This window comes from Asanoa hainanensis, from assembly GCF_900188485.1.
Classification (GTDB): Bacteria; Actinomycetota; Actinomycetes; order Mycobacteriales; family Micromonosporaceae; genus Asanoa; species Asanoa hainanensis.
Genome location: NZ_FZPH01000018.1, coordinates 57,672 through 115,022, shown reverse-complemented (window position 1 = coordinate 115,022; position 57,351 = coordinate 57,672). Strand labels below are relative to the sequence as shown.

At 71.9% G+C, this 57,351-nt stretch carries 51 protein-coding genes and 1 riboswitch (2 of these 52 running past the window's edge); of the genes, 15 read left to right on the top strand and 36 right to left on the bottom strand.

Annotated features, from left to right (window positions below):
- A protein-coding gene (locus CHC05_RS33485) for an ornithine cyclodeaminase family protein (RefSeq protein ID WP_179266488.1) crosses the window boundary here: on the bottom strand, window positions 1–351 show its beginning. It extends 558 nt beyond the left edge of the window; 351 of the gene's 909 nt are visible here — the first part of the coding sequence; it begins with the start codon at window positions 349–351; its stop codon lies beyond the left edge, outside the window.
- A 98-nt stretch (window positions 352–449) separates the two neighbouring features.
- A riboswitch (guanidine-III (ykkC-III) riboswitch) is annotated at window positions 450–521 on the top strand.
- Window positions 522–528: 7 nt separating this feature from the next.
- Between CHC05_RS33485 and CHC05_RS33480 the strand changes: the two genes are divergently transcribed.
- Window positions 529–804, top strand: coding sequence for a CBU_0592 family membrane protein (locus CHC05_RS33480; protein WP_089254638.1), 276 nt, complete (start codon window positions 529–531; stop codon window positions 802–804).
- Here CHC05_RS33480 and CHC05_RS33475 read toward each other — a convergent pair.
- Complete coding sequence (locus tag CHC05_RS33475) at window positions 755–3,070, bottom strand: FtsK/SpoIIIE family DNA translocase (RefSeq protein ID WP_425426882.1); 2,316 nt, start codon at window positions 3,068–3,070, stop codon at window positions 755–757. The two genes, CHC05_RS33480 and CHC05_RS33475, sit on opposite strands and share 50 nt — an antisense overlap.
- A 309-nt stretch (window positions 3,071–3,379) precedes the next feature.
- Between CHC05_RS33475 and CHC05_RS33470 the strand changes: the two genes are divergently transcribed.
- Both CHC05_RS33470 and CHC05_RS33465 read left to right on the top strand, forming a co-directional pair.
- Window positions 3,380–3,808 (top strand): type III secretion system chaperone family protein, encoded by a 429-nt coding sequence (locus CHC05_RS33470; protein ID WP_245871350.1) that lies wholly within the window; start codon window positions 3,380–3,382, stop codon window positions 3,806–3,808.
- Window positions 3,805–5,361 (top strand): YbjN domain-containing protein, encoded by a 1,557-nt coding sequence (locus CHC05_RS33465; protein ID WP_089254636.1) that lies wholly within the window; start codon window positions 3,805–3,807, stop codon window positions 5,359–5,361. The genes CHC05_RS33470 and CHC05_RS33465 overlap by 4 nt, the downstream gene beginning before the upstream one ends.
- Here CHC05_RS33465 and CHC05_RS33460 read toward each other — a convergent pair.
- The 3 genes from CHC05_RS33460 to gad are packed head-to-tail and all read right to left on the bottom strand — an operon-like array spanning window position 5,358 to window position 8,047.
- Window positions 5,358–5,753 carry a DUF2784 domain-containing protein gene (locus CHC05_RS33460; protein WP_089254635.1) on the bottom strand — a complete coding sequence of 132 codons (396 nt, stop codon included), beginning with the start codon at window positions 5,751–5,753 and terminating at the stop codon, window positions 5,358–5,360. The genes CHC05_RS33465 and CHC05_RS33460 overlap by 4 nt on opposite strands.
- 54 nt (window positions 5,754–5,807) lie before the next feature.
- Window positions 5,808–6,644 carry a class II glutamine amidotransferase gene (locus CHC05_RS33455; RefSeq protein ID WP_089254634.1) on the bottom strand — a complete coding sequence of 279 codons (837 nt, stop codon included), beginning with the start codon at window positions 6,642–6,644 and terminating at the stop codon, window positions 5,808–5,810.
- Window positions 6,645–6,655: 11 nt separating this feature from the next.
- A complete protein-coding gene (gad, locus tag CHC05_RS33450) occupies window positions 6,656–8,047 on the bottom strand; it encodes a glutamate decarboxylase (RefSeq protein ID WP_089254633.1) in 1,392 nt (463 codons plus the stop codon).
- 77 nt (window positions 8,048–8,124) lie between these two features.
- Between gad and CHC05_RS33445 the strand changes: the two genes are divergently transcribed.
- Both CHC05_RS33445 and CHC05_RS33440 read left to right on the top strand, forming a co-directional pair.
- Window positions 8,125–8,694, top strand: a complete 570-nt coding sequence (locus tag CHC05_RS33445; RefSeq protein WP_245871349.1) for a GNAT family N-acetyltransferase — start codon at window positions 8,125–8,127, stop codon at window positions 8,692–8,694.
- 82 nt (window positions 8,695–8,776) lie between these two features.
- Window positions 8,777–9,562, top strand: coding sequence for a hypothetical protein (locus CHC05_RS33440; protein WP_089254632.1), 786 nt, complete (start codon window positions 8,777–8,779; stop codon window positions 9,560–9,562).
- Here CHC05_RS33440 and CHC05_RS33435 read toward each other — a convergent pair.
- The 5 genes from CHC05_RS33435 to thyX all read right to left on the bottom strand — a co-directional run bounded on the left by CHC05_RS33435 (window position 9,545) and on the right by thyX (window position 14,601).
- On the bottom strand, window positions 9,545–10,306 hold the full coding sequence (locus CHC05_RS33435; RefSeq protein WP_089254631.1) for a phosphotransferase enzyme family protein: 762 nt from the start codon (window positions 10,304–10,306) through the stop codon (window positions 9,545–9,547). The genes CHC05_RS33440 and CHC05_RS33435 overlap by 18 nt on opposite strands.
- Window positions 10,282–11,184, bottom strand: a complete 903-nt coding sequence (locus CHC05_RS33430) for an aminoglycoside phosphotransferase family protein (RefSeq protein ID WP_089254630.1) — start codon at window positions 11,182–11,184, stop codon at window positions 10,282–10,284. Before CHC05_RS33430 ends, CHC05_RS33435 begins: the two co-directional genes overlap by 25 nt.
- Window positions 11,185–11,192: 8 nt before the next feature.
- Window positions 11,193–12,881, bottom strand: a complete 1,689-nt coding sequence (locus tag CHC05_RS33425; RefSeq protein WP_089254629.1) for a ribonuclease J — start codon at window positions 12,879–12,881, stop codon at window positions 11,193–11,195.
- Window positions 12,878–13,786 carry a 4-hydroxy-tetrahydrodipicolinate synthase gene (gene dapA, locus CHC05_RS33420; RefSeq protein ID WP_089254628.1) on the bottom strand — a complete coding sequence of 303 codons (909 nt, stop codon included), beginning with the start codon at window positions 13,784–13,786 and terminating at the stop codon, window positions 12,878–12,880. The genes CHC05_RS33425 and dapA overlap by 4 nt, the downstream gene beginning before the upstream one ends.
- Before the next feature lie 71 nt (window positions 13,787–13,857).
- Complete coding sequence (gene thyX / locus CHC05_RS33415; RefSeq protein ID WP_089254684.1) at window positions 13,858–14,601, bottom strand: FAD-dependent thymidylate synthase; 744 nt, start codon at window positions 14,599–14,601, stop codon at window positions 13,858–13,860.
- A gap of 132 nt (window positions 14,602–14,733) precedes the next feature.
- Between thyX and CHC05_RS33410 the strand changes: the two genes are divergently transcribed.
- The 3 genes from CHC05_RS33410 to CHC05_RS41805 are packed head-to-tail and all read left to right on the top strand — an operon-like array spanning window position 14,734 to window position 16,270.
- Entirely contained in the window at window positions 14,734–15,264 is a 531-nt protein-coding gene (locus tag CHC05_RS33410; RefSeq protein WP_089254627.1) for a hypothetical protein, read from the top strand.
- 31 nt (window positions 15,265–15,295) lie between these two features.
- Window positions 15,296–16,093, top strand: coding sequence for a DUF4097 family beta strand repeat-containing protein (locus tag CHC05_RS33405; RefSeq protein ID WP_089254626.1), 798 nt, complete (start codon window positions 15,296–15,298; stop codon window positions 16,091–16,093).
- Window positions 16,094–16,123: 30 nt separating this feature from the next.
- The gene (locus CHC05_RS41805; RefSeq protein ID WP_179266487.1) at window positions 16,124–16,270 is read left to right on the top strand and encodes a hypothetical protein; all 147 of its coding nucleotides are present in this window, start codon (window positions 16,124–16,126) and stop codon (window positions 16,268–16,270) included.
- A gap of 697 nt (window positions 16,271–16,967) precedes the next feature.
- Here the strand turns inward: CHC05_RS41805 and CHC05_RS33400 are convergent.
- Both CHC05_RS33400 and CHC05_RS33395 read right to left on the bottom strand, forming a co-directional pair.
- Window positions 16,968–17,630, bottom strand: a complete 663-nt coding sequence (locus CHC05_RS33400; protein WP_089254683.1) for a DUF2752 domain-containing protein — start codon at window positions 17,628–17,630, stop codon at window positions 16,968–16,970.
- 364 nt (window positions 17,631–17,994) lie between these two features.
- Entirely contained in the window at window positions 17,995–19,215 is a 1,221-nt protein-coding gene (locus CHC05_RS33395; protein WP_089254625.1) for a winged helix-turn-helix domain-containing protein, read from the bottom strand.
- A 74-nt stretch (window positions 19,216–19,289) separates the two neighbouring features.
- On the opposite strand from CHC05_RS33395, the gene CHC05_RS33390 reads away from it, so the two are divergent.
- Entirely contained in the window at window positions 19,290–19,880 is a 591-nt protein-coding gene (locus CHC05_RS33390) for a GNAT family N-acetyltransferase (RefSeq protein WP_089254624.1), read from the top strand.
- Here CHC05_RS33390 and CHC05_RS33385 read toward each other — a convergent pair.
- Window positions 19,824–21,062 carry a glycosyltransferase 87 family protein gene (locus CHC05_RS33385; RefSeq protein ID WP_089254623.1) on the bottom strand — a complete coding sequence of 413 codons (1,239 nt, stop codon included), beginning with the start codon at window positions 21,060–21,062 and terminating at the stop codon, window positions 19,824–19,826. The two genes, CHC05_RS33390 and CHC05_RS33385, sit on opposite strands and share 57 nt — an antisense overlap.
- Here CHC05_RS33385 and CHC05_RS33380 point away from each other — a divergent pair.
- Window positions 21,061–21,633, top strand: coding sequence for a GNAT family N-acetyltransferase (locus CHC05_RS33380; RefSeq protein ID WP_089254622.1), 573 nt, complete (start codon window positions 21,061–21,063; stop codon window positions 21,631–21,633). The genes CHC05_RS33385 and CHC05_RS33380 overlap by 2 nt on opposite strands.
- Before the next feature lie 260 nt (window positions 21,634–21,893).
- Here CHC05_RS33380 and CHC05_RS33375 read toward each other — a convergent pair whose 3' ends face one another.
- Window positions 21,894–24,659 carry an ATP-binding protein gene (locus CHC05_RS33375; RefSeq protein WP_245871348.1) on the bottom strand — a complete coding sequence of 922 codons (2,766 nt, stop codon included), beginning with the start codon at window positions 24,657–24,659 and terminating at the stop codon, window positions 21,894–21,896.
- Between the two features lie 131 nt (window positions 24,660–24,790).
- Here CHC05_RS33375 and CHC05_RS33370 point away from each other — a divergent pair, with 131 nt between their 5' ends.
- Entirely contained in the window at window positions 24,791–25,132 is a 342-nt protein-coding gene (locus CHC05_RS33370) for a VOC family protein (protein ID WP_089254620.1), read from the top strand.
- Between the two features lie 43 nt (window positions 25,133–25,175).
- On the top strand, window positions 25,176–25,772 hold the full coding sequence (locus tag CHC05_RS33365) for a VOC family protein (RefSeq protein WP_089254619.1): 597 nt from the start codon (window positions 25,176–25,178) through the stop codon (window positions 25,770–25,772).
- Here CHC05_RS33365 and CHC05_RS33360 read toward each other — a convergent pair.
- The 6 genes from CHC05_RS33360 to CHC05_RS33335 all read right to left on the bottom strand — a co-directional run bounded on the left by CHC05_RS33360 (window position 25,769) and on the right by CHC05_RS33335 (window position 37,976).
- Window positions 25,769–26,128, bottom strand: coding sequence for a hypothetical protein (locus tag CHC05_RS33360; RefSeq protein ID WP_144022890.1), 360 nt, complete (start codon window positions 26,126–26,128; stop codon window positions 25,769–25,771). The two genes, CHC05_RS33365 and CHC05_RS33360, sit on opposite strands and share 4 nt — an antisense overlap.
- The gene (locus tag CHC05_RS33355) at window positions 26,125–33,561 is read right to left on the bottom strand and encodes an IPT/TIG domain-containing protein (protein WP_089254617.1); all 7,437 of its coding nucleotides are present in this window, start codon (window positions 33,559–33,561) and stop codon (window positions 26,125–26,127) included. Before CHC05_RS33355 ends, CHC05_RS33360 begins: the two co-directional genes overlap by 4 nt.
- 138 nt (window positions 33,562–33,699) lie before the next feature.
- Complete coding sequence (locus CHC05_RS33350) at window positions 33,700–34,560, bottom strand: carbohydrate ABC transporter permease (RefSeq protein ID WP_089254616.1); 861 nt, start codon at window positions 34,558–34,560, stop codon at window positions 33,700–33,702.
- Window positions 34,548–35,714 (bottom strand): carbohydrate ABC transporter permease, encoded by a 1,167-nt coding sequence (locus CHC05_RS33345; protein ID WP_089254615.1) that lies wholly within the window; start codon window positions 35,712–35,714, stop codon window positions 34,548–34,550. Before CHC05_RS33345 ends, CHC05_RS33350 begins: the two co-directional genes overlap by 13 nt.
- Window positions 35,715–35,718: 4 nt before the next feature.
- A complete protein-coding gene (locus tag CHC05_RS33340) occupies window positions 35,719–36,966 on the bottom strand; it encodes a sugar ABC transporter substrate-binding protein (protein ID WP_089254614.1) in 1,248 nt (415 codons plus the stop codon).
- A gap of 26 nt (window positions 36,967–36,992) precedes the next feature.
- Complete coding sequence (locus CHC05_RS33335) at window positions 36,993–37,976, bottom strand: LacI family DNA-binding transcriptional regulator (RefSeq protein WP_089254613.1); 984 nt, start codon at window positions 37,974–37,976, stop codon at window positions 36,993–36,995.
- Between the two features lie 135 nt (window positions 37,977–38,111).
- Here CHC05_RS33335 and CHC05_RS33330 point away from each other — a divergent pair, with 135 nt between their 5' ends.
- Entirely contained in the window at window positions 38,112–40,136 is a 2,025-nt protein-coding gene (locus CHC05_RS33330) for an amylo-alpha-1,6-glucosidase (protein ID WP_218824770.1), read from the top strand.
- Between the two features lie 3 nt (window positions 40,137–40,139).
- Here the strand turns inward: CHC05_RS33330 and dapB are convergent, their stop codons facing one another.
- The 16 genes from dapB to rimP form a co-directional block, all read right to left on the bottom strand.
- On the bottom strand, window positions 40,140–40,895 hold the full coding sequence (gene dapB, locus CHC05_RS33325) for a 4-hydroxy-tetrahydrodipicolinate reductase (protein WP_089254611.1): 756 nt from the start codon (window positions 40,893–40,895) through the stop codon (window positions 40,140–40,142).
- A 9-nt stretch (window positions 40,896–40,904) separates the two neighbouring features.
- Window positions 40,905–42,251, bottom strand: coding sequence for a M16 family metallopeptidase (locus CHC05_RS33320; protein WP_089254682.1), 1,347 nt, complete (start codon window positions 42,249–42,251; stop codon window positions 40,905–40,907).
- A gap of 1 nt (window position 42,252) precedes the next feature.
- A complete protein-coding gene (locus tag CHC05_RS33315; RefSeq protein WP_089254610.1) occupies window positions 42,253–44,619 on the bottom strand; it encodes a polyribonucleotide nucleotidyltransferase in 2,367 nt (788 codons plus the stop codon).
- 245 nt (window positions 44,620–44,864) lie between these two features.
- Window positions 44,865–45,134 (bottom strand): 30S ribosomal protein S15, encoded by a 270-nt coding sequence (gene rpsO / locus CHC05_RS33310; RefSeq protein WP_089254609.1) that lies wholly within the window; start codon window positions 45,132–45,134, stop codon window positions 44,865–44,867.
- Between the two features lie 130 nt (window positions 45,135–45,264).
- Window positions 45,265–46,191, bottom strand: coding sequence for a bifunctional riboflavin kinase/FAD synthetase (locus CHC05_RS33305; RefSeq protein ID WP_089254608.1), 927 nt, complete (start codon window positions 46,189–46,191; stop codon window positions 45,265–45,267).
- 27 nt (window positions 46,192–46,218) lie between these two features.
- Window positions 46,219–47,139: a tRNA pseudouridine(55) synthase TruB gene (gene truB / locus CHC05_RS33300; RefSeq protein WP_179266486.1), complete on the bottom strand. Its 921-nt coding sequence runs from the start codon at window positions 47,137–47,139 to the stop codon at window positions 46,219–46,221.
- A gap of 51 nt (window positions 47,140–47,190) precedes the next feature.
- On the bottom strand, window positions 47,191–48,492 hold the full coding sequence (locus CHC05_RS33295; protein WP_089254607.1) for an MATE family efflux transporter: 1,302 nt from the start codon (window positions 48,490–48,492) through the stop codon (window positions 47,191–47,193).
- A gap of 445 nt (window positions 48,493–48,937) precedes the next feature.
- Window positions 48,938–49,156 (bottom strand): DUF6186 family protein, encoded by a 219-nt coding sequence (locus CHC05_RS33290; protein ID WP_176984987.1) that lies wholly within the window; start codon window positions 49,154–49,156, stop codon window positions 48,938–48,940.
- Complete coding sequence (locus CHC05_RS33285) at window positions 49,153–49,557, bottom strand: hypothetical protein (RefSeq protein WP_089254606.1); 405 nt, start codon at window positions 49,555–49,557, stop codon at window positions 49,153–49,155. The genes CHC05_RS33290 and CHC05_RS33285 overlap by 4 nt, the downstream gene beginning before the upstream one ends.
- 32 nt (window positions 49,558–49,589) lie before the next feature.
- Window positions 49,590–50,624, bottom strand: a complete 1,035-nt coding sequence (locus tag CHC05_RS33280) for a DHH family phosphoesterase (RefSeq protein ID WP_089254605.1) — start codon at window positions 50,622–50,624, stop codon at window positions 49,590–49,592.
- Entirely contained in the window at window positions 50,621–51,097 is a 477-nt protein-coding gene (gene rbfA / locus CHC05_RS33275; protein ID WP_089254604.1) for a 30S ribosome-binding factor RbfA, read from the bottom strand. The genes CHC05_RS33280 and rbfA overlap by 4 nt, the downstream gene beginning before the upstream one ends.
- Window positions 51,098–51,200: 103 nt before the next feature.
- Window positions 51,201–51,494, bottom strand: a complete 294-nt coding sequence (locus tag CHC05_RS33270; protein ID WP_089254603.1) for a DUF503 domain-containing protein — start codon at window positions 51,492–51,494, stop codon at window positions 51,201–51,203.
- A 69-nt stretch (window positions 51,495–51,563) separates the two neighbouring features.
- The gene (gene infB / locus CHC05_RS33265) at window positions 51,564–54,575 is read right to left on the bottom strand and encodes a translation initiation factor IF-2 (protein WP_089254602.1); all 3,012 of its coding nucleotides are present in this window, start codon (window positions 54,573–54,575) and stop codon (window positions 51,564–51,566) included.
- An 82-nt stretch (window positions 54,576–54,657) separates the two neighbouring features.
- Window positions 54,658–55,005, bottom strand: coding sequence for a YlxR family protein (locus tag CHC05_RS33260; protein ID WP_089254601.1), 348 nt, complete (start codon window positions 55,003–55,005; stop codon window positions 54,658–54,660).
- 11 nt (window positions 55,006–55,016) lie between these two features.
- On the bottom strand, window positions 55,017–56,054 hold the full coding sequence (gene nusA / locus CHC05_RS33255) for a transcription termination factor NusA (protein WP_089254600.1): 1,038 nt from the start codon (window positions 56,052–56,054) through the stop codon (window positions 55,017–55,019).
- The gene (gene rimP, locus CHC05_RS33250; RefSeq protein WP_089254599.1) at window positions 56,051–56,647 is read right to left on the bottom strand and encodes a ribosome maturation factor RimP; all 597 of its coding nucleotides are present in this window, start codon (window positions 56,645–56,647) and stop codon (window positions 56,051–56,053) included. Before rimP ends, nusA begins: the two co-directional genes overlap by 4 nt.
- Before the next feature lie 191 nt (window positions 56,648–56,838).
- Here rimP and CHC05_RS33245 point away from each other — a divergent pair, with 191 nt between their 5' ends.
- Window positions 56,839–57,297 (top strand): hypothetical protein, encoded by a 459-nt coding sequence (locus CHC05_RS33245; protein ID WP_245871347.1) that lies wholly within the window; start codon window positions 56,839–56,841, stop codon window positions 57,295–57,297.
- Window positions 57,294–57,351: the 5' end (the start) of a ferritin-like domain-containing protein gene (locus CHC05_RS33240; protein ID WP_089254597.1), read on the top strand. 362 nt of this gene lie beyond the right edge of the window; the window shows 58 of its 420 coding nt (coding positions 1–58); the start codon lies at window positions 57,294–57,296; its stop codon lies beyond the right edge, outside the window. The genes CHC05_RS33245 and CHC05_RS33240 overlap by 4 nt, the downstream gene beginning before the upstream one ends.

Genomic DNA, 57,351 nt, shown 5'->3' with positions numbered 1-57,351 from the left:
GGGCCGGGCCAGCAGGTCGACGGCCGCGCCGCCGAGGGCGCCCGTGCGCCGGGACCCGATCTCCTCGCCGACCGCGATGGCCCGGATCCGCCCGTCGCGGGCGTCGTGCAGCACCACGAGCTGCTCGCCGTCGGCGTGCCCGAAGGTGTCGTAGGACCGGAACCCGTACCACTCGTCGGCGAGGTGGCCGGCGGTCATCACCAGGCGGCCGCCCTCGAGGACGGCGCTGGCCCGGGGCGGCGCGATGAGCCGGCCCTCGTGCGCGGCGACCAGCGCGTCGCGCATCGCGGCGACTGCGGCGGCCGCGTCCAGCCGGGCGGCGACGTCGGCATCGGTCAACAGCAATGGCACAGGATCAATCCTCGATGTTGAACCTTGGTTGAGGTCAAACAACCACGCGGTGACCAATCCCACCGACCGGGGTGGACAAACCCCGCTAGGGTCTGGGATTGGCGGCGCCACCCCGCGCCGACCCCGGACGAGTGGCGCTCCGTACCCGGTCGAGCAAAGACGGCAGCGCACCACATCATGCATATTTTGGACCTGGTCGAGATCCTCGGCTCGCTGCTCATCCTCGCCGGCTTCGCCGCATCCCAGCTCAACAAGCTGGACGCCCACTCCGTGCCGTACCTCGTGCTGAACATCGTCGGCGCCGGCATCCTCGCGGTGATCGCCGCTGGCCAACAGTCCTGGGGCTTCCTCCTCCTGGAGGGCACCTGGACCATCGTGTCGGCGGTCAGCCTGGTCGCCCGGCTCACTCGACGCGGAGACCGGCCAGCGCCTCCTCCAGCTCGTCAGGCTTGACCAGCACGTCACGCGCCTTCGAGCCCTCGGACGGCCCGACGATGCCGCGCGTCTCCATCAGGTCCATCAGCCGGCCGGCCTTGGCGAAGCCGACCCGGAGCTTGCGCTGCAGCATCGAGGTCGAGCCGAACTGCGAGGTGACCACCAGCTCGATCGCCTGGACCAGCAGGTCGAGGTCGTCGCCGATGTCCTCGTCGATCTTCTTCTTCGGGTCTTCGACCTTGGTCAGCACGTCGGGCCGGAACTCGGGCTCACGCTGCTTCTTGCAGAAGTTGACGACGTCGGTGATCTCGGACTCGTTGACCCAGGCGCCCTGGATCCGCACGGGCTTCGACGCGCCCATCGGCAGGAACAGCCCGTCACCCCGGCCGATCAGCTTCTCGGCGCCGGGCTGGTCGAGGATGACCCGTGAGTCGGCCAGCGACGACGTGGCGAACGCCAGCCGCGACGGCACGTTGGCCTTGATCAGGCCGGTGACCACGTCGACGGACGGGCGCTGGGTGGCCAGCACGAGGTGGATGCCGGCGGCCCGGGCGAGCTGGGTGATCCGGACGACCGAGTCCTCGACGTCGCGCGGCGCGACCATCATCAGGTCGGCGAGCTCGTCGACGACGACCAGCAGGTAGGGATAAGGCCGGATCTCCCGCTCGCTGCCCGGCGGCGGCTTGATCTGCCCGGCCCGCACCTTGCGGTTGTAGTCGTCGATGTGGCGTACCCCGGCGGCGGCCAGGTCGTCGTAGCGCATGTCCATCTCGCGCACGACCCAGTCGAGGGAGTCCGCCGCCTTCTTGGGATTGGTGATGATCGGCGTGACCAGGTGCGGGATGCCTTCGTACGACGTCATCTCGACGCGCTTCGGGTCGATCAGCACGAGCCGCACCTCGTCGGGGGTGGCCCGGCTGAGGATCGAGACCAGCAGCGAGTTGAGGCAGGACGACTTGCCCGCCCCGGTCGCGCCGGCGATCAGGATGTGCGGCATCTTGGCGAGGTTGGCCACCACGTAGCCGCCCTCGATGTCCTTGCCCAGCGCGACCAGCATCGGGTGGTTGTCGGAGGTCGCCGCGTGCGAGCGCAGCACGTCGCCGAGCGCGACGTCTTCCCGGTCGGAGTTGGGGATCTCCACGCCGACCGCGCTCTTGCCCGGGATCGGGCTCAGGATCCGCACGTCAGGCGACTTCACCGCGTACGCGATGTTGCGCGAGAGCTGGGTGATCCGCTCGACCTTGACGCCGTGGCCGAGCTCCACCTCGTAGCGGGTGACCGTCGGCCCACGGGTGTAGCCGGTCACCGCCGCGTCGACGTCGAACTGCTCGAAGACGCCGGTCAGCGCCGCGATCACCTCGTCGTTGGCCTTGCTGCGGGTCTTCGGCGCACTGCCGCCGCGCAGCAGGTTCGACGGCGGCAGCAGGTAGGCGCCCTCGACCGCGTCGATCGCGAGCTGCTCGGCCCGGGTGGGCAGCGGTGAGTGCGCGGGCGGCTCCGGGGCCTTCGTGCGCACTTTCGGCTTGCTCGACTTGGTGCGGGGCAGCGCGACGGTGTCGTGCACGACCTCGTCGTCGTCGCCGAACGGCTCGTCGTCGTCGCCGAGGCCCAGCACCTTGGTGCTCTGCCGGCGGCGGGCGGGCTTGCGCCGGGCGACCGGCAGCTCGTCTTCCTCGTCATCGTCGTCGAACGGCTCCGCGGGCAGCTGCTCCGCCGGCAGCGGGCGGCCGAGCAACACCGCGACCAGCAGGCCGAGCCGCTCCGGCACCTTGCTGATCGGGGTCGCGGTGACCACCAGCACGCCGAAGAACAGCAGGAGGACCAGGAGGGGCACGGCCACCCACTGGGTGAACGCGCGCTCGAGCGCGGAGCCGACGGCGGCACCGATCAGGCCGCCGGCGTGGTCGCGCTGCGCGGTGTCGATGGGCGACTGGCTGATGTGCAGGATGGCCGCCGCGGCGATCAGCACCGAGCCCCAGCCGACCAGGCCCCGGCCGCGGTGCTCGGGCTCGACCAGCGGCCGCATCAGCCGGACCGCCCAGAACAGCAGCAGCACCGGCAACGCGACGGCGATCGCGCCGATGAACAGCCGCATGCCGTCTTCGATCCGCTGGCCGACGGGGCCGGCGGAGGAGAACCACACCGCGACGCTGGTCAGGATCGCGAGGCCGAGCAGCAGCAGGCCGGCTCCGTCGCGGCGGTGCTCAGGGTCGAGCTCACGGGCCGTGGCGGCCTGCCGGCCGAGACCGCGAACCATCCAGCCGACGCCGTGCGCCAGCCCCATCCAGAGCGCGCCGCCGGCCCGGCCGACCAGCACACCCACGCCGCTGGGCTGGCGCCCACGCCGATAGGTGGGACGCGCCCGGGTGGCCGTGGTGTTGGTGGTGCGGCCGCGGGTGGTCGTGCTGGCCCGAGTCGACGTCGCGGTGCGACGCCGGTTGGTCTGCGTCGCGCGGCCCGGCATGGTCTCACGGTAAGGGGCCGCACGTCACGCGCCACGCGCGCCACGCCGCGACAATCCCTCGGCTTTCGCGTCCGGCGCCCGGAACGAGGCACTGGTTGCCGGTCGCCCAACCCGCCTACTATCGCCTGCGTGGAGTCGCCGGGCGGAACGTTGCTGCCGCTGTCCAACGAGCTGATCGCGGGCATCCTCGACGGGCACGGTTACGCGTTCACCCAGGATGCCGACGGCGACCTCGTGGGCCGCTGGGACGACAACCTGATCTATTTCTTCCGCCTCGGCCGCTCCGGCGAGATCCTCCAGATCCGCACGCTGGCCAGCCGGGTCTTCGGCATCGACGACGTGCTGCCGCTCTACGACTTCTGCAACGGCTGGAACCAGGACAAGCTGTGGCCGAAGGCGTTCGTGCACGTCAACGACGACGGCACCGTACGCGTCCTGGGCGAGGTGGTGGCCGACCTCGAGCACGGCGTCACCAGCTACCAGCTCGACCAGCTCCTGGCCTGCGGGATCAGCAGCGGGTGCCAGCTCGCCGACTCGCTCGAAGGGCTGACCTGGTGAGCGACGCCCTCTCCGACGCCCGCGACCTGCCACCCGGCCCCGCCAAGGTGGCCGAGCTCGACGCCGTGGTGGCCGCCGCCGACCGGGCCGGCGACGTCCGGCTGGGCTTCGAGGCGCGGCTCGACCTGGTCGACGCCTGCCTCGACGCCGCCGAGCCCGCCCGGGTGCTCGGGCTGTTCGCCTGGTGCCGGGCCGCCGCCGACCGCGAGCCGTTGCTGTTCTCGGACACCGAGCTGGCCCTTCTGCGCTACTACCACCTCTGGGCGGTCGGCACGTTCCGCGCGTCGCCCGGCGTCGGGCGGGCCGAGGCCGAGGCGCTGCTCGACGACCTGGAACGCCGGTTCCGCGAGGACCAGCGCCCGCTGTTCGCGATCCACCGGATGCGGGCGGAGATCGCGGACCACCTGGGCGACCTGCCCGCCGCCCGGGCGTGGCTGGCGCGCTGCACGGCCGAGCTGCCGGAGGCCGGCGACAGCGAGTGGTTCTCCGACGGCCAGCCGGGCGACGCGGGCTTCTGCCCGTCCTGCTACCCCGCCGACCAGGCGTTCCTGCACTCCGCCTGGGGTGACTGGCAGGCAGCGGTCGACGCGGCCGAGCCGGTGCTGCGGGCCGGCGCCTCCTGCCCGGAGCAGCCCGAACGGGCGCTGGCCGCGGTGATGATCCCCTACCTGCACCTGGGCCGGGTCGACGAGGCGGTGACGGCCCACCTGCGCTCCTACCGGGGGCACCGGCTCGACCGGTCGTCGTTCCCGCTGCTCGCCGACCACCTGCGGTTCTGCGCGCTGGCCGGGCTGGCCGGCCGCGGCGTCGACCTGCTCGCCACCCACCTGGGTGACCTGGACGACCCGTACGACGAGCTGTCCGCGATGCGCTTCGCGGCGGCCGGCACGCTGGTCTGCCGCCGGGCCACCGCGGAGGGACTGGGCGACCGGCGGGTGCACCGGCCCGCGCACGGCGAGCGGCCGGCCGCCGACCTGACGGTGCGCGAGCTCGGCACGGTGCTCGCGGCGGTGGCGGCGACGCTGGCGACCCGGTTCGACGCCCGCAACGGCACCGACCACCAGTCGCGGCTGGTCGGCGACTGGCTGGCCGAGCTGCCCGTGGTCGCCGGCGGCCCGATCCGGCTCGACGAGCTCGATGACACGCCGCTGGGCCCGCTGACCCTCGAGGCGATCATCGAGGTGCTCGACGCGCGGGGCGACCACTACTCGGTCGACGAGGACGGACTGGTCGGCGGGCGCTGGCCGGGCGCGTACATCCAGTTCGAGCGGTTGGGCGAGCGGCGGGAGATCCTCCAGGTGCGGGTGGTGGCCGAGCGCCGGCTGCCGGCCACCCGGCTGGTCGAGGCGTACGAGTTCTGCAACGCCTGGAACCACGACAAGCTGATGCCCAAGGTGTACGTGCACGACGGCGGCGAGGGCCTCCTGCTGCTGGCCGGCGAGGTGACCACCGACCTGGAGCACGGCGCGACGACGGGCCAACTGGCCAGCCTGGTCAACGCGGCGATCGCCACCGGCACGACGTTCGCGGCGGCCGTGGCGGACCTGCCCTAAACGCGTTCGCTGCGCATCTCGACGGCGGCCGCGCGGGACTTCCGGCGGCGCCGCAGCACGAAGAATCCGACGTACGAGACCAGCACGATCAGTGCCAAGATCGCTTGGGCGACGTGCACGTACCGCTCGGGATAGAGGATTCCCTCGATGTATGTGTCGACGAACCCCCTGGTCAGCGGCGGCTCGCCGGCGTGCCCGAGTGCCCAGTTCTGCGCGTACGTCAGCGGGCAGTTGAGCCCGAAGCCGATCAGCGCGATGCCCCAGCCGATCGCGGGCAGGTGGAACCAGATCGCCTTCGGCCACTTCCACGCGAGGAAGCCGCCGAGCAGCACGTAGGCCATGAAGGCGAAGTGCAGAGCCAGGAAGACGAAGGCGAGCTCTTTCCACCCCACGATCGCGAGCGTATGACGGATCCGCCGACCATTTCTCGCGTACGCGAAGCCCGCTCAGCGGGGATTGAAAGCCGACATCTGATCCTGACCGTCGTAGATGATGCTGTAGGTCGACTCGGGCACCTCTTTGAACGCATCCGGCATTACGCCCAGCGGCTCCGAAACCACCAGGCGGTCGTCGTCCGAGAGGAGCCGCAGCTCTTCGACGTCGGGATGCACCGCGCGCAGGGCATCGACGGTCTGCGAATAGAACAGCGTGCGCGACTGGTGCGCGGTCGAGTAGCGGAAGGCCCAGATCCGCTCGCCCTCGGTCGTGGCCACGGTCATCTGCACGGGGTCGGTGATGCCGTGCCGGGCGGCGGTCGACTCGACGAACCCGACCATCCGCTCGACCGCCGCGACCGGATCGTCCTGGAGACCGTACGTCAGGGCCAGGTAGAACATCGCCTCCGAGTCCGTGCTGCCCTCGATCAACGGAAAGAGCTCGGGATCCACCTCCAGCAGCAGGTCGCGCTTGAGCCGGGCGAAGTCGCGGATGGAGCCGTTGTGCATCCAGAGCCAGCGCTCGTGCCGGAACGGGTGGCAGTTGGTCTCCTGCACCGGCGAGCCGGACGAGGCGCGCACGTGCGCGAAGAACAGCGGTGACCGGAGGTGTTCGGCGAGGTCACGCAGGTTGCGGTTGCTCCAGGCCGGCCCGACGCCGTGGAACGTGCCGGGGGTCTGCTTGGCCACCGGGTCGGTCGGATACCAGCCGATGCCGAAGCCGTCCCCGTTGGTGGTCTCGGCGCCGAGCTCGGCGTGCTGGCTCTGGTCGATCAGCGAGTGCTTGGGCCGGTAGAGCAGCGCGTCGAGCAGCAGCGGCGTACCGGAGAAGGCGAGCCAGCGGCACACAGGTGTTCCTTTCAGTGGTGGAACGACTCGTCGGCGGTGCCGTGGACCGGCTTCGGCTGCTTCCGGAGTTCCGGCAGCGCTCTTGCGAGGTCGGCCAGCAGCAGGTCGGCCATGTCGTGCGAGAAGCCGTTGCGGACGACGATGCGCAGGACCGCGAGGTCGGTGCGGTTCTTCGGGAACGTGTACGCCGGCACGAGCCAGCCGCGTTCGCGCAGCGCCCGGGAGACGTCGAAGACGTTGTACGCGGTGACGTCGGGCGCCGTGGTGAACGCGAACACGGGCAGCTCGTCGCCCCGGCTGACCAGCTGGAACTCCCCCGTGTCGGCGATCTTCCCGGAGAGGTAGGTGGCCACGTCCCGGGACGCCTGCTGCACCGCGCGGAAGCCTTCGCGGCCGAGCCGCAGGAACATGTAGTACTGCGCGATCACCTCGGCGCCGGGCCGGGAGAAGTTGAGCGCGAAGGTCGGCATGCTGCCGCCGAGGTAGTTCACGTTGAAGACCAGGTCCTCCGGGAGCAGGTGCTTCTCCCGCCAGAGCACCCAGCCGACGCCGGGGTAGACCAGGCCGTACTTGTGGCCGCTGGTGTTGATCGAGGCGACCCGCGGCAGGCGGAAGTCCCAGACCAGGTCGGGATCGAGGAACGGGGCGATCATGCCGCCGGACGCGCCGTCGACGTGGATCGGGATGTCCCAGCCGCGGTTCTGCTGGAGGTCGTCGAGCGCTTTGGCGATCTCGGCGACCGGCTCGTACGATCCGTCGAACGTGGAGCCCAGCACCGCGACCACGCCGATGGTGTTCTCGTCGCAGCGGGCCACCGCCTCCTGCGCCGACAGGTGGAACCGGTCCCCCGCCATCGGGACCAGCCGCGGCTCGACCTCCCAGTAGTTGCAGAACTTCTCCCAGCACACCTGGACGTTGCCGCCCATCACCAGGTTGGGCTTCCCGCCCATCGAGCTCTTGGCCCAGCGGCGCTTGAGCGCGAGGCCGGCGAGCATGCCCGCCTCGCTCGACCCGGTGGTCGAGCAGCCGACGGTTTCCATGGCGTCGGGCGCGTGCCACAGGTCGGCCAGGATCGCCACGCAGCGCCGCTCGATCTCGGCGGTCAGTGGGTACTCGTCCTTGTCGATCATGTTCTTGTCGGCGCACTCGGCCATCAGGACGCCGGCCTGCGGCTCCATCCAGGTGGTCACGAACGTCGCCAGGTTCAGCGCCGCGTTGCCGTCGAGCAGAAGCTCGTCATGGATCAACTGGTACGCGACGGCGGCCGGCACCGGATCGGGGCCGAGCGCCGCGACCGGCAGCGTCAGCTCCCGGCCGAAGTCGGGGTTCGCGGCCGTGGCGACGATGTTGCCGGCGCGGTGGCGCGGCCGGGGCTCCGGCTGCTTCCCGGCGTGCAGCGGCATCCGGCCTCCCTGGGGCGATCCGACCCGTTCAGGCTATTGCGCCGGACTCGCGCAGGATGTCGGATCCGGTTTCTCGCTTGATCACGGGCATCCTCGTCCGGTACGAACGCGGCATGTTGCGTGGCGAGAAGGTGCTGTTGCGGGCCCGGCACGAGGACGACGTGCCGGTTCTGCACGCCGACCTCTACGACGACGTCGCCATGCGGTCCCGCGCCGACGGGCGACCCTGGCGGCCGATCCCGCTCGGGTCCGCCGCCGCCTCGCCGTTCGCGCCCGGCCCGCCCACCGACGACGCGGCCATCTTCAGCGTGGTGCGCCTGGCCGACGAGGCTCTGGCCGGCGAGGGGTTGCTGTGGGGCATCGACCCGCACAACCGGGTGGCCCACGTCGGCATCTCGTTGCGGCCGGCGATGCGGGGCAGCGGGCTGGGCACCGACACGGTCCGGGTGTTGTGCCGCTACGCCTTCCGGACGCGGGGGCTGCACCGGCTGGGCCTCGAGACGCTGGCGGACAACGCCGCGATGATCAGTGCGGCTTCGCGGGTCGGTTTCCGCCGCGAGGGCACGCTGCGGGGGAACGCCTGGGTGGACGGCTCATTCCTGGACGAGGCGATCTTCGGGTTGCTGGCGTCAGAGTTCGACGGCTGACCCTTGTTCCGCTCTTTGTCCTACTCCCTGTCCCGCTCGCGGGGGATAGGTCGCGTCCGTACAGACCGGTAACTTCGGGCATATGGCCTGGTTCTTGAACCCCGCCCTGACCCGCTTCCGCAACGAGGTCAATGCCCGCTGGCCCCGGCGAGACAAGACCTCCGACGGCACCATCGGCGACGCGGCCCATCAGGAGACCAACTCCGACCACAACCCGGACGCGGACGGCTCCGTGGACGCCTGGGACATGGACGTCGACGGGGTGGACGTGCCGAAGGTCATCAACGCCGCCATCAGGCACGAGTCCATCCAGTACGTGATCTACAACCGCCGGATCACCAGTCGGTCCTGGGGGTTGGGCACCTGGCGCCCGTACACCGGGACCTCGCCGCACACCGAGCACGTGCACTTCAACACGCGTACGTCGCACGAGCGCAGCAACAAGCCCTGGTTCACCGAGGAGGACGACATGTTCGAGGCTCGCGACCGCGACGCTCTGACCAGCGCCAACTACCGTTCGCTGGGTCTCTACCAGGACCTGGACAAGATCACCTTCAAGATCAGCAGCGGCGCGACGCGCGTCGAGGCCAACCTGGCCAAGGCCGCCCGGGTCGCCCTGGAACAGAAGATGTCCGCGGTCCTGACCGCGCTGGCGGGGGTCGACGAGGCCGTGGCCACCCAACTACGCGGCCAGTTCGACCGAATAGACGCGGGCCTGCAGGAAACCCGAGCGGCCGTGGACAACGTCGACGAAGAGGTCATCGAACGCCTCGGCGCGGTGGCCACCCCCGAAGAGCAGGCCAAACTGCTCCGCGTCGTGCTCGGCGACCGTGCCAAGGAGGTCGGCTTGTTACTCAGCCAGGGCTGAGGCCCATGCGGCGCGGTGGTCGGCGAGGTAGGCGGCGACGCCGCGCCAGAACGGGCCGTCCTCGGTGTAGATCCGGGCCCAGGGTTGGCGGCCTTCGCGGGCGCCGGTTGCCAGCAGGTCGTACATGGCGCCCGCGTTGACGCCGAGCAGCCCGGCCAGGGCCGGCCGCAATCCGGGCTCTAGGCCGTAGCCGTCCACGAAGGACCGCAGCCGGGCCGCCGACTCCTCGACCGGGCGGTCCGGGCGCATTCCGCAGCAGGTCAGTGCCGAGTAAGCGAGCTCCCAGGCCCGGGCGCCCGGACCCGCGTTGTCCCAGTCGATCAGGACCCAGCCGCGCTCGGCACGGACCAGGTTCCACGGCGCGGCGTCGTGGTGGCAGAACACCTCGCCGACCGGCGAGCCCGGGACGCCCACCGGTGGAATCTCCGTGTGCCAGCCCGCGTCGGCCGGCGGCGTGAACTCCGCCGTGGCGGTGTGCAGGTCGCGCAGCAGCCGGCCGAGGTCCGGCAGGTCGCGCGGGTCGATGTCCATCGTCGACTCGCCGGGCACGTACTCCAGCACCTGCCGGCCCTGCTCGTCGCGCCCGAACGGCCGGGGAGCGCCGGTGAACCCCACCTCGTGCAGATGGTGCAGCAGCGCGTCGACGGCATGGGTGTAGGGTCCGACCGGCCTTCTGACGGTGTCACCCACCCGCACGATGCCCGCGGTGACGTTGCCGGTCAGCGGCTCTTCGACAGGTCGCACAGCACCTCACGGATCACGTAGCGGGCGTTGTCCGCGAACGGCCGATTGGTCTCGTGGTAGTAGACCAGCGAACCCAGCGCCATCGCCAGCGAGCGCCCCCGGCCGCGCCGCCAGGTCTGCTCGTCGACGTCGAGCGCGGCCCGGAAGGCGGCGCGGGCCTCAACCGTGAGCAGGTTCCAGGCGACGATCAGGTCGCAGGACGGGTCACCGACCCCGAGGGTTCCAAAGTCGATCACGGCGCTCAGCCGCCCGCGTGAGTCGACCAACAGGTTGCCCGGCATGAGATCGGCGTGCAGCCACACCGGCGGCCCGGCGTAGTCCGGCACGGCAAGATCCGCGTCCCAGGCCTCCCGCGCCGCCGCCAACGTCTCCGGGTCGAGCTGCCCACCAAGCCCGTCGAGCGCATTGCGCGCGGTCTCGTCGAGCAACGAATGCCCGCCACCCCGATAAGCCGCCGGCGGTGCCGATCCCGAACCGTCGACCGCGCGCATGGCTTTGACGAAGTTCGCCAGATCGGCGGCCAGGCCGAGCGGGTCGGCCAGCCGGCCCTCGACCGGGACCGTGCCGGGCAGCCACCGGTAGACCGCCCACGGCCAGGGATAGCCGTCAGCCGCCCGGCCGGCCGCGACCGGTTCCGGGATGGCTACCGGGAGCCGGGGCGCGAGCCACGGCAACCACGTGGCCTCGGTCTCGATGTCGCCCAGCGACCAGTCCACCCGGGGCAGCCGCACGACCAGGTCGTCGCCGAGGCGGAACAGGGCGTTGACCGTGCCCGACGACGCGACCCGGGTCAGCGGGCGCCCGGCCCACTGCGGGAACTGGGCGGCGAGCAGCTTCGCGACGAGCTCGGCGTCGATCGGGAACTCGCCCGCGTGCATCCGCGCGCTCAGACCTCGACCACGGTCGGGACGATCATCGGGCGCCGGCGGTACGTGTCGTTGACCCAGCGGCCCACCGTCCGGCGTACCAGCTGCTGAAGCTGGTGTGGGTCCGTGATGTTGTCCGCCGCGGCCCGCAACAACGCCTCGGTGATCAGCGGGATGACCTGGTCGAAGGCCTCGGGGTTCTCCGAGAAGCCCTTGGCCGACACGGCCGGGCCGCCGACGACCTTGCCGGTCACCGAGTCGATCACCACGGTGGCGGCGATGAAGCCACCGTCGCCCAGCATCCGGCGCTCGGTCAGCAGCGACTCGCCGATGTCGCCGACGGCCAGACCGTCGACGTAGATGTAGCGGCTCGGCACGTGCCCCACCAGCCGGGCCTGGCCGTCGACCAGGTCGACCACGTCGCCGTCTTCGCAGAGCACGACGTTCTCCGGCGCGATGCCGGACTCGACGCCGATGCGGGCGTGCGCGCGCAGGTGCCGCCACTCGCCATGCACCGGCAGCAGGTTGCTCGGCCGCACCACGTTGAGCAGGTAGAGCAGCTCACCGGCGGGCGCGTGGCCGGAGACGTGGACCTTGGCGACGTCCTTGTGGATGACGTTGGCGCCGGCCCGGGAGAGCCGGTTGATCACCCGGTAGACCGAGGTCTCGTTGCCGGGCACGAGCGAGCTGGCCAGCACGACGGTGTCGCCCTGCGCGATCGTGATGTGCCGGTGGTCGCCGTTGGCCATGCGGCCCAGCGCGCTCATCGGCTCGCCCTGCGAACCGGTCGACATCAGCACGATCCGCTCCGGCGGCGCCTGCATGGCCTCGTCCATGCCGACGACGAGGCCCGGCTCGATCCGCAGCAGGCCGAGGTCGCGAGCGATGCCCATGTTGCGGACCATCGAGCGGCCGATGAACGCCACCTGCCGGCCGTGCAGCGCGGCGGCGTCGAGCACCTGCTGCACGCGGTGCACGTGCGAGGCGAACGACGCGACGATGACCCGGCCGCGGGCCTTCGCGAAGATGGCGTCGAGCACCGGGCCGATCTCCCGCTCCGGTGTAACGAAGCCCGGGATCTCGGCGTTGGTCGAATCGGAGAGCAGCAGGTCGACGCCCTCGGCACCGAGCCGGGCGAAGCCGGCGAGGTCGGTGATCCGGCCGTCGAGCGGCAACTGGTCCATCTTGAAGTCGCCGGTGTGCAGCACGAGCCCGGCCGGCGTGCGGATGGCCACCGCCATCGCGTCCGGGATCGAGTGGTTGACCGCGAAGAACTCGACGTCGAACGGGCCGAGCCGCTCGTGCTGCCCCTCGGTGACGGTCAGCGTGTACGGCTCGATCCGCCGCTCCTGCAGCTTGGCCTCGACGAGCGAAAGCGTGAACTGCGAGCCGACCAGCGGAATGTCGGACTTGTGCGCCAGCAGGTAGGGCACGGCGCCGATGTGGTCCTCGTGGCCGTGCGTGAGCACGATCGCCTGGACGTCGTCGAGCCGGTCGAGGATCGGCGCGAAGTCCGGCAGGATCAGGTCGACGCCGGGCTGCTCCACGTCGGGAAACAGCACTCCACAGTCGACGATCAACAGCTTGCCGTCGTACTCGAAGACGGTCATGTTGCGACCGATCGCGCCGAGGCCGCCCAGTGGGGTGACCCGCAGGCCACCGGCCGGCAACGGCGGCGGGGGTTCGAGCTCGAGGTGCGCGAGTGTCATGCAGCAAGCTCCAGTCCGCACGCGGCGGCGTCGGCGCGTAGCTGCTCGACCTGCTCCGGGGTCGCGTCGACCAGGGGCGAACGGACCGGGCCGGACGGCAGGCCCTGCAGGGCGAGGCCGGCCTTGACCAGGATCGTGCCCTGGGTACGGAAGATGCCGGTGAACAGGGGCAGCACGCGGCGGTGCAGGGCGAGGGCCTCGGCGACGTCGCCGCGCGCGTACGCCTGGATCATCGCCTTGGTCTGGGGCCCGGTGAAGTGGGTCGAGGTGCCGACGATGCCGACCGCGCCCACGGCCAGGGCGGGCAGCGTGCCGGCGTCGTCGCCCGAGTAGTAGGCGAGGTCGGTGCGGGCCAGCACCCACGAGGTCGCGACCAGGTCGCCCTTGGCGTCCTTGACACCCACGATGCGCTGGTGCTCGGCCAGCCGGACCAGCGTCTCGGTCTCGATCGGCACGCCGCTGCGGTGCGGGATGTCGTAGAGCAGGATCGGCAGGCCGCTGGCGTCGGCGACCGCCGTGAAGTGGCGGAGCAGGCCGGCCTGCGGAGGCTTGTTGTAGTAGGGCGTCACGACCAGCAGGCCGTGCGCCCCCGCCTTCTCGGCGCTCAGGGCGAGCTCGATCGTGTGCCGGGTGTCGTTGGTGCCGACACCGGCGAGCACCTTGGCCCGGTCGCCGACCGCCTCGACCACGGCCCGGACGAGGGCCTCCTTCTCGGCGTCGGTCGTGGTCGGCGACTCGCCGGCCGTGCCGTTGATCACCAGCGCGTCGTTGCCCTGCTCGTCGACGAGGTGGGCCGCCAGGCGCTGGACGCCGTCGAGGTCGAGGGCGCCGTCCGGGGTGAACGGCGACACCATGGCCGTGATCAGCTCACCGAACGGGCGCGCGACAGTGTGCTCGTGCGTCATGCTGACAAACCTAGCGGAAGCCTGGTCGGCCCCGGTCTCGTCCGGTCGGGTTTGCTCCCGGGACCGGCCTGCTAAGAACGGTCGGCGTACGGGCTCGACGCGACCTCCGAGCCGTCGGGCAGCGTGGTGATCTCGTAGTCGGCGAACACGTTCGGCGCGACGCCCTTGAGCTGGCGGAGGCACTCGACGGCGACCTCGCGGATCTCCACGTCGGCGGCCTCGGTGGCGCGCAGGTTGATGAAGTGTCGCCACGCACGGTAGTTGCCCGTGACCACGATCCGGGTCTCCGCCGCGTTGGGCAGCACCGCCCGGGCCGCCTGGCGGGCCTGCTTGCGACGCAGCGTGCCGTTGGGCTCGTCGGCGAACTTCTGCTCCAGGCCCTCCAGCAGCTCGTTGTAGGCCCGCACGCTGGCCTCGGCCGCCTCGACGAAGGTCTTGTGCAGGTCCGGGTCGGAGGCGATCACCTCGGGCTCGACCATCGCGGCGTCCCGGCCGGGGACGTAGCGCTGGGAGAGCTGGCTGTAGCTGAAGTGCCGGTGACGGATCAGCTCGTGGGTGAACGAGCGGGAGACGCCGCTGAGGTAGAAGGTCACCGTCCCGTGCTCGAGCACCGAGAGGTGTGCGACGTCGAGGATGTGGGCGAGGTAACCCGCGTTGGTCGCGGTGGCCGGGTTCGGCTTCTTCCACGACTGGTAGCAGGCCCGCCCGGCGAACTCCGCGAGCGCCTGGCCGCCGTCGGCGTCAGTGCTCCACGGCACATCGTCCGGGGCCTCGAAATGGGTCCAGGCGATGATCCTGACCTGCGGCGGAACGATCTCAGGCACGGCGCCCCCTCTGCCTCGCGCGACTCGCCAGACTCTAACCCTGCCTCGCGACTTCGCGTTCACGACACCACGACGCCGTCATTGTGTCTTGCGGTGACGTCACTTCGGTGGCATAGTGACGTCATGGACATCGCACCGTACGTCGAAAGCCTCCGCCGCGACCTCAACGCGGCAGCGGCGCCGGGCGGGCCCGAGGTGGCTCGCGCGGCCGAGCTGCTGAGCGGCTCGATCGACGCAGCCGCCCGGCTGGCCCTGCTCGACGCGCTCGCCCAAGCCGCCGACGAGGTCACCACCAAGCTCAGCGCGGCCAGCGTCGAGCTGCGGCTACGCGGCCGGGAGCCGGAGCTCGTCGTCACCGAGCACCTGCCCCAGCCGCCCGCGCCGCCGACCCCGCCGGTCCCCCCGGCGCCACCCGGCGCCACTGCGACGTCACCTGACGCCGGCGGTGACGTCACCCGGATCACCCTGCGCCTGCCCGAGGGGCTCAAGGACGCCGTCGAGCGGTCCGCGGCCGGCGAGGGCATCTCGGTCAACGCCTGGCTCGTGCGGGCGATCGCCTCGGCCGTGGCCGGCGCACCGCCGTCGCCTCCCGGCGGCTGGACCACCCCGCCGGGCCGTGGTCGCCGGCACATCAGCGGCTACGGCCGCGCCTGACTCGTCCATCTCTCTTCGAAGGAGCAGCACGATGCCCGAGTTCCCCGTCGACGGTCCGATCACCGTCGCCTTCAAGATCGCATCCGGCTCGGTCGACGTGGTCGCCGAGGAGCGCGCCACTGCGGTGGCCACGGTCGAGCCCGGCAGCCGCAGCGGCGAGTCCCGCCGGCTCGCCGACGAGACGACCGTCGAGTTCCAGAACGGCCGGCTGCTCATCACCACCCCCGACCAGAGCGGCTTCCGGCTGCGCAGCGGCTCGGTGGCGATCCGGGTGCTGGTGCCGCTGGACAGCGCGCTCACCGGCAAGTCGGCCTCGGCCGACGTCACCTGCCAGGGCCGCGTCGGCGGCCTGGAGGTCGAGTCGGCCTCCGGCGACATCCGGGCGGAACACATCAGCGGCGACGCGACGGTCGGCACGGCCAGCGGCGACGTCCGACTGGGCCGCGTCGACGGGCACCTGCGCACCAGGGGCGCCTCGGGCGACCTGCGGGTTCAGCTCGTGGGCGGCACGTTCACGGGCAAGTACGCGAGCGGCGACGTCCAGGTCGACGAGGCCGGCAGCGACATCAGCGTGGACACGGCGTCCGGCGACGTGACGATCCGCAAGGCGTCGCGGGGCACGGCCCGAATCAGCACGGCGTCGGGCGACGTCAGCATCGGCGTCCTGGCCGGCACGGGGGTCTGGTTCGACGTCAAGACCCTCTCCGGCGACACCCGCAACGGCCTCGACATGAGCCAGCCCGCAGCCGACACCCCGGAATCCGCCGGCGGCCAGATCACCCTCCAGCTGCGCACCATGAGCGGCGACATCGACATCCACCGCGCCTGACCCTGACCCTGACCCGAAAGGACCCCTGACATGTACGAGAACCCGAACGTCCTGCTAGCCCTCGCCGGCGAACGCCACCGCGAGATGCGCCGCACCGCCAACCGTCGCCACCTCGCGCTACGAGTCGCCCGAGCGATGCGCGGCGACCGAGACGACGGCGGAGCGACCCGGCGCTGACCGCGCCGTCCACCAAGGACCCCCGGCCAAGCCGGCGGGTCCTTCGGTGCGTGCGGCCGCGAGCGGCCGCGGCGGCCCGGGTCGGATGGCCGGGGTGTGGGCAGTGGGTAGATCGGGTTGGCCGGTTCCAGATCGGGTGTGCCTGGTCTGGTAGATCCGGCACCAGGTGGATGATCGGGTGCGCCTGGTCTGGTCGACACGCCGTGCCCGAACCAGACCAGACGCACCCGATCACGCGGTCGCGCTGTCGCCGCCTCGCCGAGCCACACCCGATCATGACCGGGTCAGGAAGTGCTCGGCTCGGCCGTGTATCGACGTCGTAGGTGCTCGTTGATCGCGGCGACGGTCACCGTGGCTTCACAGCGGACGGCGATTTCGTCGAACCGAGCGACGACGGCATGGCCGGGGTTGAGGCGGTTGACGCCGCGTCCCACTGAGTGGCGATGCTTGCGGATCTGCGGAACGAAGGCCCATGGTCGGCCGCTCTCCGACCCGAGCGTGCGCCTGCTCGGCGTCCTGGTCGGACTTACCCGGCCGACGCCGCGTGGGCAACTCTGACTCCAATGGTGTCCACCGCGCGTCACCACGGTCATGCGCCTCGCCACCGCCAGGGGTGGTCACGAGGTCTCCGGTCTTGCCCTGTCGCTAAGCGTTCTGCCGGAGACCTCGATGCCTATCGACCAACGCCATGCCCGGCCTAGACGTAGAACCAGTTGAAGGGTGCCCAGGGCAGGTTGCGCAGGATCGAGAAGGCGAGCCAGGCGCCCATGAAGATGGCGATCGCTACCGGTGGGATCTTCAGCTGCGGCAGTTTGCGGCCGAAGGCGCGCTGGGCCGCCCAGGCGATGTAGAGGTAGATGATGAACGGCACCGCGAACACGAACACCAGGTGGTGCCGGGCGGCGGCGGCGACGTCGCCGTGCAGCAGGTACCAGGCCGCGCGCGTGCCGCCGCACCCCGGACAGTCGAGGCCCGTGGTCAGCTTCAGGATGCAGGTCGGCGGCGCGTCCGGTGCACTGTCGGTCGGGTTGCTGATCAGCGTGTAGCCGACCGCTCCCCCGATGCACCCCAGCACCGCGAGCGGCGCCAACCACGTCGGCACCCGTTCGAGCATCCGCAGATAGGCCCGGCCGACCCGCCCCCGCCGCGGCGGCGCGTAGGACGGCGGCAGAAACGTCGGCGGCACAACGCCGTCGGGACCGCCGTAGGCGGCATAACCGGCCGGATATTCAGGACCGCCGCCGGGACCGGCCACCAACACACCGTGCGCGGCGCCGGAAATCTCTGCGGACGGCGCACCACCACCGGCTTCGGTAACCACCGCCGTCGCGGCCGCGCCGCTGGCGGCCACAGCCGACATCGGCTCACCGCCACCGACTCCGGCAACCACCGCCGCCGCGGCGCCGCTGCCACCCAAAGCCGACATCGGCTCACCGCCACCGACTCCGCCGGCCACCGCGGACGCGGTGCCGACCGCACCGACAGGCGTCGCGGACGCACCGCCGGCCACCGCGGACGCGGTGCCGACCGCACCGACAGGCGTCGCGGACGCGGTGCCGACCGCACCGACAGGCGTCGCGGACGCACTGCCGGCTACCGCCGACGGACCGTGGCCGCCCTCGGAAACGCCGGCTGTCTGGCCGTCGTCGGCGGCCTTCGGGGGCGCGGTTTCCGTGCCCGGTGACGCCTCCGGGGCGGTTGGGCCGGGTGCGGGCGTCATGGCGTCACGGTACACCGGCGTTGCTTGCCAGCGCGGCTGCGACCGGCCCGCCCAGGTCGCCGCCCTCCGGTGCCGCGACCGACGACAGGCCCAGCCAACCCGCCAACCGCGACAGCTCGACGGCGAGCGCCCGCGCAGTCGCGGACCGGTCGACGCCCGGCTCGGCCCAGGCTGCCGGCACCCGCAGCACGCCGGCCTTGCGGTCGGCCTTGAGGTCGACGCGGGCCGTGAACCGGTCACCTTGGAGGAACGGCAGCACGTAGTAGCCGTAGACCCGCTGCGGCGCCGGCACGTAGATCTCGATGCGGTAGGTGAAGTGGAACAGCCGCTCGGTGCGCGCCCGCTCCCAGACCAGCGGGTCGAACGGGCTGATCAACCGATCACCACGCACCCAGCGCGGGAGTTTGGCCGACGGGTCGAGGTAGGCCGGCTGCTTCCAGGTCTCCACCTTGACCGGCAGCAGCTCGCCCGACGCGACCAGGGACGCGATCGCCGCCCGGGCGCCGGCCACGGGTAGTCGGAAGTAGTCGCGTAGCTCGAACTCCGCGGCCACACCCAGCGACCGCGCCGCGACCGAGACCAGCGTGCGGTGCGCCTCGGCCTCCGAAGGCGTCGGCGCGGCCAACACCGCGGCGGGCAGGACCCGCTCCGGTAGGTCGTAGACCCGCGCGAACGACGTGTTGCGCGACGCCGCCATCACCTCGCCCGACCAGAACAGGTATTCGAGGGCCGTCTTGACCGACGACCAGTTCCATCCCCAGTTGGACTTGTCGCGCGGCTCGTCGCGCTCGATCTCGGCGGCGGTCAGCGGGCCGGACTCGCGTACCTCGTCGAGCACCCACTTGATCAGGTCGGGCTGCTCCTCGGCGAACCGGCGCAGGCCGCCCCACTGGTGCTCGCGGGCCATCCGCCAGCGGAAGGCGGGCTGGAGCTCGACCGGGATCAGCGACGCCTCGTGACCCCAGTATTCGAAGAGCGTGCGCGGCCGCCGGTAGGCCGCCCGGTCGAGCAATGCCGTCGGATAGGGACCGAGCCGGCTGTAGAGAGGTAGGTAGTGCGCGCGTTGCAGCACGTTGACCGAGTCCATCTGGAGCAGCCCGGTGCGGCCCACCACCCGGCGCAGGTGGCGGGCGGTCGGGACCCCGGTCGGCGCGGGGTCGGTGAACCCCTGCGCCGCCAGCGCGATGCGGCGGGCCTGGGCCAACGACAACGATTCGACTGCCACGCCCGGGACGCTATCGGAACCCTCCGACAAAAATGCCGAGCCGACGAGCCGGCCCGTGCGATAGACATCCCGGCATGCTCACCATCCGCCCGGAGACGCCCGACGACATCGACGACGTCGCCGCCGTACACGTGCGCGCCTGGCAATCCGGATATGCCGGAATCATCCCAAAAGAAGTGCTGGACGCCCTCGACCCGAGACAACGAGCGGCCCAGCGCAGGCAACGCCACGGCACCGACGGCTTCCAGACCCTGGTCGCCACATCCGGGGTCGCCACATCCGGGTCGACCGACGGGAGGCCGACGTCGGCCACCGACGACCAGGAAGTGCTCGGCTTCGTCACCATCGGCCCGTACCGCAACCAGCAGGACCGCACCAACCTCGACCCGACGATCGGCGAGGTGCTGGCCATCTACCTGGAGCCGACCCACATCGGCACCGGCATCGGACGAGAGCTCATGGGCGCGGCCCTGACCGAGCTGACCAGGCGAGGTTACAAAGAAGCGAGACTCTGGGTGCTCGAGGCCAACCACCGCACCCGCCGCTTCTACGAGCGGGCCGGCTTCACCCCGGACGGCGAGCGCGCCACGTACGACGTCGTCGTGCCGTCAAGCGGCGACCGCGTCCCGCTCCCGGAGCTCCGCTACGCCCGCGCCCTCGGCTGAGGAAGGGGAAGACGACCGCAGCGGCAGGAAGATCAACAAGGCCAGGCTGATCCACACGTACGCGTTGCTGCCCAGGAACCCGCCCACTCCCCCGAACCCGTGCTCCCAGGCCCAGACGAGCCGGCTGCACAGCACGGCGTAAAAGACGACCGCGACGCCCAACAGCACGCGCCGACGGTGCGAGGACGGAGCACGCACCCCGGCAGCGAACCACAAGATCAGCGCCGGCAGCAGCCAGACCAGGTGGTGCACCCAGGTCACCGGGCTGATCAGACAGCCGACCACCCCGGTCAGCGCCAACCCCTCGGCCAACGACGCGGACCGCACCCGCCAGGCCCACAGGCCCAGCACCGCGACCACCAACAATCCCCAGGCCAGCGACGACGGATGCTCCGGAGAGAGCCGCGCGACCATCCCCTGCAGCGACTGGTTGGAGACGAAGGCCAGCGAGCCGACCCGATCGGTGTCCCAGAGCGCGCTGGTCCAGAACTCCCGCGAGGCGCCGGGGTCGACAGCGGCGGCGGCGAGGGTCGCCAGCCCGGCGGTCAGACTGGCGACGAACGCGGCCCGCCAGCGCCGGGTGACCAGCAGGTAGACGATGAACACACCCGGGGTCAGCTTGATCGCGGTGGCCAGGCCGATGCCCACGCCGGCCCAGCGCCGCCCGCCGGCCACGCCGACCAGCAGGTCCAGCGCGACCAGGAACAGCAGCAGCAGGTTGACCTGCCCGAAGGTGATCGTCTCCCGGTAGGGCTCGAACGCCACCATCAGCAGAAATGCGACGGCGCCGGCGAACCACGGCGTCCAGCCCTCGCGGCGGGCGATCGGCAGCACGAGCCAGCGCAGCAGCGCGTAGGTGGCACCCAGCGACAGCCCGATGCTGACGAGGATGGCCAGCACCCAGGGCACCACCGCCATCGGCACCATCGCGATCGCGGCGAACGGCGGATAGGTGAAGCCGTACTTGCTGTTCGGCTTGAGGAAGTCGTACAGCATGCCGTGGTCGTGGATCCAGTAGTTGACCGCGCCGTAGTAGACCTTGAGGTCGAAGAACCCGTGCCGCACCGCGAAGACGGCCACGAACGCCCCGACGGCGACCGCCAGGCCAGCGACGATCACGACCTCGCGCCGCGCGGCCCGCTCGATCACCCGCTGCTCCCAGTCCGTAGGCTCACCACTCATGGCACTCGGGTACGTCCGCCCGGCGCGTCCCGAGGACGTCGCCGAGATCGCCCGCATCCAGGTCGCGACCTGGCGGGTCGCATATCGCCGGATGCTCCCCCGACACGTGCTCGACAACCTCGACGAGGCGTGGATCGCCGAGCGCTGGAGCGCCGCGGTCGAGCAGCCGCCGTCGCCGCGGCACCGGGTGCTGGTGGCCGTCGAGCAGGCCGAACAATCGTATCTGGTGGGTTTTGCCGCCTCCGGCCCCGCCGACGAGCAGGCGCTGGCCCCGGAGGAGCCGGCGTTGCCGGACGATGTGGCGGCCATCACGGACCTGCTGGTCGAGCCCCGCTTCGGCCGCCGCGGCCACGGCAGCCGCCTACTCGCGGCGAGCGTCGACCTGTGGCGCGAGGACGAGTTCGCGTTCGCAGTCGCCTGGGCCTACGACGGCGACGCGGCCACCCGCAAGTTCCTCACCGCGGCCGGCTGGGCACCCGATGGCGCCGGTCGGGCCCTCGACGTCGAGGACATGCTGGTCTACCAGCTGAGGCTGCATGTCGACCTCACAGCCAAACCCGAACCCGAATAAACCAAGGTCGTCCTGACTCGGGTCCGCCTGGGGCGCGACCGTCGCTCCCGCCAGACACCGCTCCGCTTCGCTGCGCTGTCACCTCCGCGCCGGGTAACGCTCACCCCAAACCCCACGACCAGCTCGGGATCGGGCTCGCCCTTGCCGAACGGCGGCCGACGGCCCACACGCAGAACCCGTACGAGGCCGCCACCGCCCGGCACGGCCACGCCACCGTCGACCGCTCGTCCGAGGCCCCAATCCGCTGATCCGGCGGCCGGTCAGATGCCCAGGTCGGCGAGGGTGGCCCGGCCGGTCGAGGCGTGGTCGCCGCCGGCCAGGATGAGTGTCCGGGCTCGCTGGTACGGGCAGCCGGCGGTCTCGAACGCTGCGGCCGTCTCCAGGAGGCGTTCCTGGTCGTCGTCGAGCAGCGCGGCCGCCCGGTCCAAGATCGCACCGACTGCGGGGTTTCCGGCGACGATCGGGCGCGCCTCCGCCAGCAGGGCAGTGGCGTCCGTGCTGCCCGCCAGCACGGCGGCTTCGGCGCGCAGCGCGACGTGCCAGTGGAGCAGAATCCCGTTGCGCCAGGCGTCGGGCTCGCCGGTCCGGGGGTTCAGCCGCTCCAGGGCGGGCGTGGCCTCGCCGCGGTGGAGCAACATGATCGCGTCGAAGGTCGGGCTGTAACCGGCCCGGTCCGCGGGCGTGACGCCCAGCTGGTCGAGGACCGCGTCCCATTCGGCCTGGGCGGCCAGGTCACCGCGCAGGCCATGGATCATCGCGACCGAGGCGGCCACCGGGCCGAATTGGCGGGCCGCCGGCCGCCCGGCCTGGGTCCAGCCGTCGAGGAACCGGCCGCTGGCGGCGATCACGTCGGTGGCCTGGCCTGCGATGGCGTCAGCCATGATGGCACGGGACGTGGCGACGTGCCCGACCTCGGCCAGCACCGGCAGGTCGCGCAGTTGGCGCCCCCATCGTCGCGCCGCCGGCAGGTCGCCGACGCCGATGCTGGTCGCGGTGGCGATCAGGAGCGCGTCGATCAATTCGTCGGCGACGCCCGGGGTGAGCGGGACGGAGTCGAGCAGCTCGACCCGGCGACCTGCGGTCGCGGCGGCGGCGAAGGTGTCGCCGGCCCGGCGTTGGGCGCCGGCCAGCGCGAAGAGAGCCGCGCACTCCGCGAGCGGGTCGTCGAGGCCGCGGGCCAGTTCCACCGCCCGCTCCGCGAGCGAGGTCATCTTCGCCGCGGTGGCCTCGGCTCGCTCGGCGAAGAACGCGTAGCCCAGCGCGGCGCAGTCGGCGAGGGCCACCGAGGCCCGGGCGGCGGGATCGTCACCGGCCAGCTCGTGCGCCCGGGCCAGCAGCGCGGTCGCCTCGGCCCGCGGCGGCAACTCGGCGAAGGCCCCGGACTTCCGGAAGTACGTGGTGGTCGCCGTCGCGAGGTCCCGGGCCGCGGCGGCGGTGTCTCCGGCGCGTTCCGCGGCGGCCTGCCAGAGCCGATAGGCGTCGTCGCCGCGCATCCGGCACGCGGCCACGTTCGCGGCGGACCGCAGGGCGGCCGCCGCACCGGCCGGATCGTCGGCGAGGGCCGCCGCCTGCTCGTAGCGCTGCTGGGACTCGCCGACCAGGTTGCGGGAGAAGGCCAGGCCCGCCAGCGAAAGGGCGAGCCGGTGCGCGTCGGCCCGCTGGTCCGACCGCTCGACCGCCCAGCTCAGCGCGGCCCGAAGGTCGTCGACGGCCGCGTCGAAGCCGGCCCGCCAGTCGCCGGTGCCGGACGGTTGCTCGGCCAGCTCGGCGACGGTGGCCAGGCACCAGCGGAGATGCGCGACCGAGGTGGTGTCGGCCTCACCGGCCGCGGCGAGCTGTTCGGTCCCGTACTGGCGGATGGTCTCGAGCGCCCGGTAGCGGGTGCCGCCGGCCGACGCCGTGACGCTCAGCAGGCTCTGGTCCGCCAGTCGGCCCAGCCCGTCGACCACCTGACCAGGCGCCAGCGGGCCGAACCCGGCCACCTCGGCGGCCGCCGAGGCGGTGAACGGCGAGACGAACACCGAGATCCGGCTCAGCAGGGTCAGGTCGGGACCGTCCAGCAGCGCCTCGCTCCAGTCGAGCATGGCGCGCACCGAGCGGTGCCGGTCGTCGGCCCGGTAGCCGCCCACCAGGAGCCGCAGGTGGTCGGTGAGCCCCGCGACCAGCCCGTCGAGCCCGAGAGCGGGCAGGCGGGCCGCGGCGAGCTCGATCGCCAACGCCACGCCGTCGAGCTTGCGGCACACGTCGGCGACCTGGTCCAGCTGTTCGGGCCGGGCGGTCCAGCCCACAGCGGCGGCCCGGTCGACGAACAGGGCCACCGCATCCGACCGTCCCTCCAACGAGAGCGGCGGCACCAGGTAGACCCATTCGAAGGGCACCATGAGCCGGGCCCGGCTCGTGATCAGCACGGTCACCGACGGGCAGCGCGTCAGCAGGCGCTCGACGAACGGTGCGACCCCGTCGGACAGATGCTCACAGTTGTCCAGAACCAGCAGGGTGCGCCGATCGGCCAGGGCGCCCAGCACCGAGTCGTCGATGCCGCGACCCTGCTGCTCGCCCACGCCGATCGCGGCCGCCACCGCGGCGCCGACCATGGCCGGATCGGTGACCGGCACGAGGTCGACGAACCAGACGCCGTCGGCGAAATCGCCGGCCAGGTCAGCGGCGACGGCCAGGGCGAGGCGGGTCTTTCCCACGCCGCCGGGGCCGACGGCCGTGACCGCGCGGCGCGCGCGGAGAGCGTCCCGCAACGCGCCGCGCTCCTCTGCCCGGCCGATGAACGGGCTCAACGGCGCCGGGAGCCCGGCCCGCGCCTGGCTGGTCCGCTCCGCCCGCGCGACACCGGCGAGCGCACGGCGATCCGGGGCTCCGAGCTTGCGCAGCAGGGACGACACGTGGGTCTCGACCGTGCGCACCGAGATGAACAGCTGCGCGGCGATCTCGGCGTTGCTGCGGTGCTCCCCGACCAGCGTCAGGATCTCGGCCTCCCGAGCCGAGATCCCCGCGGTAGCTGCCTGCTCCGACACCCGAGGCATTCTGCCGCACCGTGCCGCTGCGTGCGGCGATCCGTGGTGCCCTACGTGGTGAGCACGGATGTGGGCACACCCGGCGCGGAGCGAGGCTGATGCCGGTAAGTCGACGCCGACGAGGGGGAGCCATGAGCCACGGAATAAGGACCATCATCATCCCCGTCCGGGACCGGGCCACCGCCACCACGCTGTACGGCACCGTCCTCGCCGTGGAGCCGTACGCCGACGAGCCCTACTACGTCGGCTTCCGGATCGGGGACCAGGAGATCGGCCTCGACCCGAACGGCCACAACCACGGCATGACCGGTCCGGTCAGCTACTGCCACGTCGGGGACGTCGCCGCGGCCCTGAGCCAGGCGGTCGCTGCGGGCTGGCGGACCCGCCAGGACGTCAAGGACGTCGGCGGGGGCCAACTGGCCGCCGTCGTCGAGGACCCGGACGGCAACGTGCTCGGGTTCCTGCAGCGCTGACCAGATCATTGACCTGCGACAACACACCCATAGGGAGCCAACCGTGACCACCGTCGAGTACATCACCCTCGAAGTCGCCGACCCCACGACCGCCGATCGCTTCTACACCGAGGCCCTCGGCCTGGGGAAGCAGGTGCGCACCCGGGCCTCGGAGGCGCCGACCACCGGCTTCCGCGGCTACACCCTGTCGCTCATCGTGTCCCAGCCGGCCAACGCCGACGCGCTCATCGGCGCCGCCGTCGACGCCGGCGCCACGGTGTTGAAGCCGGCCGCGAAGTCGCTGTGGGGCTACGGCGGAGTCGTGCAGGCGCCGGACGGGACGATCGTGACAGTCGCGTCCTCGTCGAAGAAGGACACCGGCCCGGCCGCCAAGCAGATCGACGACCTGGTCCTCCAACTGGGCTGCGCGGACGTGGCCGCGAGCAAGAAGTTCTACGTCGAGCGCGGCCTCACGGTCGCCAAGAGCTTCGGCAGCAAGTACGTCGAGTTCGACTCGGGCGCGATCAAACTGACGCTCAACAAGCGCCGCTCCCTGGCCAAGACCGCCGGCATCCCCGAGGAAGGCACTGGCTCACACCGCATCGCGTTCGGCAGCGAGGCCGGACCCTTCACGGACCCCGACGGGTTCGTGTGGGGTTAGCCGCCCACCAGCTCGGTGGTGCCGTCGGGGTGGATGGTCCAGGTCTTCGCCGTGCAGAACGGGTCGTCGAGGCGGGCCACCACCCGGTCGGCGGAGAGGGCCGTCACCTCGCCGGTGCCGCACTCCTCGTTGACCCGGATGCCGAGGTCGCCGCCGGCGGGCACCACGAACTGGCGCTTGTCGCCGCCGGTCGACACCACGACCGTCAGCGGGGTCGCCTGCTCGTTGCGGACCTCCAGCTCCGGGTCGGGCTCGCCCTTGCTGAACGGCGGCCCGACCGCCCACAGCCACAGCCCGCACGCGGCCACCAGCACCACCACCGCCGCGGCCAGCCCGAGCACCCACCGCCTGGTCACGAAGCCTCCCGCCGCACTCCGGGCACGGAGGGCGCCCGGTTGTCCTGCGGCGCGACCAACCGCGGCGACGGGGCCGGCAGGCCGCTGCCGTCGATCGCGAAGATCCCCGTGTACGGAGTGCCGAGCGTCTTCCCGTCGGCGGTGCCGGGTTGGCCGAGCGCGTACAACTGGGCACCGACCGCCGCCACGGCAGCCGTCGCCCTGGCCTCGGTGGGTGCGATGCCGTAGTAGAGGTCGAAGGTCTTCGCCTCGCCGGTGGCGAACGTGCCCAGGTCCAGGTCGATCAACGCGCCGGTGTTGGCCGGCCCGAAGTCGGTGAAGAAGCCGGAGGCGCCGAGGTCGGTGAACGCGTTGTGCGGGTTCGGGTCGGCGAAGCCGTCGTTGGTCACACCGGTGACATATCCGATGTCGCCGGTGCGGTGCACGAACGTCGTGTAGAAGCCACTCACGTCCGGTAGCAGATCCCAGTCGACCGCCCGGCGGTAGTGGACCGAGTGGTGGATCGGGGAGCTGACGTTCCGGACAGTGACCTTGAGCTGGAACAGGTTGGGGTCGATCGAGGGCGAAACATAAGTGGCGACCGTGATGCCCGTCGGTCCGGTCAGGTCGACCATCGACGTCGCGGTGTCGCCCGACGCCACGAACGACGACAGGGTCAGGCCGTCGACGCCGGTCGCGTCGGTGACCGAGCCGCCGAAGGGACCGTGCGCGACGCCCCAGCCCTCGCAGAAGCAGCCGCGCCGGATGACCTCGCTGTCGGCGTTGCCGGCCAGCCGGATGCCGATCGCGTTGGAGATCAGGCTGCCGTACGGCCCGACTCCGATCTCGATCGTGCTGTTGGAGAGCACCTGGGCGGTGCGCTGGAACCGCACGCTCCAGTCGCCGATCGCCCAGGTGCCGTAGAAGCCCGGATCGTCGGCGTTGACGATGACGAGCACCGCCTTGGGGCACGCGTCGGTCAACGCGACCGTCAGCGGCACGCGGGCGAGCAGGCGCTGCGCCGCGCCGCAGCCCGCGGTGGGCCGGTCGAAGTCGTCCAGGCGCAGCACGCTGAACCGTACGTCGTGATCGGTCTTCGGGTCCCAGGTCACCGTGAGGTCGCCCTCGGCCTGGTTGGGGTTGACGATCTGGACGTACTTGGCGCCGCTCTGCTGCACGTAGTAGGTGCCGGGGAACGCCTCGGGACCAGCGCCGTTGTTCTGCGAGATCGTCACCTGTTGACGCGGCGGCTGCAACGCCGAGCCGAGGCTGGCTCGCCACCGCTGCGCGTGCGAGTCGGTGAAGCCGACGGACGATCCGCCGCGTTCGAACACGTACGCCCACTGCCGGAACACGTCGATCTCGGTGCCGAACGAGGAGCCGCCCGCCTCTATCGCCTCGCGGATCGCACCGCGCGGAGTCGACCACAGCCCGCCGAGGTCACCCCACGTCTGGCGGATCGCGTCGTCACCGAACCGCTCTTCGAGGAACTCGGCGACGATGAACGCGCCGTACTCCGGACCGCCGGGCAGGACGACGGAGTTGCCCTCGTCGAAGCGCTCGTCGGACGCGTCGAGGAAGTCGTCCAAGTTGGACCAGTAGCCCCGATATTCGTCGTCGGGGACGTCGGACGCCCCGGACCGCTCGTGCACCTGGTGCGCCGCCCACTCGGCCGACGCCTCCATCCACCAGTTCATGCCGAACTCCGCGAACCGGCGGTGGTCGATGTACTCGTACTCGACGAAGTGGAAGAACTCGTGGTGCGGCAGGTACTTCGAGATCGTCGGGTCGGAGGACATCAGGAGCAGCGGGCTCGTCTCCCCGCAGAGGAACGGGCACTTGGGCAGCGACGGAAAGGCGACGCCGGACTTGTTGTCACCCAGCGCGAACGTGGGGTCGAGCGCGACCGTGAGGCGATAGCCGGGCAATCGGTAACCCATCGAGCCGTAGATGCCGCGGCTGAGCTCCAAAGACCCGATCATCTTCTCGACCCAGTCGGGACGCGAGGCACCCGGCGAGGTCGGCCCGACGTGCCCGGAGTCGTAGTAGACGACGAAGTTGGTCGACTCGGCCCGGCAGTCGTAGAGCTTCGCGCGGAGCCGCACCAGCCAGCCGCACTCGTTGGGCGCGAGCCGGGCACCGGCCGGCGGCGAGGACAGCACGACCGGCGTGTTCGGGTCACCGAGGCGGGCGCGCTGGTCGGCGCTCAACGACTCCCAGAGCGCCAGCGCCGCCGCCAGCGCCGCCTCGGGGTCGCCCAGCCCGGGCGCGCCGTCCACGTAGCGCGCCGGCAACCCGGCGCCACCGGTGGCGAGGTCGAACAGGTGGCCCACATATTGCTCGAGGTCGAGCAGGCCCGCCGCGTAGTCGGCCGCGAGCCGCCCGATGCTGTCGGCCGCGTTGTCGACCGTGACCGTGGTGCTGGCCCGCACCGAGGTGCCGACCAGCGCCCGCACCGTATAGCGCCCGTCCGGCCAGGACGGCACGCCCGCCACGGTCACGTCGGTCTCCCAGAGAACCGTGCAGGCGTCCTGGCCGATCACGTGCCAGGCGCCGCCGTCGCGGGCGGCCTCCACCCGGACGGGACCACCGGCACCGGCACAGTCGAGCGCGACGGAGACGTCGTCCCACAGCGTCGTGCCGGCGGCGGGCGCGGTGAAGCGGAACTCGTCGGCGGCCACGACGACGACGCGGAAGTGCGCCGTGGCGCTCCACGCGCCCGACACCTCGTGCCCGCGGACGTGCAGCCACCACGTGCCGGGCGCGAGCTCGGCGGAGAAGCGGGCCTCGGTGGTCGTCACGGTCGCGGCGGGCACGGTCGCCGCCGCGGTGTCGAGCACGACCGACCAACCGTCGACCAGCCCGACCGACTCGCCCACGGGCGCGGTCGCCGTCGGGCCGAGCCGCCACGTCGCGACGAACGGGCCGGCGGGATAGCCCGTGCCCGGGACCGGATGGGTCGCGCTGGTCACCGTGGGCGCGTCGGCCGCCAGGTCGGCCACCACCCGCAGCCGCACCGGCGCGCTGGCCTTGCCGGCCCCGCTGCGGGCGACCACGGCGACGAACCACTCGCCCTCGCCCGCCAGCCGGGTCTCGTACGCGTTTCCCGTGGTGGTGATCGCGGTGCCGGGCACCTCGCCGTCGGTGCGCGACACCTTGATCGAGTAGCCGGCGACGCCGGACGGCCCGGTGGTGGCACCGAGTGCCAGGCGCAGGTCGAGCGAGCCGGTCGGCGCGGCCGGATCGGGGTGGCTGGGTGAGGTGAGCGCGTTGACCACTGGTGTCACGGTGTCGACGCGGACGGCCCGGTGCGCGGTGGCGCCCCACGACCCGTCGGTGCCGTGGGCGCGGACGTGGACCCAGCTCACGCCGTCAGGGTAGGTGCGGCTGAGCGAGGCGCCCGGCTGGCTGATCGCGGGTGGCGGCACCGTGTCGGCGACGGAGTCGACGACCACCGCGTAGCCGTCGATCGCCGTGGCGCTGTCGGTGGACCAGCTCACGCCCGGCGTCGCGATGGCCGACCAGGCCGTCGTGCCGCCGCTGATCCGGGGCGAGCCGGTGCCCTCGTAGACCTCGACGCCGAACGCTCCGGCGATGCTGCCGTTGGGGTCGACCCGCACGAGGTAGTCGCCGGCGGCCGGCAGCGCGCAGGCGAGCACGCTGCCGGCGGAGGCGTTGGTGCGCGTGCAGACCTGCGTGCCGTCGGCGCGCAGGATCGACAGCCGAGCCAAGCCCGCGGCGACCGGGAGACCGGCGCGAATCGCCTGCCCGGCCGTGCCGCTGAAGGCGAGGTCGGCCCGCTGCCCGACGGCCAGGTCGACGCTGCGCACGGCCGCGCCCAGGGCACCGGCGACGGTGACGTCGGCGGGCACCTCGCAGACGGCCACGGACGCCGCGCCGACCGCCGCCCCGGCCGGGTCGACGAGCACCCGGTAGGTGCCCGCCGCGGCCAGCGTCAGCGGCTCCAGGAAGACGGCCGAGCCGCTCGCGGTGGCGTTGGCCAGCACGCCACCGGCGGCGTCGACCAGCGACACCGCCGCGCTGCCGGCGACGCCGGCCCGGCTGAAGCCGGAGGTCGGCACGGACACGCACACCCGGTCGCCGGCGGCCGCCGTGAACGTGGCCGCGCCGACCGCGCCGGGCGTGCGCACGGCGACCTCGACGGCCGGCCCACCGACCGTCAACGGGACCGGCACGGCGGCCGGGACCTCGAAGACCTGCACGGTGAAGCGGCCGAAGCGGGTGCCGGTGGGGTCGAGCGTCAGGCTGTAGGTGCCGCCGGACCCGAGGTCGACCGGGCCGAGGACGCGCTCGTCGGTGGCGGTGATGGTGCCGGAGGTCAGCACGGTGCCGGCCGGGTCGCGCAGGGTGAGCGCGACCGAGCCCTCGATCGTCGTGCCGTCGGCCACCGTGCCGGGGGTGACGGTCAGCAACGCGCGCCGACCGGCCGGTGCCGGGAACGTCACCGTGGCGACCTGGCCCGGCTGGGTGGTGCGGGCGATCACGGCGGGGCCGTCGAGCGTCGCGGCGACCGTGGTGTCGTCGGGCACGGCGAAGACTTGGACGGTGAACGTGTCGACGGCGGTCGACTGCGGGTCGATGGCGACCGTGAAGCCGCCCGTCGCCGGCAGCGCCATCGCCGCGAGGTCGAGCGTCGTGCCCGAGGTGGTCGCCGACCGCAGCACGGTGCCGTCGGGCGCGCGGAGCTCGACCGCGGCGCTGCCCGTGCTGGAGGTGCGCCCGACGCGCACGAAGACCCGCTGCGCGGCCGTGCCCACGAAGGTCACCGTGGCGTTCTGGCCGGGCGTCGAGGTGACCACCGTGGACGCCGGCGCACCGACGGTCGCCACCCCGGTGACATCGGCCGGCACCAGGTAGAGCCGCAGGGTCAGCTGACCGACCACGGTGGACTGCGGGTCGACCAGGATCTGGTAGGTCCCGTCGGCCGGGAGCGCGACCGGGTTCCAGAAGATGCCGTTGGACGCGACGCTCGACGTGCCGAACAGCACCGAACCGTCGGGGGACGTGGCACCGACGCGCACGTTGGAGCCGCTGTAGGTGCTGCCGGAGGCCAGCAGCGCGACCCGCTGGCCGGCGGTGCCCGCGAAGGTGACGACCGCGCCCTGCCCCATCACGGTGGCCGGCAGCGTGACCGGCTCGCCGCCCACGGCGGCGACCGCGGTGAGGTCGGCCGGGACGAGCCGCACCTCGATCGCGATCTGGCCGACGGCGCTGCCCTGCGGGTCGACGAGCACGGAGTGGTCGCCGGCGACGGTCGACACCCGCGTGTCGAAATAGATGCCGTTGGAGGCGACGCCGGTCGGCGCGACCAGCACGGTGCCGTCAGGCGCCCGCAGCGAGACCCGCACGTTGGACGAGCCGCCGTACGTGCTCTCCAGCGCGGTGACGATGTAGCGCTGCCCGGCCGCGAGCGGGAACCGCACCACGGCGTCCTGCCCGGGCGCGGTGGTGGCGGCGACGACCGGGCCGCCGTCGACCGTCGCCGTGAACACCACCTGGCCCGCGTCGCTGACCAGCACCGTCACCTGCCCCACGGCCGAGCCCTGCGGGTCGACGGCGACGGTGTAGACCCCGGCCACCGCGTCGAGCGGGCCGAGCAGCACCCCCGCGGCGGAGAACGTCGTCGCGGCGACCGCGACGCTGCCGTCGGGTGCGAGCAGCGTGGCGCGGGCGCCGGACGTGCCGTAGGTGCTCGCGGACAGCCGCACGCTCACCCGTTGCCCGGCGACCGCCGCGAACGTCACGCTGCCGTTCTGCCCGGGCACCGTGGTCGCCAGGGTGACCGCGGGCCCGCCCACGACGGCCTCGACCGGCGAGCCCGTCGGCACGTCGTGCACCTCGACCGTGGCCGCGCCGGTGCTCGCGCCCGCCGGGTCGACGACGACCGCGTAGGTGCCGCCGACGGGCAGGGTCACCGGCTCGGTGAACAGCGAGCTGAAGACGGTCTGCGCCGCGACGAGCACCGTGCCGTCGGGCCGGCGTACCCCGATCGAGACGTTGCCCGAGCCGAACGAGTGGGACGGCACGCGGAAGCTGACCCGCTGCCCGGCCGCGCCGGCGAACTCCACCCGCGCGTTCTGGCCCGGCGTGCCGACGGTCGCGCTCACCGCCGCACCACCGGGTGTCGCGGTGAAGACCGCGTCGGCGGGGGTGTCGTAGAGGTGGACGACAGCGGCGCCGACCCGGTCGCCGGCGGGGTTGACCACGACCGAATAAAGGCCGGCGGACGGGATGGTGACCGGCTCGACGAACAGCGACGCGAACACGGTCGTGGCGCCGACCAGGTTGGTGCCGTCGGGCCGGCGCACCGACAGCGACACCGATCCGGACCCGTACGTGTGGCTCGGCACCCGGATGCCGACCCGCTGCCCGGCGGTCGCGGTGAACTCGACGCCGCCGTTCTGGCCGGGCGTCGTGGTGGTCACGGTGCGCGCCGCCCCGTCGGTGGCGCCCGCCACCGTGGCGTCGGCCGGCACGTCGAAGAGGCGGATCGCGACCTGCCCGGTGGCCGCCCGCACCGGGTCGACCGCGACCGTGTAGGTGCCGGCGGCCGGCAGGACGAACAGGTCGAGGAACGCGCTCGTGCTGACCGTGACCGCGGAGACCAGGCTTGTGCCGTCGGGCCGGCGCACGCCGACCGTCACGCCGGACGAGCCGTAGGTCGAACCGCTCACCGCAATGCTGACCCGCTGCCCGGCCTTGCCGGCGAAGGTCACCCCGCCGTTCTGGCCCGGCACCGTGGTGGCGACGGTGACGGTCGACCCGTCGGCGCTGCCCGGCACGAGCGCGTCGGCCGGCACGTCGTGGGCCGTGACGACGACCTGGCCGGTCGCAGTGCCCTGCGGGTCGACCAGCACCGTGTACGCGAGGTCGGCGGCCGGCAACGGCTCGAGGAAGACGCCGCTGGTGCCGAATCCCGTGGCCGACACCGCCGTCGTGCCGTCCGGACGGAAGACCGAGACCCGCGCGTTGCTGGTCGACGAGCCGAAGGTGCTGTCGCGCAGGGCGAGCGCGACCCGCCGGCCGGGCGCCGTGGTGACGGTGAGCAGGGCGACCTTGCTGGCCGTGGCCACGGCCACGGTGGCCGGGGCGTCGAGGGTGAGCCGGGCCGTCGTCTCGACGTCGGTGGCGCGCCACGGGGAGCGGGCGACGAAGAGGTCGCTGCTCCAGGCTCCGGTGCCCGCCGGAGCGGTGACCCGCACCGGCCCGGAGGTGGCGGCCGCGGGGACGGTGGCGGTGATCCGGTCGTCGGCGACCGCGGTCGTGGCGGCCAGCACGCCGTTGATCGTGACCGCCGACGCACCGGTGAAGCCGTGCCCGCGCAGCTCGACGACCGCGCCGGCCTCGACCACGGCCGGCGTGACGGTGTCGACCGACACGGGGTCGACCGCCAACGCGGGCCCCGGCACGGCCAGGATCGACACCGTGGTCACCGCCGCCAGAGCACCATGACGCCACCATCGACCGCGCATCCCATGCCCCCGCATCGAAGTCGGTGAACACGGTATCGGCCGCCTCACGCTCCGCGAGGCCCCGTGGTGGCGGACCCGCGAAAAGCGACAATCATCGAACTATCCCTTTTCGGCGCCCTCCGTGGCACCGCGCACGAAGTAGCGCTGGAAGACCGCGAAGATGATCGCCACCGGGATCGTGGCCAGCAGGGCCGCGCCGAGCTTCAGCGGGTACTGCGTGCCCGAGCCCAGCGAGCCCGAGACCAGGTTGGCGACGCCGCGGGGCAGGGTGAACAGGCTCGGATCCTGGACCGCCACCAGGGTGTGCGGGAACTCGTTCCACGTGCCCTGGAACGACAGGATGGTCAGGGTGATCAGCGCCGGCCGGGCCGACGGCAGCACCACCGACCAGAACGTCCGGAACACCCCGGCACCGTCGATCCGGGCGGCCTCCTCCAGGCTCAGCGGGATCGACTCGAAGAACTGCTTCATGATGAAGACGCCGGCCGCGTCGACGAGCAACGGCAGGATCAGCGCCGTGTACGTGTCGTAGATGCCGAGCTGGTTCAGCACCAGGAACTTCGGGATGAAGAGCACGACGCCGGGTACGGCCATGATGGCCACGATGGTCGCGAAGATCGCCTTTCGGCCGCCGAAGCGGAGTCGGGCAAGTGCGTAGCCGGCCAGCGAGTCCAGGAACACCCGGCCGACCGTGACGACGACCGTGACCAGGACCGAGTTGCCCAGCCAGAGCGGGAAGTCGCCGCCGAGCAGGCTGGAGAACGAGTCCGTGGTGAAGGGTTGCGGCACCGGCGACAACGGGTTGGCGGCCGCGTCCGGTTCGGTCTTGAAGGAGTTCGCGAGCTGGATGACGAACGGGTAGATGAAGACAAGCGCGAAGAAGACGAGCACGGCGTACCCGACGACGGTGTTGACCATGCCCCCGTGGCGGCGCCGCCTGGCGGGAGTCAGCGTAGCCATCGGAACCTCCGGCGGGGCTCGTCGCGGTCGCGCATCACCCAGCGCTGGGCCAGGGTCAGCACGACGATGATCAGGAACAGCACGAACGAGATCGCCGCGCCCCGCCCGTAGTCGAAGTCCTTGAACGCGGTGCGGTAGGACAGGAACGCCGGGGTCAGCGTGGTCTTGGCCGGGTTGCCCTGGCTCATCACGTAGATCTGGTCGAACACCTGCCAGGTGCCGATCAGCCCGAGGGTGAGCACGAGGAACATCGTCGGCTTGAGCAGCGGCAGGGTGACGTAGCGCAGCCGCTGCCAGCGGGTCGCGCCGTCGAGCTCGCTGGCCTCGTCGAGCGAGACCGGCACGCTCTGCAGGGCGGCCAGGAACATCAGCATGAACGTGCCCGACGTGGTCCAGATGACCAGCGCCATGATCGCGCACATCGCGACGCTCGGGCCCGACAGCCAGTCCCACCAGGTCAGGCCGAGGGGTCCGCCGTTGGCCAACGCGCTCGGCGGGTTGTCCACGCCGAAGACGCCGAGGATCAGGTGGATCAGGCCGCGCGCGTCGGAGAACCAGGCCGGTCCGTCGATGCCGAAGAACGACAGGATCCCGTTGATGGCGCCCGAGTTGGCGAACATGAACAGGAACACGACGCTGATGGCGACCGAGCTCGTCACGGACGGGAAGTAGAACGCCGTACGGAAGAAGCCCTTGCCCTTGAGCATCCGGTTGTTGACCAGCAGGGCGAGGCCGAGCGCCAGGACGGTCTGCACCGGCACCACGATCGCCACGTAGTAGATGTTGTTGCGGATGCTCGTCATGAAGTCCCGGCGGGCGAGCCCGTCCTCGGTGAACAGCCGCGTGTAGTTGTCACCGCCGACGAACGGCACGCCCGACTTGAACGGGCTGCCCTGGCCCTGCCAGTCGGTCAGGCTCACCCAGAACGCCATGATGATCGGCGCGAGGAAGAAGATGCCGAGCAGGACGATGACCGGCGCCACGAAGAGCCAGCCCGCGATCCGCTCGTTGCCCCTGATCCCGCCGCGGAAAGGCCCCGGCCAGCGAAGCCACCTGCCGAACCGCTGCCGCGGTCCGCGACCGCCGGTGGCCGGCCGGCCGCCACCCGCGGACCGGTCATCCCGGTCCGCGGAGGCGGTCGTAACGGTCGACATGTACTCAGCCGCCCAGCGTCGCCTGAGTGTTCTTCTGCAGCGTCCCGAGCAGCGTCTTCGGGTCGGCCTTGGCCAGCGTGTTCAGCGAGGCGTCGAAGTCGGCCAGGACGCTGTCCATCTTCGGCGCGTTGACCGGGCCCTGCGCGTACTCGGCACCGTCGATGAACGCCTTGTCCGCCGGGAAGGCGGCCGTGTACTGGTCACGGGCCGACTCACGGGACGGCATCACACCGAACGCCTTGGCGTACGTCATCTGCTGGTCGACCGAGGTCATCGCCTTGACGAAGTCGATCGCCTGCTCCTTGAACTTGCTCTTGGCGGCGATGCCCCAGCAGTTCGTGAACGACAGCGTGCCCTTGCCCTTGGGGCCGGCCGGAAGCTCGTGCACCGTGTACTTCACGTTCGGGAAGTCGTTGGTCATGGCGCCCTTGATCCAGTTGCCCTCGATCGTCATGGCGGCCTTGCCCTTGCCGAACGCCTCGCCGCCCCAGCCGGCGTCCAGCGCCTTCGGGTAGGAAGCTAGACCCTGCTTGAGCAGCGTCTGCACGTAGGTCAGCGCGGCGACGTTCTCCGCACTGTCGGCCGTCGCCTGCTTGCCGTCCTTGCTGACGATCCAGCCACCGGACTGGACCATGAACGCGCCGACCCGGTCACGGGTGTCCGCCACCGCCAGCGGCATGGTGCCCTTGGCCTTCAGCTTCTGCGCGGCGGCGGTGAGCTGGTCCCAGGTGGTCGGGATGTCGGCGTCGGTCAGCCCGGCCTTGGTCCACAGGTCCGTGTTGATCTCCAGCGCCAGCGTGGAGAAGTCCTTCGGCGCGCAGTAGAACTTGCCGTCGAAGGTGAACGTGTCCTTGAGGCTCTGGTAGAAGTCGTCCGGGTTGTCGACCTTGTCCCCGTAGGGCTCCAGCGCGCCGACGCTCGCGTAGTCGGTGAACCGGCCGGCGTCGACGTAGAACACGTCCGGCGGGTTGTCACCGGCCAGCGACTGGCCGAGCTGCTGGGTCAGGTCCTGGGCGGGGGTGACCGTGGCGGTGTTGCCGCTCTTGGTCGCCCAGGCCGCCGCGGCGTCCTTCACGGCGGCGGTCTCCGCGTCGCCCGAGGAACCGATCAGGATCTGCAGTGCGGCGGGGCCCGACGTCTGCTGAGCGGCCTCGCCGCCGTCGTCGAAGCTGTCGCCACACGCCGCGGAGGCGAGGAGCGTGCCGGCGGCGAAGACCGCTACCGCGCCACTGCGGAACCGGTTGCGTCTCATGTCGTAACTCCTGGGTTGAGGGGGGTTTAAGCGGTGGTACGGACTACGAGGGACGGTTTGAGCAGCACCTGGCTGGTGCCGACGGGGTTGCCGTCGAGGTGGTCGATGAGCAGGTCGATGCAGCGGGCCGCCGCGTCCGGCAGCGGCTGGCTGACACTGGTCAGCCCGATCGCCTCGGCGACCGGGGTGTCGTCGAAGCCGATGACCGCGCTGCGGCCACCGGCGGCCTGGAGGGCGCCCAGCGCCAATGAGTCACTGGCGCAGACGAACGCGGTCGGCGGCTCCGGCGTGGTGAGCAGGTCGCGCGCGCACTCCGCGCCCTGGGCGATGCCGTCGGGCGCGCCGCGGTCGAGGCCGGCCGGGTCGAGGTCGTAGGCCTTCATCGTGCGCTGCCAGCCGTCGCGCCGGTCGTCGCCGACACCGGAGCCGGCCGGCCAGCCGATGAACCCGATGCGCCGGTGCCCGGTCTCGATGAGCCGCCGGGTGGCCTGGGCCGTGCCGTCGGCGTTGTCGACGTCGACCCACGAGTGGCGCTCGGGCTCGTCCCACGGGCGGCCGAACGTCACGAACTGGACGCCGCGCTCGGCGAGCCAGAACGTGCGGACGTCGCCGTGGTCGGTGCCGGTCAGCACGAAGCCGTCGAGCTCGTGCGAGGCCAGCAGGTCCTCGAAGGTCTTGATCTCGTCGCCGTCGTCGTCGGCCGTGTAGAGCATCACCCGGTAGCCGGCCGCGGCGGCCGCGAACGTCAGACCGTGCAGGAACCGGTCGAGCACCGAGCCGTTGATGCCGTCGCGGGTGGGTTCGATACGCACGGCGAGCAGTCGGGAACGCCCGGTGCGCATCTGGCGCGCGGCCTGGTTGATCCGGTAACCGAGAGTGGCGATCGCCTCCTGCACGCGGACGCGCGTCTCCTCCCGCACCAGGTGCGGGCTGTTGAGCACATTGGACACCGTTTGCCGGGATACCTGGGCATGCGCCGCCACGGTGGCGATGGTGACCTTCTCCGGCATTCGTACCTTCCACGGGGCTTGAACGTTCAAAGTCGAAAGTGCATTATTGGATCGTTCAAGTTGCAGGGTTGTTTCGCACTCTGCCGCTGCCATCCCGGCTCTGTCAAGATGGCGCCAACGTTCACAGGAGATTTCGTGCCAGACCGCAACCTTCAACCGCTGCTCCACGATCTGATCTCGACGGTACGGGCGCCGGCCAGCGTCCTGGGCGAACCGTCAGGCCAGATCCGGGCGGTCGGGGTGCAGGGGATGTTCCATGCCGACGTACGGGTGCTGAGCCGCGCGGAGCTCCTGCTCGATGGGCGATCTGTCGAGCCTGTGGCGAATTCTCCGCTTGGCCCGGGCGCGACGGCTTTCGTGGGACTTGCCCGCTGGCTCGGCGACCCGGGTCCAGACCCGACGGTGCGGGTCACGCGGGAACGGCGGCTGGTGCCGACCGGTCTCGACGAGACCATCACCGTCACGTCGACCGCCGCTGACGCGGTGTCCACGGAGCTGTCGCTGGCGCTCGACGCTGACCTCGCGCCGATCTCGCCGGTCAAGTCCGGTCGGACCGTTTCGGGTGGCGCGGTCCGCGCCGGGCTGTCGTGGACCGCAGGTGACGTGTCGGTGACCGTGACGGCGCCCGGCGCGACGGCCGGCGACGACGGCACGCTGCACTGGCCCGTGACCGTCGCCCCCCGCGACTCCGTGACCGTCTCCTGGCAGCTTCGGGTCACCGACCCGGCGGCCCTGGTCCGCGAGCCCGCCGCGCCGGTCGAGTGGGCCCGCCCCACGGTGGCCGCCGACGACCGCCGGCTCGCCCGGTTGGCCGCGCGCTCCCTGGACGACCTGGAGTCGCTGCGGCTGCGGCTGTCCGCCGGCGCCACCGACACGTTCCTCGGCGCGGGCGTGCCGTGGTACCTGACCCTGTTCGGCCGCGACAGCCTGTGGGCCGCACGGATGCTGCTGCCGCTCGGCACCGACATCGCCGAGGGCACGCTGCGGGTGCTGGCCGCGCACCAGGGCACCGTCGTCGACGGCGACACCGGCCAGGCGCCGGGCAAGATCCTGCACGAGCTGCGGCGGGCCGACACGCAGGCGCAACTGCCGGCCGCGTACTTCGGCTCCGTCGACTCGACCCTGCTGTGGATCTCGCTGCTGCACGACGCCTGGCGCTGGGGCATGTCGCCGGCGGCCGTCGAGTCGCTGCTGCCCGCGCTGGAGGCGGCGCTCGGCTGGCTGTCGGCCTACGGGGACGCGGACGGCGACGGTTTCCTCGAGTACATCGACGAGAGCGGGCGCGGGCTGGCCAACCAGGGTTGGAAGGACTCCGGCGACTCGATCCGCTTCCGGTCCGGCGCGTTGGCCACGGCACCGATCGCGCTGGTCGAGGTGCAGGGTTACGCGTACGAGGCCGCCCTGCACGGGGCCGCCCTGCTGGACGCGTTCGGCCGCCCTGGTGGCCCGCGCTGGCGGGAGTACGCCGAGCAGATGGCGACCCGGTTCCGCGACACGTTCTGGGTCGACGGCCCGGCGGGCGCGCACCCCGCTCTGGCGCTGGACGGCTCGAAGCGCCCGGTCGACTCCCTGACCAGCAACATCGGCCATCTGCTGGGCACGGGCCTGCTGACGCCGAAGGAATCAGCCCAGGTCGCGGACCTGTTGGCATCGAACGCCCTGGCCGGCGGCTTCGGCCTGCGCACGATGTCGACCCACGACGCGGCCTTCAGCCCACTCTCGTACCACTGCGGCTCGGTCTGGGCCCACGACACGGCAATCGTCATCGACCGCCTGGCCCGCGCGGGCCACCCGGCCGCGGCCGCGACGCTCACGGAAGGCCTGCTGGCCGCAGCGGAGTCCTTCGACTACCAACTCCCAGAACTCTTCGGCGGCGACGACCGAGGCGCCCTGGGCCGCCCGGTCCCCTACCCCGCCGCCTGCCGCCCCCAGGCCTGGGCCGCAGCAGCCGGCATCACCCTCCTGCACGCGGCCGTCGGCCTCCGCCCCGACGTGCCAGCCGGCAAGGTCGCCCTGACACCGCTGGAGGGCGCGCCACTGGGCGCGGTAACCGCCCGCGGCCTGCGCATCGGCGGTGCTTCGGTCGACGTGGTCGTCGGCGCGGACGGCTCGGCCACCGTCACGGGCCTGCCCGACACACTGAAGCTGGCCCAGTCCTGAGGTTTACAACAGCGCGTCGAGCCCGACCGTCAGGCCGGGCCGATTACGAATCTCGCGGACACCGAGCAAGACGCCGGGCATGAAAGAAGCCCTGTCCAGCGAGTCGTGCCGAATGGTCAGGGTTTCGCCGAGGGTGCCGAACAGCACCTCCTGGTGCGCGATCAGGCCCGTCGAGCGGACCGCGTGCACCCGCACCCCGTCGATGTCGGCACCGCGTGCGCCGTCGACCTCGTCCTTGGTCGCGTCGGGGACCGGGCCCAGCCCGGCCTCCGCGCGGGCCGCGGCGATCAGCCGGGCGGTGTGGGTCGCGGTGCCGCTCGGTGCGTCGACCTTGCGCGGGTGGTGCAGCTCGATGATCTCGACGGACTCGAAGTGGCGGGCCGCCTTGGTCGCGAACTGCATCATCAGCACGGCGCCGATGCCGAAGTTCGGGGCGACGAGCACGCCGACCTCGGGCTTGTGGGACAGCCAGGAGCGCACCCGGTCGAGCCGCTGCTCGCTGAAGCCCGTCGTGCCCACGACCGCGCTGATGCCCTGCTCGACGCACCAGTGCAGGTTGTCCATCACGACGTCCGGCGTGGTGAAGTCGACGATCACCTCGGCACCGGCGTCGGAGGCCGCGAACAGCCCGTCGCCCATGTCGATCATCGCGACCAGTTCCATGTCGTCGGCCGCGTCGACCGCCTTGCAGACCTCGATACCCATCCGCCCGCGGGCGCCCAGCACTCCGACCCGCACGGGTTCACGCACGTCACTCACGCGTCAACTTTAGGAGAAGCGGACGTCGCCGTCTTCGAAGGGGCCGATGACGGCGAGGGACATCTCCTGCCCGCAGAGCTCGGCGGCCAGCGTGTTGACCTCGTCGACCGTCACCGCGTCGACCTTGGCCAGCAGGTCGTCGACCGACAGCGGGTCGTCGTACAGGAACTCGCCCTTGGCCAGCCGGCTCATCCGCGAACCGGTGTCTTCCAGGCCGAGCACGTACGAGCCCTTGGCCATGCCCTTGCCCCGGGCGACCTCGGTGGCGGTCACGCCGTCGCGGGCCACCGTGGCGAGCGAGGTGCGGGTCAGGTCGAGCACTTCCTCGACCTTGCCGGGCGCGCAGCCCGCGTAGACCGCGAACAGGCCGCTGTCGGCGAACTGGCTGGCGTACGAGTAGACGGAGTACGCCAACCCGCGCTGCTCCCGGATCTCCTGGAACAGCCGGCTCGACATGCCGCCGCCGAGCACGTTGTTGAGCACGCTGAGCGCGAACCGCCGGTCGTCGAGCCGGGAGATGCCGGCGCCGCCGAGCACGACGTGTGCCTGCTCGCTGTCCTTGTTGGACACGGAGACCTGGCCGCTGCGCAGCTTGACGGTCGGCGCGGAGGGCCGGTGCCCGGCTGGGGATGCCGACGGGCTGTCCAGCACGGTGCCGGCCAGCGCGGCCCGGACCCGCCGGACGACGGTGTTGTGGTCGAGGTTGCCCGCCGCGGCGATGACGATCGACGGCGCCACGTAGTTGCGGCGGTAGAACGTGTCGATCTGGCGCCGGGTCATCGGGGAGATGGTCTCCTCGGTGCCCGAGATCAGCCGGCCCAGCGGGTGCTTGCCGTAGACCGCCGTGGCGAACAGGTCGTGCACCTCGTCGCCCGGCTCGTCCTCGTGCATCGCGATCTCTTCGAGGATCACGCCGCGCTCGGTCTCGACGTCGGCCGGGGCGAGCACCGAGTCGGAGATCAGGTCGCACATGACGTCGACCGCCATCGGCAGGTCGGCGTCCAGCACCCGCGCGTAGTAGCAGGTGTATTCCTTCGTGGTGAAGGCGTTGGTCTCGCCGCCGACCGCCTCGATCTGCGCCGAGATGTCGAGGGCGGAGCGCTTCTTGGTGCCCTTGAAGAGCAGGTGCTCCAGGAAGTGCGAGCAGCCGGACTGCGCCGGCGTCTCGTCCCGGGAGCCGATCGACACCCACACACCGAACGAGACGCTGCGCATCGCCGGCACGGCCTCGGTGATGATCCGCAACCCCGAGGGGAGCACCGTGCGCCGGATCGTGCCGCCGAGCGGGTCGGTGATCAGGGTGCGGGTGACGGCGCGGGCCGACGCCGAAGCGCCGGCCCGCTCACGGGTTGTCATCTCAGCTGTGGCGGTTGCGCCGCCGACGCGGCTCGCCGCCGCCCTCGCCACCACCGTCGTCGCTGCGGGCCGGACGGTCACCGCTCGGACCGCGGTCACCGCGGTCGCGGTCACCCCGGTCGCGCGGGCCACGGTCACCGGAACGCGCCGGCGGACGCTCGGAGCCCTCCTCGGCGGCGGGGGCCTCTTCGCCCTCGGCCCGCACCTTGTCGAGGTAGATCTTGCCGCGCTGGTCGATGTCCGCGATCTGGACCTCGACCTTGTCGCCGACGTTGAGGAAGTCCTCAACCCGCTCGACCCGCTTGCCGTTGCCCACCTTGGAGATGTGCAGCAGGCCGTCGCGGCCCGGCAGCAGCGAGACGAACGCGCCGAACGCGGCCGTCTTCACCACGGTGCCGAGGAACTTGTCGCCGACCTTCGGCAGCGTCGGGTTGGCGATCGCGTTGATCCGCTCGACGGCGGCCTCGGCCGACGGGCCGTTGGTCGCGCCGACGTAGATCGTGCCGTCGTCCTCGATGGAGATCTCGGCGCCGGTCTCGTCCTGGATCGCGTTGATCGTCTGACCCTTGGGCCCGATCACCATGCCGATCTTGTCGACCGGGATCTTCACCGTGGTCACCCGCGGCGCGTGGTCGGACATCGAGGCCGGGGCCTCGATCGCGTCGTGCATGACACCGAGGATCGTCGTGCGGGCCTCGTGCGCCTGCTGCAGCGCGCCGGCCAGCACGTCGGACGGGATGCCGTCGAGCTTGGTGTCGAGCTGCAGCGCGGTGACGAACTCCGGCGTGCCGGCGACCTTGAAGTCCATGTCGCCGTACGCGTCCTCGGCGCCGAGGATGTCGGTCAGCGTGACGTACTGCGTCTTGCCGTCGACCTCGTCGGAGATGAGGCCCATCGCGATGCCGGCGACCGGCGCCTTCAGCGGCACACCGGCCGAGAGCAGGGCCAGCGTCGAGGCGCAGACCGAGCCCATCGAGGTGGAGCCGTTGGAGCTGAGGGCCTCGGAGACCTGGCGGATCGCGTAGGGGAACTCCTCGCGGGCCGGCAGCACCGGGATCAGCGCCCGCTCGGCCAGCGCGCCGTGGCCGATCTCGCGACGCTTCGGCGAACCGACGCGGCCGGTCTCACCGGTCGAGTACGGCGGGAAGTTGTAGTTGTGCATGTAGCGCTTGTGCTTCTCCGGCGACAGCGTGTCGAGCTGCTGCTCCATCCGAAGCATGTTGAGCGTGGTGACGCCGAGGATCTGCGTCTCGCCGCGCTCGAACAGCGCCGAGCCGTGCACCCGGGGCAGCACCTCGATCTGGGCCGACAGCGGCCGGATGTCGCGCGGGCCACGGCCGTCGATGCGGACCTGCTCGCGCAGCACGCGGGCGCGCACCTCGCTCTTGGTCACCGAGCGCAGCGCGGCCGAGAGCTCCTTCTCGCGCCCCTCGAACTGGGCGTCGAGCCGCTCGTGGACCTGGTCCTTGATGCGGTCGAGGGCCTCTTCGCGCTCCGCCTTCGGAGCGATCTTCAGCGCCTCGGCCACGTCGCCGCGGACGGCGGCCGAGACGGCCTCGTACGCGTCGTCCTGGTAGTCCAGGAAGACCGGGAACTCGGTGACCGGCTTGGCGGCGACGGCGGCGAGCTCGCTCTGCGCGCGGCACAGCTCGCGGATGGCCGGCTTGGCGGCCTCCAGACCACCGGCGACGACCTCTTCGGTCGGCGCGGTGGCGCCGTCGGCGACCAGCTTGACGGTGTGCTCGGTGGCCTCGGCCTCGACCATCATGATCGCGACGTCACCGTCGGGCAGGACCCGGCCGGCCACGACCATGTCGAAGGTGGCCCGGGCCAGCTCCTCGTGGGTCGGGAAGGCGACCCAGGTGCCGTCGATGTGCGCCATGCGGGTCGCGCCGATCGGGCCCGAGAACGGCAGGCCGGACAGCTTGGTCGAGAGCGAGGCGGCGTTGATCGCGACCACGTCGTACGGGTGGGCCGGGTCGAGCGCCAGGACGGTCTCGATGACCTGGACCTCGTTGCGCAGGCCCTTGACGAACGAGGGGCGCAGCGGCCGGTCGATCAGCCGGCAGGTGAGGATCGCGTCCTCGCTGGGGCGGCCTTCGCGGCGGAAGAACGAGCCCGGGATCCGCCCGGCCGCGTACATCCGCTCCTCGACGTCGACTGTCAGCGGGAAGAAGTCGAACGACTCGCGCGGCGACTTGCTGGCCGCGGTCGTCGACAGGACGGTGGTGTCGCCAAGCTGCGCGATGCAGGAGCCGGGCGCCTGCTTGGCGAGCTTGCCGGTGGTGAAGGTGATCTCACGGGTGCCGAAGGCCCCGTTGTCGATCACCGCGGTGCTCTGCTTGTCGCCGAGTTTGGTCTCGGTCATGAGTGCGTTGTGCTCCTTCGGTCATGGCACGGCTCGACCCCGGTGCGAGGGGGAGCTGCTCTGACGTCCGGTCTTCGATCGAAGCGCCCGGGGGAGCCAGCATCATCTGTGTGCCGGCCGGCCCGGGGGCCACTACCGAGGACCGGTGCGTCGACAACTTCCGCTCGCCGACGGTCAAGCTGGCCCGTCTTTGTCCAAGTTGTGGAGCGGGGGAGCGACCAGGTCGGTCACTCCCCCGCGCTGCGTCAACGCCGCAGGCCGAGGCGCTCGATGAGCGCACGGTAGCGGCTGATGTCCGTCTTCTGCAGGTAGTTGAGCAGCCGCCGCCGGCGGCCGACCAGCAGCAGCAGGCCGCGCCGGCTGTGGTGGTCGTGCTTGTGCACCTTGAGGTGCTCCGTGAGGTCGGCGATGCGCTTGGTCAGCACGGCCACCTGGACCTCCGGCGAACCGGTGTCACCCTCGGCGGTCGCGTACTCCGCGCGGATCTTGCTCTTCTGCTCCTGATCGAGCGCCATGATCTCCTGCGTTCGTTGTGTTGGTGACGAACCTCGCACCCGCGGCGTCGTGCAGGCACGCGAGGCCGGGCGTCGGTAAGCCGACGTCTTTACCAGGCTACCAGCCCGGCATCGATCAGCCGCCGGGACGTCACCTGGCCAGGGCCTGCCGGGTCTGCTCGACGTCGACGGCCATCTGGGCCACGAGGGGCTCGACACCGTCGAACTTGAGCATGTCACGCAGCCGGACCTCGAAGTCGAGGGCCACCCGCTCGCCGTAGAGGTCACCGTCGAAATCGAGGATATACGCCTCGACGCGCCGTTCACGACCCGAAAAGGTGGGGTTCGTCCCGATCGAGATGGCGGCCGGGAGCCGTTCGCCCCGGCGCAACAGCCAGCCCGCGTAGATCCCGTCGGCCGGGATCGCCGCGTACCGGTGGACGCTCAGGTTCGCTGTCGGAAAGCCGATCTCGGTCCCCCGCTGGTCGCCGCGCACGACGATCCCCTCCAGCCGGTGGGGCCGCCCGAGCGCCGCGGCCGCCGTGGTCACGTCACCGGCGTCGATGCAGCTGCGGATGTAGGTGGAGCTGAAGACCGTGTCACCGGCGGACACCAGCGGCGCGCCCTCGACACCGAACCCGAAGGTCCGCCCGAGCCGCTCGAGCAGCGGGACGTCCCCGGCGGCCTTGTGCCCGAACCGGAAGTTCTCCCCCACCACCACGAGGGCGGCGTGCAGGCTCTGGACCAGGGCATCGTGTACGAACTCCTCGGCCGGCAACCGGGAGAAGTCCTGCGTGAACGGCACGACGCAGAGCACGTCGACCCCGAGCGCCTCGATCAGCTCGGCCTTGCGGATCGGCTCGGTCAGGATGGCCGGGTGCGACCCGGGCCGCACGACCTCGGCCGGGTGCGGGTCGAAGGTGACCACCACCGACTTCACGCCCAGGTCCTTGGCCCGTTTCACCAGGTGCCCGATGATCGCCTGGTGCCCGCGGTGCACCCCGTCGAACACGCCGATGGTCAGGGCCGACCGCCCCCACCCGCCCGGCGCAGCCTGATATCCCCGCCACCGCTCCATACGGGAAGCCTAGATCAGGGGCTGGTATCAGCCCGCCGCGGCGAGGACGATCTCCGGCTTCGCCTTCGTGCCGTGCTCGCTGACCACGGCCAGCAGGTCGCCGGCCGGTCCGACGACCGCGTAAGGCCCGGCGATCCCGGCCGCCGTCAACGGGCCGCCGTGCGAGAGGGTCCGGGCCTCCTCGTCCGAGGCCTCGCGGGTCGGCATGAAGCGCCGCGCCGCGTCCGCCATCGGCAGGTCGACCACGTCCGGCGAGACCGCTTCGAGCTGCTCCAGCGTCCGCGCCTCGGCCAGCGTGAAGCCGCCGACCGCCGTCCGGCGCAACGCCGTGAGATGCCCGCCGACTCCGAGCGTCGCGCCCGCGTCGCGGGCGATGGCCCGGATGTAGGTCCCGGACGAGCAGGTCACGTCGATATCCACGTCGACCACGTCGCCGGCCCGGCGGATGTCGAGGATCTCCAACCGCGAGATCGTCACGCGCCGCGGCGGGATGGCCACCTCTTCACCACCGCGGACCCGCTTGTACGCCCGCTGCCCGTCGATCTTGATCGCGCTGACCGCGCTGGGCACCTGGTCGATCTCCCCGCGCTGTGCCTCCAGGGCCGCGCGGATCGCCTCGTCGATCACCGCGGCGGCGGAGGCGGTCGCGACGACCTCGCCCTCGGCGTCGTCGGTGACGGTCGACTGCCCGAGCCGGACCGTCGCCGCGTACGACTTGTCGGCGCCGATCACGTACGTCAGCAGCCGGGTCGCCTTGTTGACCCCGATCACCAGCACGCCGGTCGCCATCGGGTCCAGCGTGCCGCCGTGCCCGACCCGCCGCGTGCGCGCCAACCGCCGCAAGCGGGAGACCACGTCATGCGAAGTCATCCCACCCGGCTTGTCCACCACGATCAGCCCGTCAACCGTCACGGCGGTCAAGCCTGCCAGACCCGCTCTGCTCTGCATCCACCCACGCATCACCTGTAGCCAGGCAACAGGTAGGCAGAGCAAAGCCGCTCAGCGAACCGCTCCCACCACGGCCCAGGCGCCGGTGCGCAGGCGCATCAGCAGGGCCACGCAGCGGACCACCACGAACAGGGTCAGCCCCGCCCAGATGCCGGCCAGGCCCCAGTCCAGGACGTACGCGGTCCAGATGGCCGGCAGGAAGAACCCCAACGCCGCCACCACCGTCAGGTCGCGCAGGTAGCGCACGTCGCCCGCCCCGATCAGCACCCCGTCGAGCGCGAACACCAGCCCCGCGACGGGCTGCATCGCCACGAACCACGGCCAGGCCACGCCGGCCTGGTCGAGCACGGCGCCGTCGGAGCTGAACAGCCGCGGCACGACCCCGGAGCCGGCGGCGATGACCACCGCGAACGCCACACCGCACACGACGCCGATGAAGCCGGTCCGTCGGGCCAGCACCCGTGCGCCCGCCGCGTCGCCGGCTCCGAGTGCGGCGCCGACCAGGGACTGCGCCGCGATCGCCACCGCGTCGAGCACCAGGGCGGTGAAGAAGAAGAGCTGCATCGCGATCTGGTGTCCGGCCACCGTCGCGGTGCCGAACCGCGCCGCCACGGTGGTCGCCGACAGGAAGCTGAGCTGGAACGCGCCACCCCGGATCAGCAGGTCGCGGCCCATCCGCAACTGCTCGCCGATCACCCGGAGGTGCGGGCGCCAGGAGATGTCCTCGCGGAGCAGGGCGACCGCGAACAGGACACCGGACACCGTCTGCGCGACCACGTTGGCGATCGCGGAACCGACCAGGCCGAGGCCGGCCGGGTACACGAGGATCGGGCAGAGGGCGGCGGAGAGCAGGTTGGCGCCGAGTACGAAGCGCAGCGGCCGCCGGGTGTCCTGGACGCCGCGCATCCAGCCGTTGCCGGCGGCGGCCAGCAGCAGGCCGGGCGCGCCGATCGCCGCGACCCGCATCCACTGCGCGGCCGCGCCGGCGATCTCCGGGTTGCCGGCCAGTGCGCGGGCCAGCGGGCCGGCCGCGACCTGCATGCCGATCGCGATCACGAGGCCGGCGCTGAACGCCAGCCAGGACGCCTGGAGTCCCTCCTGCACGGCGGCGGCGCGGTCGCCGGCCCCGAAGCGCCGGGCCGCCCGCCCCGTCGTGCCGTAGGCCAGGATCGTGCCCAGCCACGCGGCCATCGTCAGGACGGTGCCGCCGACCGCGACGGCGGCCAGCGGGACGCTGCCGAGGTGGCCCACGACGGCCGTGTCGACCAGCACGTAGAGCGGCTCGGCGGCCAGCACGACCAGGGCCGGCAGGGCCAGGCCGGCGATGCGTCGGGAGGTGGTCGCGGTGTCCATCGGGACGCATCCTGACACGCCAGTTGTAAGGGATGCAACCGCGACACGTGCCTTACGCGCGCCACCCCGGAAAGCACAAGGACCTGTTGTCGTGGTTCGGCCTCGACGGCGAACCGCGACAGCAGGTCCTTGGACTAGCGAGTGGAACCCCTACTGACGGGTGTCCATCGACGTCTGCAGCGCGCGCCGGGCGGCCTCGCGCTCTTCGTCACTCTGCTTTTCGTGCTTGCGCTTCGTGCTCATGAACAGCGTCCTTCCAGGGCGGTGCTGGCGGGTGGTCGCCCGACGGCGGCGCCGGGATCACCGGCGCGGAACGCGTCGCTGCGTCGAGCCCGGGTCTGGTGTGACCCTGGAGGCAGCACGGCGGGTTACCACCGTGTCACCAACCAAGCTAACGTTCAGGTCCCAGATTTCGCGCGACGTTCCCAATAGGCGGAACGATCGTTCAGCGCGCGAACAGGTGCCAGCCCAGCCACCACCAGAAACCGAAGAAACCGATCCGCCCCACGGGCACCCTGCCCACCTCGTACGCGATCGCGTGCGCGCAGACCTCGCCCAGCGTCGGGATGGTCGAGTCCCGCCGGCGGGCCAGCACCTCGACCACCGCACAGGCCACAATGGCCACGAGGAAGCCGGCGATCGCGATGGCCCTGGTCAGGCTCATCGCCGCACCAGCGCCCAGAAGCTCGTCAGCCACACGAAATAGCCGGCGGAGCGGAGCAGCTCGTCTTCCAGCAACGGGTCGGCCAGCCGCGAGAACGTCGGGAAGTCCGGTGTGGAGCCGAGCAGGAACGTGCTGCCCTCGAAGACCCCGAAGATCCCGATCGGCAGCAGCCACCAGGTGGTGCCAGGGCCGAGCCGGCCGGGCAGCGGGCGGCGGACCTTGCCGGTGAGGCCGAGCCAGAGCATCGCACCGCCGACACAGATCGTGTAGACGTCGGCCCGGGTCGTATAGGACGGAAGCTGGCCACCGATCAGCGAGAGGAACCCGAGGACCGGCAGCGTGACCTCGACCCGGTCCCAGCGCGGCGGTGCGTCGGTGGTGGCGAGCTCCAGCTCCTCCATCCATCGATTGTGGCCAACCTGGCCCGGGGCGGCTACCCCAGCTGGGTGCGGATGGCCTCGACGACCTCGTCGACGGTGCCCCGGCCGGTGAAGCCGGCGGCGAGCTTGTGGCCACCGCCGCCCAACGCGACCGCGACCCGACTCACGTCGATCGCGCCCTTGCTGCGCATGGAGACCGCCCACTCGGCCGCACCGACCTGCTTGACCACCAGGCTCACGTCGGCCTCGGCCGCACACCGCACCGAGTCGATCAGCGGCTCCAGCACGTAGGGCTTCTGCTGGTGGCGGGCCAGGTCGTCGAGGGTCGCGTAGGTCCACACCAGACCGCGGCCGCCGGCGGCGGCGGGCTCCAGCGTGGCCCGGCCGAGCACGTCGCCGTAGAGCCGGACCGCACCGAAGGGTCGCGTGTCGAAGACCCGGCGGGAGATGTCGCCCGGCTTGATCCCGGTCGCGAGCAGCCGCGCGGCCATCTCGTGCACCGACGGCGTGGTCATCGCGAACCGGAACGAGCCGGTGTCGGTGGCCAGCGCGACGTAGAGGCACTCGGCGATCTCGGCGTCGAGCGGCACGTCGAGGCGCCGCAGCAGCTCGTCGGCGACCACCGAGGTCGCCGCCGCGTCCGGATCGACGATGTTGATCGTGCCGAAGCCGGGGTTGGAGGCGTGGTGGTCGAGCACCACGGCGGTCTTCGCGGTCGTCAACCGGTCGACCAGGCCGCCGAGCCGCGACGTGGCCGCGGCGTCGAAGCAGAGGACCAGGTCGGGCGCGGGCGCCGCGTCCGACTCGGGCACCAGCAGGTCGAGACCCGGCAGGGCGACGAACGGCTCGGGTACGTCCAGCGGCCCGGGGAACGTGCACTGGAGGTTGACGACACCGAGGCGGCGCAGCCCGAGGCCGAACGCGAGCATGCTGCCCAGCGCGTCACCGTCGGGGTTGACGTGGCAGATGAGCAGCACCGTGTCGGTGGGGCGCAGCCCCCGCACGGCGGCGACGGCGGCGGCCCAGTCGGCTTCACCCGGTCCTGCGGGTGCGCCGGCAGCCACCGCCGTGGCCGAGAGGTCGGTCACCGGCGATCCTCCATCGGGGCGTCGTTGGCGACCTCGTCGTCGTCTTCGTCGTCGTCCTCGTCGAGCTTGTAGGGCTGCGCCTCGCCCGCGTAGGTGGCACCGGCGGCCAGCCGCTGCACCTCGGCGTCGGAGGTGCGCGCCTTGGCGAGCAGCTCGTCGATGTGCTTGGCCTGGTCCTGCACGTTGTCGTGCACGAAGGTCAGGGTCGGCGAGTGCCGCAGCCCCAGGGCCTTACCGACAGTGCTGCGCAGGACGCCCTTGGCGCTCTCCAGCGCGGCCGCCGTGGCCTCCTGCTCGGCGACGTCGCCGAGCACCGTGTAGTAGACGGTCGCGTCGCGCAGGTCGGCCGTGATCCGCGAGTCGGTGATCGTGATCATGCCTAGCCGAGGGTCCTTGATCTGGGTGCGTACCACCGAAGCCACCAGCTCCCGCACGCGCTCGGCGTGCCGGCGCACCTTGGCCGGGTCCGTCATCTCGTCACCTCCGCCGTCTTGCCTACGCTCAGACATTACCCGCGTGCCGGTTCGGCGATCGGACCGCCGTGGCCCGTCACCCGGGCACCACGGCCCACTACTGTCAGTCATCCTCGCCGTGCAGGCGACGCTTCGCCGAGAGCAACTCGATCTCGGGTCGGCCGGCCACGAGGCGCTCGCACGAGTCGAGCACCTCGGTCACGTGGCCGTGCTCTGACGCGACCACCGCCACGCCGATCTCGGCCCGCCCGACCAGGTCGAGCGAGCCCACCTCGGCGACCGAGACCTCGAAGCGCCGCAGCGCCGCGACGATCGGCCGGACGTAGGAGCGCTTGGCCTTCAGCGATCGCGAGTCGCCCGGCAGAAGCACATCGAATACCGCGGTTCCTGTGAACATCGCCGCACAGCGTAGAACAACGGCAACGGGCGGGTGGCCGAAGCCACCCGCCCGTTGATCAAGCCGTGATCAGCGCGGCTTCTCGCGCATCTCGAACGTCTCGATGAGGTCGCCGATCTGCAGGTTGCCGTAGCCGGCCAGGGTCAGACCACACTCGAAGCCCTCGCGGACCTCGGTCGCGTCGTCCTTGAACCGCTTGAGCGAGCTGATCGTGACGTTCTCCGCCACGACCGCGCCGTCGCGGAGCACCCGCGCCTTGGCGTTCCGGCGGATGAGGCCGGACCGCACGATACAACCGGCGATCATGCCGACCTTCGACGAGCGGAAGACCTCGCGGACCTCCGCCGAACCGAGGTCGACCTCCTCGTATTCCGGCTTGAGCAGGCCCTTGAGCGCTGCGTCGATCTCCTCGATGGCCTGGTAGATGACCGTGTAGTACCGGATCTCCACGCCCTCGCGGTCGGCCGTCTCGCGGACCTTGTTGGAGGCCCGCACGTTGAAGCCGATGATCGTGACCGCCTCGGAGGAGGCGCTGGCCAGCATGACGTCGCTTTCGGTGATAGCGCCGACGCCACGGTGGATGATCCGAAGCTGGACCTCCTCCGGGATGTCGAGCTTGAACAGCGCGTCTTCGAGAGCCTCGACCGAACCCGAGACATCGCCCTTGAGCACCAGGTTGAGCGAGGTCTTCTCGCCCTCCTTGAGCTGCTCCATGAGCGTCTCGAGCGTGGCCCGGCCGCGCGAGTTGGCGAAGCTCGCCGCCCGCCGCCGTGCCTGCCGCTGCTCGGCGATCTGCCGGACAGTGCGGTCGTCTTCCGCCGCCAGGAACGTGTCGCCCGCGCCCGGCACCGCGGTCAGACCGAGCACCAGGACCGGACGCGCCGGACCCGCCTCGGTGACCGAAGCGCCGTTCTCGTCGAAGAGCGCCCGCACGCGACCGTGTGCCCCACCGGCGACGATGGAGTCACCCGCCCGCAGCGTGCCCTTCTGCACGAGGACGGTCGCCACCGCGCCGCGACCCTTGTCGAGGTGGGCCTCGATCGCGACACCCTGCGCCGGCCCGTCGATCGGAGCGGTGAGCTCCAGCGACGCGTCGGCGGTCAGCAGGACGGCCTGGAGGAGCTCGTCGATGCCGATGCCGGGCTTGGCCGCGACGTTGACGAAGATCGTCTCGCCGCCGTACTCCTCGGCGACCAGCCCGTATTCGGTCAGCTGCTGGCGGACCTTGTCGGGGTTGGCTTCCGGCTTGTCGATCTTGTTGACCGCGACCACGATCGGCACGTCGGCCGCCTTGGCGTGGTTGAGCGCCTCGATGGTCTGCGGCATCACGCCGTCGTCAGCCGCCACCACGAGGATGACGATGTCGGTGACCTGGGCACCACGGGCACGCATGGCGGTGAACGCCTCGTGACCCGGGGTGTCGAGGAGCGTGATCGCCCGCTCGACGCCGTCGTGCTCGACGTGCACCTGGTAGGCACCGATGTGCTGGGTGATGCCACCGGCCTCGCCCTCGACCACGTTCGCCTTGCGGATCGCGTCGAGCAGCTTGGTCTTACCGTGGTCGACGTGACCCATGACGGTCACGACCGGCGGCCGGCTGACCAGGCGGTCCTCCGCGACCTCGGCGTCGAGGTCGATGTTGAACTGCGCCAGGAGCTCGCGGTCTTCGTCTTCGGGGCTGACGATCTGCACGTCGAAGCCGAGGTGCTCGCCGAGCAGCAACAGCGTGTCGTCGGAGCACGACTGGGTCGCCGTCACCATCTCGCCCAGGTTGAACATCTCCTGGACGAGCGAGCCCGGGTTGGCGTCGATCTTGTCAGCGAAGTCGGAGAGCGACGCGCCGCGCGACAGCCGGACGATCTGCCCGCTGCCCCGCGGGGCACCCGAGCTCATCGTCGGCGCGGACAGGTTGTCGAACTCTTGACGCCGCTGCTTCTTCGACTTGCGACCGCGGGTCGGCTTGCCACCCGGACGCCCGAAGGCACCCGCGGCGCCGCCGCCACGACCACGACCGCCACCACCGGGACGACCCGGCGCACCGGCACCCGCCGGACCGCCGCCGCCACCGGGGCCGCCCCGGTAGCCACCGCCGCCGGCACCGCCACCGGGACCGCCGCGGTAGCCGCCACCGGCACCGCCACCGCCGCCGGGACGGAATCCACCGCCACCGCCGCCGCCACCGGGGCCGCCGCGGTAACCGCCGCCGCCACCACCGGGACGACCCGCGCCGCCACCGGGACCGCCGGGACGACCGGCGCCGCCGCCGGCCGGACGGCCGGGACGCTGCGTCGGCATGGACGCCGGGCTGGGCCGCGGCGGCATCGACGCCGGGCTCGGCCGAGGCGGCATCGACGCCGGGTTGGGCCGCGGACCGCCGCCACCGGGCGCGTTGCCCGTGCGACCGCCGCCACCACCCGGGGTGATGCCGAACGGGTTGTTGCCGCCGCTGCGCGCCGGCGGGCGACCACCAGGGCCGGGACGCGGGCCGTTGCCGCCCGGCGTGGGGCCGGACGCCGGCCGCGCGGCCGGCGAACCGGGCCGCGGCGGGACGCTGCCCGGGCCCGGACGGGGCCGGGACGGCGCGCCACCGTCGGCCGGAGGCTCACGCCGGACCTGCTCGCGCTCCTGAGCGCGGGCTTCCTGCGCGGCCTTGACCGTGGCTTCCTGGTCGGCCTTGAGCTGCGCGGCGCGCTGCTCGGCGGCCGCCACCTCGATGTCGTGCGCGCTCGCCGGCTTGGCGACCGGCGCCGGCGGGCCGGGAACCGGACCCTTGGGACGCGCGGTCGGAGCCGCCGGAGCGGCGGGTGTCGCCGGCGCCGACGGGCGGCGGGGCGGCATGGGCTTGGCCGAGATCCTCGGCTCACTGGGAGTGGGGCGCCCGTTGCCGGCCGGCGGCGCGGACGGCGCCGGAGCCTGGGAACCCTCTACGAATGCGCCACGAAGACGGCGGGCGACGGGCGCCTCCACCGTGCTTGACGCGGACTTGACGAACTCGCCCATCTCCTTGAGTTTGGCGAGAACGGTCTTGCTGTCGACCCCGAGCTCTTTCGCAAGCTCGTGTACGCGGGCCTTGCCTGCCACTGCACTCCTCACTCCGAGGCCGTGCGGGCAGCACCCGCAGCGACCTCAATCGTGCACTTGAAGCCTGGTCATTTCTGGGACTTCATCGTGTGCTCATGTCGGTCGTCCTACCTTGCTGCTGCGACACCCGCCCAGTCGGATGATCGGGCGTGATGGTTGACGCGTGGATGTGCTCGGCCAGCTCGCCGGTGTCTGCGACACCAACTTTACGTAGCGCCCGCCCGAAGGCACGGCGTTTGCACGCTAGCGCGAGGCAAGCCGGCTCGGGGTGCAGGTGCGCGCCCCTCCCCGGCAGTCTGCGATCCGGATCCGGCCTGAGTCGGTAATGATCACCGTCGCCGACCGCCACGAACCGCAGGAGCTCGTTGGCTGGCGCACGATGCCGGCAACCCACGCAGGTGCGCTCCGGCCGCGCACGTCGAGCCGTCATTCAGTCTACCCCTAAGCCCCCGCGGGCGCTCCGCCCGGCTCTGGCGCGTGATCCACACCGCGCTCGGCGGCCGCCGGCTCGCTGTCGGACCGGATGTCGATCCGCCAGCCGGTCAGCCGGGCCGCGAGCCGGGCGTTCTGCCCTTCCCGCCCGATCGCGAGGGAGAGCTGGTAGTCGGGCACGGTCACCCGCGCGGTGCGGGTGGCCAGGTCGACCACCTCGACCCGCAGCGCCTTGGCCGGGGACAACGCGTTGCCGACGAACTGGGCCGGGTCGTCCGACCAGTCGATGATGTCGATCTTCTCACCGTGCAGCTCGCTCATCACCGCGCGGACCCGCTGGCCCATGGGCCCGATGCAGGCGCCCTTGGCGTTGACGCCGGCCACCGCGGCGCGCACGGCGATCTTCGAGCGGTGCCCGGCCTCGCGGGCGATCGCGGAGATCTCCACGCTGCCGTCGGCGATCTCCGGCACCTCCAGGGCGAACAGCTTCTTCACCAGGTTGGGGTGCGACCGCGACAGGGTGATCTGCGGGCCGCGGAAGCCCTTGGCCACGTGCACGACGACGCAGCGGATGCGCTGGCCGTGCCCGTAGACCTCACCGGGAACCTGCTCCGACTGCGGCAGGACCGCCTCGAGCTTGCCCAGGTCGACGGTGACGATGCCCTTCTCGGTGCGCGCCTCGTGCGCCTGGATCACGCCGGTGACCAGGTCACCGTCGCGGCCCACGTACTCGCCGAAGTGCACCTCGTCGGTGGCCTCGCGCAGCCGCTGGAGGATGACCTGTTTGGCGGTCATCGCCGCGATTCGCCCGAAGTCGTGCGGAGTGTCGTCCCACTCCCGGGTCACCGTGCCGTCTTCGTCGACTTCCTGCGCGTACACGAGCGCGGCGCCGTTCTTGCGGTCGATCTCCACCCGGGCGTGCGGTTCGGCGCCCTCGGTGTGCCGGTAGGCGGTCAACAGTGCGGTCTCGATCGCCGCGAGGATGGTCTCGAACGGGATCTCCCGCTCGCGCTCCAGTGCGCGCAGCGCCGCGAGGTCTATGTTCACCTCTCCTCGTCCTCCAATCCGTCCTCGTCGTCGTCGTCGAACTCCGCGAGGTCGTCATCGGCGACCTCTTCGGCCCGACTGAACTCGACCTGGACCCGACCGGGGCCAAGGTCGCCGTGCGCGATCGCTGTGTGCTCGCCGGCCACGTCCAACATGACACCGGCGTCGTCGACGCCGACCACGCGACCGGTGATCGGGCCGACCTTCACGAGCCGGCCGATGTTGCGCCGCCAGTGCCGGGGCAGGGTCAGCGGCCGGTCGACACCGGGCGAGCTGACCTCGAGCTGGTATTCGCCGGCCACGAGCTCGTCGCCGTCCTCCTCGGCGGCGTCCAGGGCCGCGGAGACCGCCCGGGACACGTCGGCGACCGCGTCGAGGTCGAGGCCGCCGTCGCGGTCGACCACCACGCGCACCACGAACCGGCGGCCGGCCCGCGAGATGTTCAGGTCTTCCAGGTCGTAACCGGCCTTCTCCACCACCGGCTCGACCACGGAACGCAGTCGGGCCCGGCGGGCGGCCAGGTCACCGCGGGGTGCGGCCGGCCGTGGGCCGGGCGCGGGGCGCCCGCCGGCGGCTCGGCTTCGCTGTGCCATCGGGGCCACCCTTCATGTCGGTCGGCGCCCATGCCCATGACGCTGAGCCACCGGACCCACGTCCGGTGGCTGGGCAGAGCCTAACGCGCTCCGCCACGGGCCAGCCGGGCGGCGCACCGAACCCCACGAGCGGGCGGGCCATGGTGTTGACTGACGTGGTGCCCGGTGGTGACGAAAAAGACAAAACCCCCTTGCGCGTACGACGCCGCGCCGTGCTCGCGTTCGGCGCCGCCCTCACGGTGGGTGCCGCCGGCGGTTGCGGGCTGCTCGACCGGGAACCCGACGAGCCACCGCCGCCGGACCCCCTGCTCCCCCTGGCCGACGACGCGGTCCGGCTGGCCGCGTTGCACCGGTCGGCCGCGGCCGAGCTTCCCGAGCGCGCGGCGGCGCTGACCGCGATCGCGGAGGCGCACGAGGCGCACGCCAGGGAGCTGGCCCGGATCATGGCCACCCCGGCGCCGAGCCCGGCCGCGTCCGGCTCCGCCGGCACCCCTGCGACCGCCGAGGAGCGGATCGAGTCGCTGCGGGTGGCCGAGAAGGCGGCGTACGAGGCCGCGGTGCAGGCCTGCCTGCGCACCCCGAACCACCGCGCGGCCCTGGTCGGCTCGATCGCCGCCGCCCGCGCCACCCACCTGGAGGCGCTCAAGTGACCGGGGAGCTCACCGCGGCGCTGTCCGCCGAATACGCGGCGATCTTCGCGTACG

Bases quoted from the DNA above. Each gene is read 5' to 3' on its own strand.
- CHC05_RS33305 (WP_089254608.1), bottom strand. From the start codon at position 46,191: ATGGAGCGGTGGCGGGGATATCAGGCTGCGCCGGGCGGGTGGGGGCGG.
- CHC05_RS33410 (WP_089254627.1), top strand. From the start codon at position 14,734: ATGGACATCGCACCGTACGTCGAAAGCCTCCGCCGCGACCTCAACGCG.
- CHC05_RS33350 (WP_089254616.1), bottom strand. From the start codon at position 34,560: ATGGCTACGCTGACTCCCGCCAGGCGGCGCCGCCACGGGGGCATGGTC.
- CHC05_RS33400 (WP_089254683.1), bottom strand. From the start codon at position 17,630: ATGTCGGCTGTGGCCGCCAGCGGCGCGGCCGCGACGGCGGTGGTTACC.
- CHC05_RS33480 (WP_089254638.1), top strand. From the start codon at position 529: ATGCATATTTTGGACCTGGTCGAGATCCTCGGCTCGCTGCTCATCCTC.
- CHC05_RS33385 (WP_089254623.1), bottom strand. From the start codon at position 21,062: ATGAGTGGTGAGCCTACGGACTGGGAGCAGCGGGTGATCGAGCGGGCC.
- CHC05_RS33315 (WP_089254610.1), bottom strand. From the start codon at position 44,619: ATGACCGAGACCAAACTCGGCGACAAGCAGAGCACCGCGGTGATCGAC.
- rbfA (WP_089254604.1), bottom strand. From the start codon at position 51,097: ATGACGGACCCGGCCAAGGTGCGCCGGCACGCCGAGCGCGTGCGGGAG.
- CHC05_RS33370 (WP_089254620.1), top strand. From the start codon at position 24,791: ATGAGCCACGGAATAAGGACCATCATCATCCCCGTCCGGGACCGGGCC.
- CHC05_RS33290 (WP_176984987.1), bottom strand. From the start codon at position 49,156: ATGAGCCTGACCAGGGCCATCGCGATCGCCGGCTTCCTCGTGGCCATT.
- CHC05_RS33390 (WP_089254624.1), top strand. From the start codon at position 19,290: ATGCTCACCATCCGCCCGGAGACGCCCGACGACATCGACGACGTCGCC.
- rpsO (WP_089254609.1), bottom strand. From the start codon at position 45,134: ATGGCGCTCGATCAGGAGCAGAAGAGCAAGATCCGCGCGGAGTACGCG.
- CHC05_RS33260 (WP_089254601.1), bottom strand. From the start codon at position 55,005: ATGACGGCTCGACGTGCGCGGCCGGAGCGCACCTGCGTGGGTTGCCGG.
- truB (WP_179266486.1), bottom strand. From the start codon at position 47,139: ATGCAGAGCAGAGCGGGTCTGGCAGGCTTGACCGCCGTGACGGTTGAC.
- CHC05_RS33335 (WP_089254613.1), bottom strand. From the start codon at position 37,976: ATGCCGGAGAAGGTCACCATCGCCACCGTGGCGGCGCATGCCCAGGTA.
- CHC05_RS41805 (WP_179266487.1), top strand. From the start codon at position 16,124: ATGTACGAGAACCCGAACGTCCTGCTAGCCCTCGCCGGCGAACGCCAC.
- CHC05_RS33320 (WP_089254682.1), bottom strand. From the start codon at position 42,251: ATGACAACCCGTGAGCGGGCCGGCGCTTCGGCGTCGGCCCGCGCCGTC.
- CHC05_RS33285 (WP_089254606.1), bottom strand. From the start codon at position 49,557: ATGGAGGAGCTGGAGCTCGCCACCACCGACGCACCGCCGCGCTGGGAC.
- CHC05_RS33270 (WP_089254603.1), bottom strand. From the start codon at position 51,494: ATGTTCACAGGAACCGCGGTATTCGATGTGCTTCTGCCGGGCGACTCG.
- gad (WP_089254633.1), bottom strand. From the start codon at position 8,047: ATGCCGCTGCACGCCGGGAAGCAGCCGGAGCCCCGGCCGCGCCACCGC.
- dapA (WP_089254628.1), bottom strand. From the start codon at position 13,786: ATGACGCACGAGCACACTGTCGCGCGCCCGTTCGGTGAGCTGATCACG.
- CHC05_RS33475 (WP_425426882.1), bottom strand. From the start codon at position 3,070: ATGGGGCTGGCGCACGGCGTCGGCTGGATGGTTCGCGGTCTCGGCCGG.
- CHC05_RS33430 (WP_089254630.1), bottom strand. From the start codon at position 11,184: ATGCACGCGGGCGAGTTCCCGATCGACGCCGAGCTCGTCGCGAAGCTG.
- CHC05_RS33345 (WP_089254615.1), bottom strand. From the start codon at position 35,714: ATGTCGACCGTTACGACCGCCTCCGCGGACCGGGATGACCGGTCCGCG.
- CHC05_RS33405 (WP_089254626.1), top strand. From the start codon at position 15,296: ATGCCCGAGTTCCCCGTCGACGGTCCGATCACCGTCGCCTTCAAGATC.
- CHC05_RS33440 (WP_089254632.1), top strand. From the start codon at position 8,777: ATGGCCTGGTTCTTGAACCCCGCCCTGACCCGCTTCCGCAACGAGGTC.
- CHC05_RS33380 (WP_089254622.1), top strand. From the start codon at position 21,061: ATGGCACTCGGGTACGTCCGCCCGGCGCGTCCCGAGGACGTCGCCGAG.
- CHC05_RS33340 (WP_089254614.1), bottom strand. From the start codon at position 36,966: ATGAGACGCAACCGGTTCCGCAGTGGCGCGGTAGCGGTCTTCGCCGCC.
- rimP (WP_089254599.1), bottom strand. From the start codon at position 56,647: ATGGCACAGCGAAGCCGAGCCGCCGGCGGGCGCCCCGCGCCCGGCCCA.
- CHC05_RS33425 (WP_089254629.1), bottom strand. From the start codon at position 12,881: ATGACACTCGCGCACCTCGAGCTCGAACCCCCGCCGCCGTTGCCGGCC.
- CHC05_RS33295 (WP_089254607.1), bottom strand. From the start codon at position 48,492: ATGGACACCGCGACCACCTCCCGACGCATCGCCGGCCTGGCCCTGCCG.